The sequence below is a fragment of the Listeria grandensis FSL F6-0971 genome (assembly GCF_000525835.1).
Classification (GTDB): Bacteria; Bacillota; Bacilli; order Lactobacillales; family Listeriaceae; genus Listeria_A; species Listeria_A grandensis.
Genome location: NZ_AODD01000005.1, coordinates 114189 through 171859 on the forward strand (window position 1 = coordinate 114189; position 57671 = coordinate 171859).

Annotated in this window: 48 protein-coding genes and 8 pseudogenes (2 of these 56 cut by a window edge); 52 read left to right on the forward strand and 4 right to left on the reverse strand. The window is 41.2% G+C overall.

Annotation, left to right across the window (positions count from 1 at the left end; genetic code table 11):
- A protein-coding gene (locus tag PGRAN_RS04895) for a GW domain-containing glycosaminoglycan-binding protein (protein WP_036065621.1) crosses the window boundary here: on the reverse strand, positions 1 to 1859 show its 5' portion. It extends 442 nt beyond the left edge of the window; the window shows 1859 of its 2301 coding nt (coding positions 1-1859); it begins with the start codon at positions 1857 to 1859; its stop codon lies beyond the left edge, outside the window.
- Positions 1860 to 2323: 464 nt separating this feature from the next.
- Between PGRAN_RS04895 and PGRAN_RS04900 the strand changes: the two genes are divergently transcribed.
- The 37 genes and pseudogenes from PGRAN_RS04900 to PGRAN_RS05080 all read left to right on the forward strand — a co-directional run bounded on the left by PGRAN_RS04900 (position 2324) and on the right by PGRAN_RS05080 (position 38841).
- Entirely contained in the window at positions 2324 to 3241 is a 918-nt protein-coding gene (locus PGRAN_RS04900) for a diacylglycerol kinase (RefSeq protein WP_036065622.1), read from the forward strand.
- 275 nt (positions 3242 to 3516) lie between these two features.
- Complete coding sequence (gene fba, locus PGRAN_RS04905) at positions 3517 to 4371, forward strand: class II fructose-1,6-bisphosphate aldolase (protein ID WP_036065624.1); 855 nt, start codon at positions 3517 to 3519, stop codon at positions 4369 to 4371.
- A 176-nt stretch (positions 4372 to 4547) separates the two neighbouring features.
- On the forward strand, positions 4548 to 5708 hold the full coding sequence (locus tag PGRAN_RS04910; RefSeq protein WP_036065625.1) for an FAD-dependent monooxygenase: 1161 nt from the start codon (positions 4548 to 4550) through the stop codon (positions 5706 to 5708).
- Positions 5709 to 5926: 218 nt separating this feature from the next.
- Positions 5927 to 7199 (forward strand): annotated as a pseudogene (locus PGRAN_RS04915) (UDP-N-acetylglucosamine 1-carboxyvinyltransferase).
- Between the two features lie 179 nt (positions 7200 to 7378).
- Complete coding sequence (gene rho / locus PGRAN_RS04920; protein WP_036065626.1) at positions 7379 to 8650, forward strand: transcription termination factor Rho; 1272 nt, start codon at positions 7379 to 7381, stop codon at positions 8648 to 8650.
- A gap of 102 nt (positions 8651 to 8752) precedes the next feature.
- Positions 8753 to 8998 carry a type B 50S ribosomal protein L31 gene (locus PGRAN_RS04925; RefSeq protein ID WP_036065627.1) on the forward strand — a complete coding sequence of 82 codons (246 nt, stop codon included), beginning with the start codon at positions 8753 to 8755 and terminating at the stop codon, positions 8996 to 8998.
- A gap of 161 nt (positions 8999 to 9159) precedes the next feature.
- Entirely contained in the window at positions 9160 to 10512 is a 1353-nt protein-coding gene (gene gorA, locus PGRAN_RS04930) for a glutathione-disulfide reductase (protein WP_036065629.1), read from the forward strand.
- A gap of 213 nt (positions 10513 to 10725) precedes the next feature.
- The gene (locus tag PGRAN_RS04935) at positions 10726 to 12012 is read left to right on the forward strand and encodes a homoserine dehydrogenase (protein WP_036065631.1); all 1287 of its coding nucleotides are present in this window, start codon (positions 10726 to 10728) and stop codon (positions 12010 to 12012) included.
- A gap of 2 nt (positions 12013 to 12014) precedes the next feature.
- Positions 12015 to 13073, forward strand: coding sequence for a threonine synthase (gene thrC, locus PGRAN_RS04940; RefSeq protein ID WP_036065633.1), 1059 nt, complete (start codon positions 12015 to 12017; stop codon positions 13071 to 13073).
- Positions 13073 to 13939, forward strand: coding sequence for a homoserine kinase (gene thrB / locus PGRAN_RS04945; RefSeq protein ID WP_077914594.1), 867 nt, complete (start codon positions 13073 to 13075; stop codon positions 13937 to 13939). Before thrC ends, thrB begins: the two co-directional genes overlap by 1 nt.
- A 205-nt stretch (positions 13940 to 14144) precedes the next feature.
- A complete protein-coding gene (locus PGRAN_RS04950; protein ID WP_036065721.1) occupies positions 14145 to 14717 on the forward strand; it encodes a thymidine kinase in 573 nt (190 codons plus the stop codon).
- A 19-nt stretch (positions 14718 to 14736) separates the two neighbouring features.
- Positions 14737 to 15813: a peptide chain release factor 1 gene (prfA, locus tag PGRAN_RS04955; RefSeq protein WP_036065637.1), complete on the forward strand. Its 1077-nt coding sequence runs from the start codon at positions 14737 to 14739 to the stop codon at positions 15811 to 15813.
- 1 nt (position 15814) lies between these two features.
- Positions 15815 to 16669 (forward strand): peptide chain release factor N(5)-glutamine methyltransferase, encoded by an 855-nt coding sequence (gene prmC / locus PGRAN_RS04960; RefSeq protein ID WP_036065639.1) that lies wholly within the window; start codon positions 15815 to 15817, stop codon positions 16667 to 16669.
- A 302-nt stretch (positions 16670 to 16971) separates the two neighbouring features.
- Complete coding sequence (locus PGRAN_RS04965; protein ID WP_036065641.1) at positions 16972 to 18018, forward strand: L-threonylcarbamoyladenylate synthase; 1047 nt, start codon at positions 16972 to 16974, stop codon at positions 18016 to 18018.
- A gap of 1 nt (position 18019) precedes the next feature.
- Positions 18020 to 18460, forward strand: coding sequence for a low molecular weight protein arginine phosphatase (locus tag PGRAN_RS04970; RefSeq protein ID WP_036065643.1), 441 nt, complete (start codon positions 18020 to 18022; stop codon positions 18458 to 18460).
- A gap of 374 nt (positions 18461 to 18834) precedes the next feature.
- Positions 18835 to 20076 carry a serine hydroxymethyltransferase gene (gene glyA / locus PGRAN_RS04975; RefSeq protein WP_036065644.1) on the forward strand — a complete coding sequence of 414 codons (1242 nt, stop codon included), beginning with the start codon at positions 18835 to 18837 and terminating at the stop codon, positions 20074 to 20076.
- A 132-nt stretch (positions 20077 to 20208) separates the two neighbouring features.
- Positions 20209 to 20838 carry a uracil phosphoribosyltransferase gene (upp, locus tag PGRAN_RS04980; RefSeq protein WP_036065645.1) on the forward strand — a complete coding sequence of 210 codons (630 nt, stop codon included), beginning with the start codon at positions 20209 to 20211 and terminating at the stop codon, positions 20836 to 20838.
- A 61-nt stretch (positions 20839 to 20899) separates the two neighbouring features.
- Positions 20900 to 22043: pseudogene (gene wecB / locus PGRAN_RS04985) on the forward strand (non-hydrolyzing UDP-N-acetylglucosamine 2-epimerase).
- A 940-nt stretch (positions 22044 to 22983) separates the two neighbouring features.
- Positions 22984 to 23383, forward strand: a pseudogene (locus PGRAN_RS04990) (ATP synthase subunit I).
- A gap of 6 nt (positions 23384 to 23389) precedes the next feature.
- The gene (gene atpB / locus PGRAN_RS04995) at positions 23390 to 24106 is read left to right on the forward strand and encodes a F0F1 ATP synthase subunit A (protein WP_036065648.1); all 717 of its coding nucleotides are present in this window, start codon (positions 23390 to 23392) and stop codon (positions 24104 to 24106) included.
- A gap of 101 nt (positions 24107 to 24207) precedes the next feature.
- Complete coding sequence (gene atpE / locus PGRAN_RS05000; RefSeq protein WP_036065649.1) at positions 24208 to 24426, forward strand: F0F1 ATP synthase subunit C; 219 nt, start codon at positions 24208 to 24210, stop codon at positions 24424 to 24426.
- Positions 24427 to 24497: 71 nt separating this feature from the next.
- Positions 24498 to 25037, forward strand: a complete 540-nt coding sequence (atpF, locus tag PGRAN_RS05005; protein ID WP_051998423.1) for a F0F1 ATP synthase subunit B — start codon at positions 24498 to 24500, stop codon at positions 25035 to 25037.
- Positions 25034 to 25573, forward strand: a complete 540-nt coding sequence (locus PGRAN_RS05010; RefSeq protein ID WP_036065650.1) for a F0F1 ATP synthase subunit delta — start codon at positions 25034 to 25036, stop codon at positions 25571 to 25573. Before atpF ends, PGRAN_RS05010 begins: the two co-directional genes overlap by 4 nt.
- A gap of 28 nt (positions 25574 to 25601) precedes the next feature.
- Positions 25602 to 27113, forward strand: coding sequence for a F0F1 ATP synthase subunit alpha (atpA, locus tag PGRAN_RS05015; protein ID WP_036065651.1), 1512 nt, complete (start codon positions 25602 to 25604; stop codon positions 27111 to 27113).
- Between the two features lie 41 nt (positions 27114 to 27154).
- Positions 27155 to 28018 carry a F0F1 ATP synthase subunit gamma gene (locus PGRAN_RS05020; protein ID WP_036065654.1) on the forward strand — a complete coding sequence of 288 codons (864 nt, stop codon included), beginning with the start codon at positions 27155 to 27157 and terminating at the stop codon, positions 28016 to 28018.
- A 66-nt stretch (positions 28019 to 28084) separates the two neighbouring features.
- A pseudogene (atpD, locus tag PGRAN_RS05025) lies at positions 28085 to 29504 on the forward strand (F0F1 ATP synthase subunit beta).
- Positions 29505 to 29525: 21 nt separating this feature from the next.
- Positions 29526 to 29931 (forward strand): annotated as a pseudogene (locus PGRAN_RS05030) (F0F1 ATP synthase subunit epsilon).
- 153 nt (positions 29932 to 30084) lie between these two features.
- Positions 30085 to 30324, forward strand: a complete 240-nt coding sequence (locus PGRAN_RS05035) for a DUF1146 family protein (RefSeq protein WP_036065655.1) — start codon at positions 30085 to 30087, stop codon at positions 30322 to 30324.
- Positions 30325 to 30503: 179 nt separating this feature from the next.
- Positions 30504 to 31793, forward strand: a complete 1290-nt coding sequence (gene murA / locus PGRAN_RS05040; protein ID WP_036065656.1) for a UDP-N-acetylglucosamine 1-carboxyvinyltransferase — start codon at positions 30504 to 30506, stop codon at positions 31791 to 31793.
- 167 nt (positions 31794 to 31960) lie between these two features.
- On the forward strand, positions 31961 to 32956 hold the full coding sequence (gene mreB, locus PGRAN_RS05045) for a rod shape-determining protein (protein ID WP_036065657.1): 996 nt from the start codon (positions 31961 to 31963) through the stop codon (positions 32954 to 32956).
- Positions 32957 to 32973: 17 nt separating this feature from the next.
- The gene (locus PGRAN_RS05050) at positions 32974 to 33420 is read left to right on the forward strand and encodes a GNAT family N-acetyltransferase (RefSeq protein WP_036065658.1); all 447 of its coding nucleotides are present in this window, start codon (positions 32974 to 32976) and stop codon (positions 33418 to 33420) included.
- Positions 33421 to 33422: 2 nt separating this feature from the next.
- Positions 33423 to 33854 carry a 3-hydroxyacyl-ACP dehydratase FabZ gene (gene fabZ / locus PGRAN_RS05055; protein WP_036065660.1) on the forward strand — a complete coding sequence of 144 codons (432 nt, stop codon included), beginning with the start codon at positions 33423 to 33425 and terminating at the stop codon, positions 33852 to 33854.
- Between the two features lie 290 nt (positions 33855 to 34144).
- Entirely contained in the window at positions 34145 to 34513 is a 369-nt protein-coding gene (locus tag PGRAN_RS05060; RefSeq protein WP_036065724.1) for a single-stranded DNA-binding protein, read from the forward strand.
- 413 nt (positions 34514 to 34926) lie between these two features.
- On the forward strand, positions 34927 to 35745 hold the full coding sequence (locus tag PGRAN_RS05065; protein ID WP_036065663.1) for a LysM peptidoglycan-binding and 3D domain-containing protein: 819 nt from the start codon (positions 34927 to 34929) through the stop codon (positions 35743 to 35745).
- Positions 35746 to 35913: 168 nt separating this feature from the next.
- Positions 35914 to 36645 carry a WecB/TagA/CpsF family glycosyltransferase gene (locus tag PGRAN_RS05070; protein WP_036065664.1) on the forward strand — a complete coding sequence of 244 codons (732 nt, stop codon included), beginning with the start codon at positions 35914 to 35916 and terminating at the stop codon, positions 36643 to 36645.
- A 6-nt stretch (positions 36646 to 36651) separates the two neighbouring features.
- Positions 36652 to 37765 (forward strand): annotated as a pseudogene (menC, locus tag PGRAN_RS05075) (o-succinylbenzoate synthase).
- A 35-nt stretch (positions 37766 to 37800) separates the two neighbouring features.
- Entirely contained in the window at positions 37801 to 38841 is a 1041-nt protein-coding gene (locus tag PGRAN_RS05080; RefSeq protein WP_420911970.1) for a glycosyltransferase family 4 protein, read from the forward strand.
- A gap of 52 nt (positions 38842 to 38893) precedes the next feature.
- On the opposite strand, the gene PGRAN_RS05085 is transcribed toward PGRAN_RS05080, so the two are convergent.
- The 3 genes from PGRAN_RS05085 to PGRAN_RS05095 all read right to left on the reverse strand — a co-directional run bounded on the left by PGRAN_RS05085 (position 38894) and on the right by PGRAN_RS05095 (position 41372).
- The gene (locus PGRAN_RS05085) at positions 38894 to 39934 is read right to left on the reverse strand and encodes an LCP family protein (RefSeq protein WP_036065670.1); all 1041 of its coding nucleotides are present in this window, start codon (positions 39932 to 39934) and stop codon (positions 38894 to 38896) included.
- Positions 39935 to 40194: 260 nt separating this feature from the next.
- A complete protein-coding gene (locus PGRAN_RS05090; protein ID WP_051998424.1) occupies positions 40195 to 40737 on the reverse strand; it encodes a GNAT family N-acetyltransferase in 543 nt (180 codons plus the stop codon).
- Positions 40737 to 41372, reverse strand: coding sequence for a YigZ family protein (locus PGRAN_RS05095; protein WP_036065673.1), 636 nt, complete (start codon positions 41370 to 41372; stop codon positions 40737 to 40739). The genes PGRAN_RS05090 and PGRAN_RS05095 overlap by 1 nt, the downstream gene beginning before the upstream one ends.
- A gap of 399 nt (positions 41373 to 41771) precedes the next feature.
- Between PGRAN_RS05095 and PGRAN_RS05100 the strand changes: the two genes are divergently transcribed.
- The 15 genes and pseudogenes from PGRAN_RS05100 to cls form a co-directional block, all read left to right on the forward strand.
- Positions 41772 to 42458, forward strand: coding sequence for a response regulator transcription factor (locus PGRAN_RS05100; RefSeq protein WP_036065674.1), 687 nt, complete (start codon positions 41772 to 41774; stop codon positions 42456 to 42458).
- 36 nt (positions 42459 to 42494) lie between these two features.
- Entirely contained in the window at positions 42495 to 43334 is an 840-nt protein-coding gene (locus PGRAN_RS05105; protein ID WP_036065675.1) for a DegV family protein, read from the forward strand.
- Between the two features lie 239 nt (positions 43335 to 43573).
- Positions 43574 to 44908 (forward strand): ATP-dependent helicase ComFA, encoded by a 1335-nt coding sequence (locus tag PGRAN_RS05110; protein ID WP_036065676.1) that lies wholly within the window; start codon positions 43574 to 43576, stop codon positions 44906 to 44908.
- Positions 44898 to 45080: pseudogene (locus PGRAN_RS17730) on the forward strand (double zinc ribbon domain-containing protein); the annotation flags it as partial. The gene PGRAN_RS05110 and the pseudogene PGRAN_RS17730, both read left to right, overlap by 11 nt.
- 364 nt (positions 45081 to 45444) lie before the next feature.
- A complete protein-coding gene (locus tag PGRAN_RS17735) occupies positions 45445 to 45588 on the forward strand; it encodes a ComF family protein (RefSeq protein ID WP_420911967.1) in 144 nt (47 codons plus the stop codon).
- Between the two features lie 216 nt (positions 45589 to 45804).
- The gene (hpf, locus tag PGRAN_RS05120) at positions 45805 to 46368 is read left to right on the forward strand and encodes a ribosome hibernation-promoting factor, HPF/YfiA family (protein ID WP_036065677.1); all 564 of its coding nucleotides are present in this window, start codon (positions 45805 to 45807) and stop codon (positions 46366 to 46368) included.
- 328 nt (positions 46369 to 46696) lie between these two features.
- Positions 46697 to 49211 (forward strand): annotated as a pseudogene (secA, locus tag PGRAN_RS05125) (preprotein translocase subunit SecA).
- Between the two features lie 157 nt (positions 49212 to 49368).
- Positions 49369 to 50470 (forward strand): peptide chain release factor 2 gene (prfB, locus tag PGRAN_RS05130; RefSeq protein WP_149023986.1). Its coding sequence is split into 2 segments (ribosomal slippage): positions 49369 to 49440 and positions 49442 to 50470, totalling 1101 coding nucleotides; the frame shifts between segments, so codons are not numbered across the junction.
- 9 nt (positions 50471 to 50479) lie between these two features.
- Positions 50480 to 51349 (forward strand): YitT family protein, encoded by an 870-nt coding sequence (locus tag PGRAN_RS05135; protein ID WP_036065679.1) that lies wholly within the window; start codon positions 50480 to 50482, stop codon positions 51347 to 51349.
- A gap of 569 nt (positions 51350 to 51918) precedes the next feature.
- Positions 51919 to 52605 (forward strand): cell division ATP-binding protein FtsE, encoded by a 687-nt coding sequence (gene ftsE / locus PGRAN_RS05140; protein WP_036065680.1) that lies wholly within the window; start codon positions 51919 to 51921, stop codon positions 52603 to 52605.
- Positions 52595 to 53482, forward strand: a complete 888-nt coding sequence (ftsX, locus tag PGRAN_RS05145; RefSeq protein WP_036065682.1) for a permease-like cell division protein FtsX — start codon at positions 52595 to 52597, stop codon at positions 53480 to 53482. The genes ftsE and ftsX overlap by 11 nt, the downstream gene beginning before the upstream one ends.
- 101 nt (positions 53483 to 53583) lie before the next feature.
- The gene (locus PGRAN_RS05150) at positions 53584 to 54828 is read left to right on the forward strand and encodes an NlpC/P60 family protein (RefSeq protein WP_036065684.1); all 1245 of its coding nucleotides are present in this window, start codon (positions 53584 to 53586) and stop codon (positions 54826 to 54828) included.
- Between the two features lie 130 nt (positions 54829 to 54958).
- On the forward strand, positions 54959 to 55534 hold the full coding sequence (locus PGRAN_RS17200; RefSeq protein WP_241433284.1) for a coiled-coil domain-containing protein: 576 nt from the start codon (positions 54959 to 54961) through the stop codon (positions 55532 to 55534).
- 6 nt (positions 55535 to 55540) lie between these two features.
- A complete protein-coding gene (locus tag PGRAN_RS17205) occupies positions 55541 to 56320 on the forward strand; it encodes a M23 family metallopeptidase (protein WP_241433285.1) in 780 nt (259 codons plus the stop codon).
- Positions 56321 to 56437: 117 nt separating this feature from the next.
- Positions 56438 to 57671: the 5' portion of a cardiolipin synthase gene (gene cls / locus PGRAN_RS05160; RefSeq protein WP_036065685.1), read on the forward strand. It continues 218 nt past the right edge of the window; the window shows 1234 of its 1452 coding nt (coding positions 1-1234); it begins with the start codon at positions 56438 to 56440; its stop codon lies off the right edge, out of view.

Sequence of the window (57671 nt, forward strand, 5' to 3'; positions counted from 1 at the left end):
TTACCATAAGCGGTCAATGTTTTGTCGTAGACTGGTTGGTCGTAATTGGTCGGCGTCACGCTTACTGCACGAACCCAACCAATCGATTCTGCACCATTTATTAGACGGAACCAAAGCGTGCCATTAACAGTGATCTGCTTGTGAACTGTGAGTTTGATGTTTAAATAGTTCTTGAGATCACCTTTTCGTGTGGAGCTATCAACGACTGGGAAGTAGTAAATGGAGTCGTTCGGAAGCGCCACATAACGCGGTAAATTAGCCGTCTGTTCCATACTTGGTGTATAGAAAATCGAAACAGCTTTGCTATCTACCCAACCAATTGTTCGTCCGTCGATGGCAAATTGATACCAGATGCCTTTTTTAGTCTTGGCCTCGCGAATTAGTTTTAGGTTTTTGCCGGTATAGCTTGAAAGTGGGTTAACAACGCTTGCACCTAATGTTCCATTTGGTACCGTCCAGACATTGTTTCCAGCGGCGGTTTTGACGCTAGCATAGGTGGTTGCGCCCATCACTTTGTCATACTCGATTTGATCATAGACCGTCGTTGTCAGACTTGAAGCACGAACCCAACCGACTGCTTCGGAGCCATTCATGAGGCGATACCAAAGCGTACCGTTTAGTGTGATTTGTTTGTGCACAGTTAATGGTTTGTTCGTATAGGCTGCCAAATTTCCTTTGCGCGCAGAACTATCAATAACTGGGAAATAATATACAGATTCTGTTGGAACGTTGACGTAACGTGTTAGGTTAGCTGTTTGTTCCATGCTTGGTGTATAGAAAATGTTGACTGCTTTATTCTCTACCCAGCCAATTGTTCTTCCATCAATGCTAAATTGATACCATGTTCCGCTTTGTGTTTTCGCTTCGCGGAGTAGTTTTAAATTTTTGCCAGTGTAGGCGGACAGGGGATTCACTTCGTTGGAACCGGCTGTGTTGAATGGCGCGGACCAAACGGTGTTTCCTGCTGCCGTTTTTACATTAGCATAAGTTGTCGCTGGGAAAGGTGTATTGGATATGATAGTATCTTTACTCATCGCATTGTATTTCTCGGTTATAAGTGTTAGGAGTTCATTATAGCTATAACCCCACTTGTTAAAGTAACCAATTGGATCGGTATGGGTTGTGCCACCGAGATATTTACTAACAGCATTATGCGTCCAAACTGTTCCGGCGCCGTCTGTTTCAGCGCTGTCAATTGGCAGTTTATACTTATCAAGAATATAAGCTGTATAATAAGCGTAGTTATTAATAGAACGTGCGAACTCATCGAATGTTTTATGTTCTACTAATTCATACTGAACAAAACGAGCATTGGCAAAGCGTCCAGCTCCCCAAACCCCATAATCGGTTGGATGTATTTGGATGATATTTCCTTTGTCGATAAAAGTATGCACAAAAGCGTTCTCCCAATTTCCACTCATGTAGTCAATTTCGTTTTGGATAGTCGAGTTTGGGTTGGCAGTTTCATGTAAAACGACGCCTTCTGGTTTGCCGTAGCCATTACGGTAATTAAATTTAGTGAATTGTGACTGAATTTGGCTACTTAATTTGGCATTGGTGAAGTTGTTCGCTTTGATGTAATTATTGACGTTTGGATAAGTTGCTTTTGCGTTTAGCATCCGGCTACGATCTGGTATCGGTGCTTCTGTATCTTGCTCCGCGTGTAAATCTCCCGTGAATGTTCCTTCTCGTTCTGCTTTTGGTACATAAATCGAATCATCGTTAATCGTTTGCGATCCGTCTTTTGCGGTGACCGAGTTAATATCAGCAGTGGGTTGTTCATCAGCTAGGACAGAGATCGGTAAAACAACAGTTGTAAGCCCGACCGTCACAATCACTGATTTTAATAAAGTTTTCAATTGTCCATCTCCATTCTAAAAAATCCCCTTTGGTAATAAAAAATTAGGCAAGTGTTTCATATATACTAAATGTATACAGAGAGTACCCTCATTATGGAGAAAATCAGCAAGAGAGTCAATAGAGTTTCCCTATCATGGTCGAAATTTGGGCGAATATAACTACTATAGAGGGCGTGAATTCCAACTGATACCAATAGATTTAGATTGAAAAACTTGAAATTTGACAAATTACCTACAATTTGATGTCTAAATGGCGTCAAAAAACTCTTTGTAAGCATTATCACAAAATAGCTTAATATGGAAAAACTAGTGTAGCGGTATAAATGTACGTTCAAACCTTTGTCACAACTCCGTCTTCACCTTCGTAAGCCTAGGTATTTTATTGTTTTGAGGCACCTAGTTTGACAATAAACGAAAGAAATAAGAAACTAAGATTATCACTGCATGAGAGAAGGGGAAAACAGTTGTTAAAGCGAATGTTAATCATCTATAATCCTGTTGCCGGACAGCGCAAGTTTCACAAATTAATGCCGGTTGCAGAACAAGTTTTGGGGGATGCTGGTTTGGAAGTGACGCTCATTCCAACAACGGAAGAAGCAAAAAGTGCAACAAAGATTGCGAAACAAGGTGCGCTTGACGGTTTTGAAATGATTGTTGCGGCAGGCGGAGATGGGACGGTAAACGATGTTGTGAATGGCCTAATGCAAGTCGAAGTACCGCCTATTTTTGGTGTTTTGCCAGTTGGAACGACAAATGATTTTGCGAGGGCGCTCGGGATGGCAAAAGATCCGCTAGAGGCACTGCACATTATCGCAGGACGTGAGACGATCAAAGTAGACGTTGGTAAGGCCGACGATCAGTTTTTCATTAACAACGCGGCAGGTGGGAAAATCACGGAAATCACGTATGCCGTCAAGGAGTCCATGAAGAATAAGATTGGGCGTTTAGCCTACTTGCTAAGCGGGATTTCGATGTTGCACAAATTGGGACCAAAGCAAGTCAAAATAATACATGACACAGGTGTTTTTGAAGGTGAAATACTGCTCTTATTTGGTGCGTTAACAAACAGCGTTGGTGGTATGGAAAAATTGTGTCCACCAGCAGTGCTCAATGACGGCCAGATGGATTTGCTCATTCTGAAGAAAGTATCGCCAGCTAAATTATTGAAACTCCTTGCTGCCATTAAGGCAGGTACACATTTGGCTAGTGAAGATGTTGTTTATGTAAGAACGAAAAAAGTGTACATCGAATGTGAAATGAGTTTAAACATAAGCTATGATGGTGTATATGGCGGGGAGACACCATATACGTTAGAAGTACTGCCTGAGAAATTGGCAATTTTGGCAGATGTAACCCGAATCGAGCACCGCTTACAGAAATAAAACGATTACATCAAAAATATCGACCTTCACTATGGTAAACTACTCACAAATCTGGTATTATTACAGTGTTAGGAAAAATAGCAACCGTTATTTTTCACAGCAGAAAATCAAATTTTGTAAGAGTCTGGAGCAAACTCGAACAAAGCCGAAGAACGTCGAGCCCATTTTTATTTTAGGTAGGATGTAAACTAGGCTTTACACAAATCGAACGCTTGCCGCCGATTTACCCGAGGTATGCACAAGACCTCTTATATTCCTGAGGAGGAAAATGTATTATGCCTATCGTTAGTATGACTGAAATGTTGAACAAAGCGTTAGCTGGAAAATATGCTGTAGGTCAATTCAACATCAATAACCTTGAATGGACTCGCGCTATTTTAGAAGCTGCAGAACAAGAAAAAGCCCCTGTAATCCTTGGTGTTTCTGAAGGAGCAGCGAAATACATGGGTGGATTTACGACAGTAGTTAAAATGACTGAAGGACTTATGCATGACCTAAAAATCACTGTACCAGTTGCGATTCACTTGGATCATGGTTCATCTTTTGATTCTTGTAAAGCTGCAATCGATGCAGGATTCTCATCTGTTATGATCGATGGTTCTCATCACCCAATCGATGAAAACGTTGAAATGACTAAAAAAGTTGTTGATTACGCTCATCCAAAAGGTGTTTCTGTTGAAGCCGAAGTTGGAACTGTTGGTGGCGAAGAAGACGGCGTAACTGGCGGAATCAACTACGCTGATCCTGCTGAATGTCTACGTGTTGTTAAAGAAGCTAACATTGATGCACTTGCTGCAGCATTAGGTTCTGTACATGGTCCTTACCACGGCGAACCAGTTCTTGGGTTCAAAGAAATGGAAGAGATCTCTAAATTAACAGGCGCTCCTCTAGTACTTCACGGTGGTTCTGGAATTCCTGAACACCAAATTAAACAAGCAATCGAACACGGTCACAGCAAAATTAACGTTAACACGGAATGCCAAATTGTTTGGACTGCCGCTGTTCGCGAAAAATTAGCTACAGATGATAAAGTTTACGATCCACGTAAAGTTATCGGACCTGGTAAAGATGCGATTGTTAAAACTGTTGTTGCTAAGATCCAAGAATTCGGCTCTAACGGCAAAGCATAATTTTATACTTAGGTTACAGCGGGTCATCGTGACTCGCTGTTTTTTTGAGGTGTGGCACGATCCAAATAAATTGGCGACCAATCGTGTATAGAAAGACATAACTTAAGTCGGATGTCCTATTTTTGTGAAGTTTGATAGACTAGAAAGAAAACGCATACAAAGAAAGTAGGGGGAGTATGGCGACGAAATTTTTAATCATTGGTGGGGGAATTGGAGGTCTGATGACTGGCATCGCCTTAGAACAAGCTGGCTTTTATGTAGAAATTTTTGAGCAGGCAGAACAAATGAAGCGGGTCGGTGCAGGGATTACTGTGTCTCCAAATGGTATGTCGGCATTGGCGGAATTAGGACTGGCCGAGCAGGTAAAACAGATGGGAAATGTAAGTTCTAAAGGGATTGCGATTGTCGACGAACGTGGCAGACCAATCACGAAGCTGGCGGATGAGGCATTAGCTTTCCCAATTTATGCGATTCATCGAGCGGATTTGCAGGATATTCTGGCAGGTGCTTTAAAAAAGGATACGTTGCAGTTTGGGAAAAAATGTTGTGATGTGGGGCAAGACGATACCGGTGTTGTGATCCGGTTTAAAGATGGGACGGAGGTCACTGGTGATTACGCGATTGTTGCCGATGGTATTCATTCGTTGGCACGCGATCAGATTTTTGGCAGACAGAAGTTGCGTTATGCGGATTATACGTGTTGGCGTGGGATTGCGAAGGAGTGGCCAGATGATGAGAAGCTATTTACGGAGACTTGGGGTACGAAAGGGCGAGTTGGCATTGTCCCACTTGCCAATGGGGAGACATATTGGTTTGCCGTTATCAGTGCAACGGAAAATAGTATCGCCCACCAGACCTATGAATTAGCCGATTTAATAGCTCGATTTGGTTCTTATCACACGCCGGTGCAAGCAATATTAGAAGCGACAGATCCAGAAAAATTGATACGCGGTGATATTTTTGACTTGGTGCCAATGACCAGTTTTGTTAAAGGACGTATTGTTCTGCTTGGCGATGCAGCACACGCAATGACACCGAATATGGGGCAAGGTGGCTGTCAGGCGATGGAAGACGCGATTGTTCTGCAAAACTGTGTGAAGCGTTTAGAGGATGTAGAAATGGCATTTGAGGCTTACAGCAAGGCTCGGGTGGGGCGAACTAAGAGAATTACAGAGCGCTCACGATTGATTGGCAAAGTGGGGCAGTTTGAGTCGGCATTTGCTTGTAAAGTACGCAATGTAGGTATGCGACTAGCACCCGCATCGGCACAGCGGAAGCAACTGGCGTATGTATATGAGGTGGATTTGACGCCCTCTAACAATTTCTGTCAAGGCTAAACGGGCTCTTTCAGCTCTTCGATAGGGTCAAGCTTCAACGGCTAGCCCCTCGAAAACTTCACACTCGCAATAAAAAGCAAGGGCGGCTTTTTCTCGCGAGCGCTCCAGTTTTTGTCGGAGCTAAACGAGCCGTTTCAGCTCTTCGATTTGCAAATTTCCTCAATATCAGGGATAATTAGCAACAAGTGAAATCTTTTTAATCAGAAAGAAGGAACGGTATGGTTGAGAAATTAGTTATAAAAGGTGGAAATGAGCTGTCAGGGACGTTGCGTGTTGATGGTGCTAAGAATAGTGCTGTTGCTCTTATTCCTGCAACGATTTTGGCTGACTCGGACGTGACGATTGAAGGCTTGCCAGATATATCGGATGTGCACACACTTTATGCCATTTTAGAAGAACTTGGTGGAGAAATTCATGCGGGGCCGGATGCGGTTACGATTGATCCATCCAATTTAACAGATGTCCCACTGCCAAATGGTAATGTAAAAAAATTACGCGCTTCTTATTATTTGATGGGCGCTATGTTAGGTCGTTTTAAAAAAAGCTGTCATCGGTCTTCCCGGTGGATGTTATTTGGGCCCACGCCCGATTGATCAACATATTAAAGGTTTTGAAGCTCTAGGTGCGACTGTTACCAATGAACAAGGCGCGATTTATTTGCGTGCCGATGAATTAAAAGGTGCGCGAATTTATCTAGATGTTGTCAGTGTTGGTGCGACGATTAATATTATGCTTGCAGCTGTAAAAGCGACAGGAAAAACCGTTATCGAGAACGCCGCTAAAGAACCAGAAATTATCGATGTAGCCACGCTTCTTACAAGTATGGGTGCGAAGATTAAAGGTGCAGGAACAGATACAATCCGCATCGAAGGCGTGGAGCAGCTTCACGGTTGCCGCCACACCATTATTCCAGATCGTATCGAAGCAGGTACTTTTATGATTCTAGCTGCTGCTGCGGGTTCAGGTATTAAAGTCGAAAATATTATTCCTGCGCATATGGAAGCTGTGAAAGCCAAGCTCGTCGAGGCAGGGGTTTCCATCGAAATGGACGAAGACTCCGCATATATCAGCAAAAGTAAGTCCCTCAAAAAAGTAGATATTAAAACATACGCCTATCCAGGTTTTCCGACAGATTTACAGCAACCAATGACGGCTTTACTCGCTGGTGCTGATGGGAGTAGCATCGTAACAGATACCATTTATCCAAGTCGTTTTAAACATATCGATGAATTAAAACGTATGGGTGGTCGATTTAAACTCCAAAGCCGCGCCGCGATTGTGACGGGTCCAACTCAGTTAAGAGGCGCTACAGTCACTGCCTCTGATTTGCGTGCTGGGGCATCCCTTGTTATTGCTGGCCTAATCGCAGACGGTATCACGGAAATACTTGGAATCGAACATATCGAACGCGGTTACGGTCGCATCATCGAAAAATTAGAAGGTATCGGCGCTGATATTCGGAAGGTGGTTCACGCCGAAGAAATCGTCTAGTCTTCAGCGCGGCGGATGAAATCGTAAAAATTTCTGGGGGTTTTTTCCAACATATCATGAAAGTTGGATAGCCCCTGACCAGTTTCGTGATGCATGTATGAAAGTAGTACAAATAGTTTGTAGTCCTCGTTGTTCTCCAAAATCCTCTCCACAAAAAATCCAAAAGGTGGTCAAAGTATATGCCAGACATATCCATATCCTATCTAGAAAAACTGACAATTAAAGAAATTTATGCGCTTGCGAAAGAACATAAAATTCCCTATTACAGCAAACTCACAAAAAGGGAACTTAGCTTTGCTCTGTTAAAAGCAAGTGCTGAAAAACAAGGGTTCTTTTTCATGGAAGGGGTTCTTGACATCATTGCCTCGGAAGGTTTTGGCTTCCTACGCCCCATCAACTATTCCGCAAGTTCTGAGGATATCTACATATCAGCTTCCCAAATTAGACGTTTTGATTTAAGAACGGGTGATAAGGTCTCTGGAAAAGTACGCCCACCTAAAGAAAATGAGCGTTATTTCGGTTTACTTCACGTTGAAGCTGTCAATGGCGAAAACCCGGAAGTCGCGAAGGAACGTGTTCATTTTCCAGGGTTGACACCGCTTTACCCTGATCGTCAAATTCGAATGGAGATTGGCCAAGAACCGATTTCAACGAGAATGATCGATATGATTGCACCGATTGGTTTTGGGCAGCGTGGTCTCATCGTCGCGCCACCGAAAGCAGGTAAAACCATTTTGCTAAAAGAGATTGCTAATGCGATTACGGAGAATAGTCCAGACGCGGAGCTCATTGTTTTACTTATCGATGAGCGTCCAGAAGAGGTAACGGATATTGAGCGATCTGTTAAAGCTGAGGTCGTCAGTTCGACGTTTGATGAAGTGCCGGAGAATCATATTAAAGTGGCAGAACTTGTGTTAGAGCGAGCGATGCGGCTAGTTGAGCAGAAGCGCGATGTCGTTATTTTGATGGATAGCATTACCCGTCTTGCACGGGCTTATAATCTGGTTATTCCACCGAGCGGGCGTACACTGTCGGGTGGTATTGATCCAGCTGCTTTCCACAGACCGAAGCGTTTTTTCGGGGCGGCTCGGAATATCGAAGAAGGTGGGAGCTTGACGATTTTGGCAACAGCGCTTGTGGATACGGGCTCACGAATGGATGACGTGATTTATGAAGAGTTTAAAGGTACAGGAAATATGGAGCTTCACTTGGATCGGGCGATGGCTGAGCGACGTGTGTTTCCAGCGATTGATATCCGCCGTTCTGGGACGCGAAAAGAAGAGCTATTATTACCAAAAGATAAACTCGAGCAGCTTTGGAAAATTCGCAAAGTCATGCCGATTCAAGGCGATGCGCTCGACATTTCCGAACGCTTTATTCGTCAGCTGAAAAAGACACCGACCAATGAGGCCTTTTTCGAAGTGATGCAAAGCGAAATGTTTAAAAAATAAGCCTTGCTAAAATAGAGAAGCATTGTTATAATGAGTTTACTGTGTGCAATTGTGCAGAAATTACTCTGTTTCAGATGATTCAGGGCGAAGGAGTTGAAAACAATGAAAGCTGGAATTCACCCGGAATACCGTCAAGTGGTATTTCTTGATACTAGTACAGATTTCAAATTTCTTTCTGGTTCTACTAAGGGCTCGAACGAAACTATTCAATGGGAAGATGGCAACGAGTATCCATTACTACGTGTCGAAATCAGTTCTGATTCTCACCCATTCTATACTGGTAAACAAAAACATGCGACAGCCGATGGACGTGTCGATCGTTTCAACAAAAAATACGGAATCAAATAAAAAAGTCACCCTCGGGTGGCTTTTTTATTTGATTTTGTGCGGAACATTTATCTTAGTAAAGCTGCTAAGCATCATACCAATCCTTCCAATCCAAACATTTTCAATTCGGTGCGGCTTGGGGTAGAATTGAGGGATAGAGAAGTAATAGAGGAGGTTTTCAGATGGTAGAACATTATGATTATATAGCAATTGGTGGCGGAAGTGGTGGGATTTCTTCGGTAAATCGGGCGGCCAGTTATGGGATGAAATGTGCACTTGTAGAGCCAAAAAATCTTGGTGGCACTTGCGTGAATGTCGGCTGTGTTCCGAAAAAAGTGATGTGGTATGGGGCGCAAATCTCTGAAGCAATGCATAAGTATGCGCCGGATTATGGTTTTGAGGTGAAGCAGGAGCGTTTTGATTTTGCGAAGTTGGTGGAGAATCGGGAGGCTTATATTGAACGGATTCATGGTTCGTATCAACGCGGACTTGATCATAATAAGGTCGATATTTTAAAAGGATACGCGTCATTTGTGGATGAGCATACGATTGAGGTGAACGGGACGCATTACACGGCGGAGCATATTTTGATAGCGACTGGTGGAAAACCGGCTTGGCCAGACGTTCCAGGTGCGGAATTTGGGACGGATTCGGATGGCTTTTTTGAATGGACCGAGTTACCGAAGCGCGTGGCAGTTGTTGGTGCGGGGTACATTGCTGTGGAACTTGCGGGCGTTTTGCAGGGCTTTGGTGTGGAGACGCATTTGTTTGTTCGCAAGCACGCGCCGTTGCGGAATTTTGACCCGCTGCTGGTGGATACGTTGGTGGAGGTTATGAAGGAGCAGGGGCCAACGCTGCACACAGAGGCGATTCCAAAAGCGGTGACGCAAAATGAGGATGGTTCGGTGACGCTTCATTTGGAGGATGGTCGGACGCAGACGGTGGATAAATTAATCTGGGCGATTGGTCGGACGCCGCTTACGGAGATGCTGAATTTGGCGGCCACAGCGGTGGAACTGGATAAGAAAGGCTATATTAAAGTCGATAAGTTCCAAAATACGGCGGTTCCAGGGATTTATGCAGTTGGGGATATTACAGGACACATCGAACTTACGCCGGTTGCGATTGCTGCGGGGCGGCGGTTATCGGAGCGCTTGTTTAATGGCAAGTTGGACGAGCATTTGGATTATTCGCTAGTTCCGACGGTTGTTTTCAGTCATCCTGCGATTGGGACAGTTGGTTTAACGGAACCCGAGGCGATTGAGAAATACGGTGAGACGCAAGTCAAAGTCTACACTTCTTCGTTTACATCGATGTATACGGCGATTACGGAACATCGCGAACCGTGCCGTATGAAGCTCGTTTGTGCGGGCGACAATGAAAAAGTAGTTGGGCTGCACGGTATTGGGACGGGTGTGGATGAAATGATACAAGGCTTTGCGGTCGCTATGAAAATGGGCGCGACGAAGGCTGATTTTGATAATACGGTTGCGATTCATCCGACAGGTTCTGAGGAATTTGTGACGATGCGGTAATTTTAGATTAAGAAAGACTCGGACTTATGACGGCGTGCTTATTTGTGCGCTGGATAAGGACGGGTGTTTTTTATGTGTCTCAGTGATTTTGACATCTTTATGGACATTGCCTAAACGAATATTCAGATATGTCAAATAACCCTTTGCTTTATAGAAGGAAATTGCGTATAATAAGCAATAATTACATTGTTTTAGAACTGAGGAGGTTGGCGAGTGGAAGCAAAATTAGAAGTTGGAATTTTTGGATTTGGAACGGTTGGTAGTGGTGTCATTCACATTTTAGAGGAACATGCGGAGAAAATTAGTCAGATGACGGGCTATCAAGTAAGTGTCAAAACGGTTCTTGTACGCGACTTAGAGAAAAATCGTCGGTATGAAACGAAAGGATTTAGCTTGACCACGGAGCCTGCCGCTATTTTAAATGATCCGGATATTTCGGTCGTCGTGGAAGTAATGGGAAGCATTGAACCAGCGCGGGAGTACGTTTTGCAGGCGCTTAAGGCTGGGAAACATGTGGTGACGGCGAATAAGGACTTAATTGCGTTACATGGTGATGAATTGATTGCTGTGGCGCAGGCAAATAAATGTGATTTGTTCTATGAGGCAAGTGTTGCTGGCGGAATCCCGATTTTGCGGACGATTGTGAACGGGCTTGCGGCGGACAAGATGCAGAAGGTGATGGGAATCGTCAATGGGACGACGAACTTCATGTTGACGAAAATGAAGACGGAGAAGCGGAGTTATGAGAGTGTCTTGAAAGAGGCGCAGGACTTAGGTTTCGCGGAAAGTGACCCGACGAATGATGTGGACGGAATCGATGCGGCTCGCAAAATGGTTATTTTGACGCGTTTGGCTTTTGGGATGAACGTGGACTTGGCGGACGTGGATACGGTTGGGATTCGTGGGATTGCGCCGCGTGATATGGAAGTTGCGGAGCAGTTGAAATACGTGATTAAACTAGTCGGTACGGCGGAGGAGCGAAATGGTTCGGTGGCTGTTAGTGTTGGACCGGTGCTCTTGCCGAAATATCATCCGATGGCGGGCGTGAACAACGAAAATAACGCGGTGTTTGTAACGGGTGCTGCAGCTGGTGAGACGATGTATTACGGGCCTGGTGCTGGGGAATTACCGACGGCGACGAGTGTTGTCAGCGATATTATTATGGTGGCGAAGAATAGTAAGTTAGGCATTAATGGAAACGCGTTTAATAGTTATAAGCATGACACGAAGCAAACATCGCCGGATGAAATTTTCTCGAAGTATTATTTGCGTATTGTGATGGATGATAAGACGGGAACGTTCCTTAAGTTAACGCAGATTTTTGCGGAGGCGGGTGTCGGTTTTGATAAAATTTTGCAGGAACCGCTGGACGAGTTTACGGCGACGGTTGTTGTGGTGACGCATGTGACGAGTAAGGCACAACTGGAACAAGCGATCGAAAAGGTACAATTGGAACCGCAAATGCAAGTGGAAGCGAAATATAAAGTGGTGGAGGGATAAGGATGTACGAAGGATTACTGAAACGATATAAGGATTATTTACCAATTACGGATAAAACCCCGATGATTGGCTTGGCGGAAGGGAATACGCCTTTGATTCCATTGCCGAATTTGTCGAAGGAACTTGGTGTGACGTTATATGGGAAATATGAGGGCTTGAATCCGACGGGGTCGTTTAAGGATCGCGGTATGGTGATGGCGGTTGCGAAGGCGAAGGAAGAGGGCGCAGAGGCTGTGATTTGTGCTTCGACGGGGAATACGTCGGCTGCTGCGGCTGCGTACGCGACTCGTGCGGGAATGAAGGCGTATGTCGTGATTCCAGATGGCAAAGTGGCGCTTGGTAAGTTGGCGCAGGCCGTGATGTATGGCGCGGATATTATCGCGATTCAGGGGAACTTTGATGAGGCTTTGGACGCGGTTCGTGAGCTTGCGAAAACGGAGGCGGTGGCGCTGGTTAACTCGGTGAATCCGTACCGCTTGGAAGGCCAGAAAACGGCAGCGTTTGAGATCTGTGAACAATTAGATGGGAAAGCGCCAGACGTGCTTGCGATTCCGGTTGGGAACGCGGGGAATATTTCGGCGTATTGGAAAGGTTTCAAGGAATGGGACGGGCATTTTGGTGTCGGCTTACCTCGGATGCATGGTTTTGAGGCGGAAGGTGCGGCGGCGATTGTACAAGGTGCGCCAATTAAGAATCCGGAGACAATTGCGACGGCGATTCGGATTGGGAATCCTGCGAGTTGGGAGTTGGCTGAGGCCGCGCGTGATGAGTCGAGGGGTTATATTCATTCCGTGACAGATGACGAGATTGTGAATGCGTACAAAAAAGTCGCGGCACAGGACGGTGTTTTCATTGAGCCAGGTTCTGCGGCATCGCTTGCTGGCGTGATTCAACACGTGAAAAGTGGCGCGATTAAGCAAGGTGAGACGGTTGTATGTGTGTTCACTGGAAATGGTTTGAAAGATCCGGATACGGCGATGAGCGTGCATGAAGTTCCGATTTCACACGTGGAAGGTGTGGACGCGATGCGTGAATACTTGCGCGGGGGCGTGACGAAATGATCCGCATCCAAGTTCCGGCTACAACAGCGAATCTTGGACCTGGTTTTGATTCGTGCGGCTTGGCGTTATCGCTGTACTTGACGCTAGACGTTGGCGAACCAGCAGAGGAATGGCGTATCGCGCATGATCTCGGCGGCGGAATTCCGACGGATGCCTCGAATGTCATTATCGAAACCGCGCTTAGCATTGCGCCAAATCTCGAACCACATCATTTGAAAATGCTCTGCGATATCCCGGCGGCGCGCGGACTTGGAAGTAGTTCAGCGGCCGTGGTGGCAGGCATCGAGCTTGCGAATATACTCGCGAATTTGGAGTTGACGCCAGAACGCAAAGTGGAGATTGCTGCGGAAATCGAAGGCCATCCTGATAACGTTGCGCCAGCAGTGCTCGGTAATTTTGTCGTTGGCGCGAAATTGGACGGGGAAGATTTTTACGTGCGGCATCTTTTTCCAGACTGTGCGTTGCTCGCGTTTATTCCAAAAGAAGTGCTCCTAACAAGTGAGAGTCGAGGCGTTTTGCCAGACCAGCTCCCATACAAAGAGGCAGTCAAAGCAAGCAGTATTGCCAATGTGATGATCGCCGCGCTTTTGCAAAATGATCTGAAACTGGCGGGTGACATGATGGAACGCGATTTATGGCATGAGAAATATCGTGCAAAACTTGTGCCTCATTTGAAGCCATTGCGTGAATTGACGAAAGCGAACGGTGCTTACGCGGCGTGTCTAAGTGGTGCAGGACCAACGATTCTAATCTTCGCTCCAAAATCCGAAGGCGAGAATTTGATTCAAGTTATGAGAAATTTTGATCAAACCGCGAAGGTTCTTTCGCTAAATGTAGAAGGAAACGGTTCAACGATATTTTCATGAATAAACTACAAGTAAAGTATTATTTTTACGCTTTACTTGTAGTTTTTTTGCCAGGCTCATTTAAGAAGGACACATAAAAATAATCCTCAAAATGCGATTATCACAGGCTTCACGCGATACATAAAACAATGCCTATTGTCCCAAATTACGCGCTATGATAGAATGAAAAAGAGTTTTTAACATGGGAATGCGAGGTTTTGAGAGAATGGCACAGCTTTTCTTTAGATATGGTTCGATGAATAGTGGTAAGACGATTGAAATTTTAAAAGTAGCACACAATTATGAGGAACAAAATAAGCCGGTGATGATTTTCACGTCGGGTATCGATGATCGCGATCAGGTCGGCATCATCTCGAGTCGCATTGGCTTGAAACGCGAGGCAACACCAGTGTTTTCCGCAACTAATCTGTATGAAGAAGTTGCCAAAATCGAGCCCAAACCATGCTGCATCCTGCTGGATGAATCGCAGTTTTTGGAGAAAAAACATATTTTGCAGTTGGCGCAAATCGCAGACGGGCTTAATATCCCAGTCATCGCGTACGGCCTCAAAAACGATTTTCAAAACGAGCTTTTCGAAGGCTCCAAATATTTATTGCTATACGCAGACAAGATTGAAGAAATGAAGACCGTTTGCTGGTTTTGCACGAAAAAGGCAACGATGGTATTACGCGTCGATGAGGATGGGCAGCCGATGTACAAAGGCGACCAAATCATGATTGGCGGCAATGACCGTTACTATCCAGTGTGCCGGAAATGCCACGCGAACCCATCAATATAAACTAATGAGGTGAATCGAAATGTATGATCGTTTACAAGCAGTGGAAGATCGCTACGATGAATTGAACGAATTGCTCAGCGACCCGAACGTGGTCAGTGACGCGAAAAAGCTACGCGACTATTCCAAAGAGCAGTCCGGCATTACCGAAACGGTGGAAACATATCGCGAATATAAAGAAGTGACGGCAGGACTTGCCGAGACGCGCGAAATGATGAACGAGAAGCTCGACGATGACATGAAGGAAATGGTGAAGGAAGAATTCAACGAGTTAACAGCCAAAAAAGCGGAATTAGAAGAACGCTTGAAAATATTACTTGTTCCAAAAGACCCAAATGACGACAAAAACGTTATCATGGAGATTCGCGGCGCGGCGGGTGGCGATGAAGCCGCTCTATTTGCGGGCGACTTATTCCGAATGTATTCTCGTTACGCCGAGTCGCGAGGCTGGAAGGCAGAAGTAATGGAAGCAAACGCGACGGGAATTGGCGGTTATAAAGAGATTATCGTATTGATTAACGGCGCTGGAGCATACTCACGTCTAAAATACGAAAATGGCGCGCATCGTGTGCAACGTGTACCTGAAACCGAATCAGGCGGACGAATTCACACATCAACGGCGACAGTTGCGATTTTGCCAGAAGCGGAAGATGTGGAGATCGACATCAAAGATAACGAAATTCGGACGGATACTTTCGCTTCGAGTGGTGCGGGAGGACAAAGTGTCAATACGACGATGTCAGCCGTACGTTTGACGCATATTCCTACGGGGATCGTTGTTTCGATGCAAGATGAACGTTCCCAAATTAAAAACAAAGAAAAAGCGATGAAAATTTTGCGTGCCCGTATTTTTGATAAATTTGAGCGGGAAGCGCGTGAAGAATACGATACACACCGGAAATCGGCAGTTGGTACGGGTGACCGTTCGGAGCGGATTCGGACGTATAATTATCCACAAAATCGCGTGACCGACCATCGGATTGGATTGACGATTCAGAAGCTCGATCAAATCATGGAAGGCAAGCTCGACGAAGTGATTGACGCGCTTATTATGGAAGACCAAACAAGTAAACTAGACCATTTGAGCGACGGTATGTAAGATGACAATCGCTGAAATTTTGCATCAAGCCAAAGCCGAACTAACGACGCGCGGACTGGACCTCAATATCGCTGAAATCCTCATTGAAACCCGGCTGGATTTGACGCGTTCCGATTTATGGATGTCGACGGATCGTGAGCTGGGCCCAAGTGAGCAAGCGCAGTTTGATGCTGATTTCGCGCGCTATATAAACGGAGAGCCAGTTCAGTATATTTTAGAAGTGGCTCCTTTTTATGGTCGCAATTTCTACGTCACACCAAGCGTCCTGATTCCACGTCCCGAAACCGAAGAACTCGTCTACGCCGCCGAAAAATTTATTGAAAAAAAGCCAAATCGTGTCCGTCGCGTGTTGGATGTCTGCACGGGAAGCGGTATTATCCCAATCACGTTAAAAGCGACATTTCCGGAACTCGCGGTGACAGGTTCCGATATTTCCGTGCCTGCCCTTGAAGTCGCCGAGAAGAACAGCAAACAATTACAAACAGACGTGCACTTTATCCACAGTGATCTCGTAGAATATTTCCAACAAAATGGAGAGAAATTCGATATGATTCTGGCTAATCCACCATATATAGCGGATGATGAACGCGCCGAAATGTCGGCTTATGTCTTGAATCATGAACCGGAACTCGCTTTATTTGCGCCAAATGATGGACTAGCGATATACGAAAAACTGATCGAGAATTTACCCGACATTGTGGATAACTCTTTCTGGATAGGCATGGAAATCGGTTATACACAAGGGGAAGCCGTAAAGCAGCTTTTTGAAAAAAGTTTTCCACAGGCAACGACAACGGTACAACAAGATATCAACGGCAAAGACCGAATGGTTATTTGCGTTTATGAACGGATATAAAAGCATTTCTATGATGGAGATGCTTTTTTATTAGCCGTAATTATCCACAGGATTGGGGATAAAACTTTGTGTAAAAAAATATTTTTAATCAAATCTTAATAAAGTAAACGTAGTTATCAACACACTTATACACATTATCCACAGATTCACAAGTAGTTATACACATTGACAAAGTTATTATCCACAGGTTGGGGATAACTTTGTGGGTAAATCACTAATTTTCAAAAAATGGATCTCACGCTGTAAAAACTATCGTAAAACCGTTAAAATAAGATTAAAGCAATGTAAAGGAGCAATTCCTGATGAAAACAAAGATTTGGCATATAACGAAAGAAAATGAAATCCAAACCTATTTGGAAGCAGCGAAACTTTTGCAAGCAGGAGAGGCCGTGGCTTTTCCGACTGAAACGGTGTATGGCATCGGTGCAGACGCGACAAATGAACAAGCTGTGGCTAAAATATATGAAGCGAAGGGTAGGCCCGCAGACAATCCGTTAATCGTCCATATCGCAGACCAATCGCAAGTGCATGAATTCGTCAAGGAGGTTCCAGATAACGCGAAAAAACTGATGCACACTTTTTGGCCAGGACCGTTGACGATTATTTTACCATTACGGACAGGGCGATTGGCGGCAAATGTGACAGCGGGATTAGATAGTGTCGGCGTTCGTATGCCAGAGCACCCAGTCGCACTTGGACTTTTGGCGGTGGCTGGCATTCCAGTCGCGGCGCCCAGTGCAAATCGCTCTGGAAAGCCGAGTCCAACATCTGGGGAACATGTCGAGGAAGATTTATCCGGCCGAATCGCGGGTATAGTTTTTGGCGGGAAAACGGGAGTGGGCTTGGAGTCCACGGTCATTGATTGCACGCTTGAAATGCCGGCTATTTTGCGACCAGGTGGCGTATCACAAGAGGCAATTGAGGCTGTGATTGGCCCTGTGATTTCCGAGGCAAAAGAAGTTGCGCAACAAGAAGCACCGAAAGCGCCAGGAATGAAATACACACATTACGCGCCAAAAGCCCCTGTGGCGATCATTGAGGGCGATGCAGCCTTTTTTCAGCAGCAGATTGACTTGGCTGAGAAAAACGGAGAAATCGTTGGTGTGCTCGTGTCTGATGAGCTTGAAGCGCAGCTACGCAAATCAGAATATATGATGGGACTGGGCAGTAAAGCCTACCCAGAAGAAACTGCCTACCGTTTATACGACCGGCTTCGTCATTTTGACCATACACTAGTGACGCTTATTTACGCCGAACCTTTTGCAAAAATTGGTATTGGAGAAGCGGTAATGAATCGACTTGAGAAAGCAGCAGGCGGACATTATATCAGGCAAAGCGAGGAACGTTAGAATGAATATATTATTTGTGTGTACCGGAAATACATGCCGAAGCCCAATGGCCGAAAAAATGTTACAGTGGTTCAAACCGGATTGGAAAATTACATCAGCAGGACTCGCCGCACAATCCGGTTCCCCAATGTCGGCGGAATCAAAAGCCATATTGCAAGAACATGGTTTGCCAACCTATCATGTCGCGAAACCACTGACAAATGACCTCGTAGATCAGGCGGATAAAATCTTTGTGATGACAGAGCAACATCGGCAAGCGTTACTATATCAATTCCCTAATCAGAAAACCGAGCTGATTTCGCCGTATGATTTTGACGTTGCCGATCCTTATGGTGGAAGCAAGGCGGATTATGAGTACGCGTTTGCGGAATTGGAAGAAATGATTGCACGGCGTTTTTTTGTTAGATGTCTAGAGGACCGAGGAGGGATTTGTACATATTAAAAAACCCTCCTTTTTTGCGTTTGGCAATCATGTAAGCGGAAAGACCTGTTTGTTATTACGTACCTAAATTTCTAGATCTAGCATTCAGCGACGAACTCCTCGAAAACTTCACGCCCTCCTACAAAAGCAAGAGCGGATTTTCACTGCGCCCCCTAACAAATAAAAGGTTGGCAGTCTCGCATTGCTCCACTGCCTATTGATTTAGTGAATCAACATAAACGGGTTACTTCCGTTTTTCATTTTTGTGATCTGTTTCACTATTTAGAATTAGATAATCTTGTGCGAAAATACTTGCAATTTAGAGCGGAATGGGAGATTATTAGAACATGTACGACGCTTTACTAATCATTTGAGAAAAGGATGGGGATCCACATATGGTTTATCTACAAAAGCACGACAAGGCAGTTTTTGACGCAATTGAGTTAGAGCTAGGCAGACAACGCAGTAATATTGAGTTAATCGCATCGGAGAATTTCGTGACGGAGCAAGTCATGGAAGCGATGGGATCTGTTTTAACGAACAAGTACGCAGAAGGTTACCCTGGCAAACGCTATTATGGCGGTTGTGAATATGTTGATATTGTAGAAAACTTAGCCCGCGATCGCGCGAAACAATTATTTGGCGCAGAATATGCCAACGTTCAACCGCACTCTGGTGCCCAAGCGAATATGGCGGTATATCATGCCACGCTTAAACCAGGAGACGTTGTACTTGGAATGAATTTATCTCATGGCGGACATTTAACACACGGAAGCCCAGCGAATTTTAGTGGTGAACTGTATCACTTCGTTGCTTACGGCGTGGATGAAGAAACTAAGCAAATTGATTATGACAAAGTTCGTGAAATTGCCCTAGAACATAAGCCGAAAATGATTGTAGCAGGTGCAAGTGCCTATCCGCGTGCAATCGATTTCGCTAAATTCCGTGAAATCGCGGATGAAGTTGGCGCATACTTAATGGTGGATATGGCGCATATCGCTGGTCTTGTTGCGACAGGACATCACCAAAATCCGGTACCATACGCAGACTTTGTAACGACCACGACACACAAAACATTGCGTGGCCCTCGTGGCGGTATGATTTTAGCAAAAGCAGAATGGGAAGCCAAATTAAATAAAGCGATTTTCCCAGGAATTCAAGGCGGTCCGTTGATGCACGTTATCGCTGCAAAAGCAGTCGCATTTGGTGAAGCCTTACAACCGGAGTTCAAAACGTATAGTGAAAACATTTTGAAAAACTCGAAACAACTCGCGGCAACACTTCAAGAAAATGACGTTACTGTTTTAACAGGAGGCTCCGATAACCACTTACTTCTGATTGATTTAAAACCACTAGGATTAACTGGTAAAGCAGCAGAAGCGATCCTTGACGATGTCGGTATTACTGTTAACAAAAATACAATTCCTTTCGAAACAGAAAGTCCGTTTGTGACGAGCGGTATCCGTGTTGGTGTCGCTGCAGTAACGACGCGTGGTTTTGACGAAGTAGCCATTGCCAAAGTTGGTAAATTAATCTCTAAGGTGTTGCATAACCTAGAAGATGAGGCAGTGCTAGCCGAAGTCAAAGCGGAAGTAGCCGAGATTACAGCTGAATATCCATTATATCCATCTTTATAGAAATGATCCGAGCCTTACTAGTAATAGTAGGGCTTTTTTTGTAGCATTTTATACGAAACGATTTAATACTTGCACAAGCGCGATTCTCTGATACAATAAGAGAAGGAAATTTACCTTAAAGGAGCGAATACAATGGCAAAAGTACACGTAATAGATCACCCATTAGTTCAGCATAAATTAACAATTATCCGTGATAAAGATACTGGAACGAAAGCATTTCGTGAACTAGTAAATGAAGTCGCGACATTAATGGCGTATGAAATTACACGCGATGTGGAGTTAGAAGACACATTTGTTGAAACACCATTACAAAGAACACCAGCAAAAACAATCGCAGGTAAAAAATTAGGCGTCGTTCCGATTCTGCGCGCCGGTCTTGGCATGGCGGACGGAATCCTAACACTTATCCCAGCGGCAAAAGTAGGGCACGTTGGCTTGTATCGCGATCATGATACACTAGAACCAGTCGAATATTTTGTGAAGTTACCGTCAGATGTAGAAGAACGCCTTTTCATCGTTGTTGACCCGATGTTGGCAACAGGTGGTTCTGCGATCATGGCAATCGACTGTTTGAAAAAACGTGGCGCAAAAAATATGAAGTTCATGTGTTTAGTTGCTGCTCCAGAGGGAATTAAAGCATTACAAGAGGCACATCCAGACGTAGACATTTATGTTGCCGGTTTAGATGAAAAATTAGATGAGCATGGCTACATTATTCCAGGTCTAGGAGATGCTGGGGACCGCCTATTTGGCACAAAATAATAAGGATTCAAAGACGAGGAGGCAAGTGTTTCCTCGTTTTTTCAGAAAGGGTGGATTAGCAATGAGTAAAATTAAAGTAATGAGTGTTTTTGGGACACGACCAGAAGCTATTAAGATGGCTCCGCTAGTTTTAGAGTTTGAGAAGCAGTCGGAGTTTTTTGAATCGCGTGTCGTTATCACAGCTCAACATCGCGAAATGTTAGACCAAGTGCTTGATATTTTCAATGTACAACCAGATGTGGATTTAAATATTATGCAGAAAAAACAAAACGTTAACGGATATTACAACACGCGCGATACAAGGCTTAGACGAGGTCATTGCAGAAGAAAAACCAGATATTGTACTAGTTCACGGTGACACGACGACAAGTTTTGCGGCTGCACTCGCTGCTTTTTACAATCAAACTGCGATCGGTCACGTAGAGGCTGGCTTGCGGACATGGAATAAATATTCACCATTCCCCGAAGAGATGAATCGTCAATTGACAGGCGTTATGGCGGACTTGCATTTCTCACCAACCTCACAATCGAAGCAGAATTTGCTGGATGAAGGTAAGAACCCCGATGCAATTTTTGTCACAGGTAATACGGCAATCGATGCGCTGAAAACGACGGTTCAAGATGACTACCACCATCCAATTCTAGATGGTTTAGGCGATAATCGTCTCGTATTAATGACGGCGCATCGTCGCGAGAATTTGGGCGCTCCGATGCAAGGGATTTTTGAGGCTGTACGTGAAATTGCTGAGGCGCGCGAAGATGTCGAGATCGTTTATCCGATGCACATGAATCCGGCTGTACGTGAAAAAGCGACTGCGATCTTGGGCGGGCATCCACGCATTCATTTAATTGAACCGCTCGATGCTATCGATTTTCATAATTTCTTGAAAAAATCCTACCTTGTATTCACAGATTCTGGCGGCGTGCAAGAAGAAGCCCCAGGTATGGGAGTTCCGGTTTTAGTTTTGCGAGATACGACCGAGCGTCCAGAAGGCGTAGAAGCCGGCACGCTAAAACTGATTGGAACCGCCAAAGAAGACCTGAAAAAAGAAGCATTTGAGCTATTGGATAACAAAGAAGCGTATCTAAAAATGGCCAATGCTAGCAATCCATATGGCGATGGAGAAGCATCTGCAAGAATTCTAGAAGCGATCAAATATCACTTCGAAAAAACAACGAATCGCCCATCCGACTATACTGTTTAAAACGCTGGTCGAGCTTTGAACAAAACCTGAATAAAGACGAAGATCATTTTACTGGTGATACCCATCGACTTTATCAAGATTTTGTTCAAAGTTCGGTCTTTTTATTTACTGTAAATAGTCGCTTTTATTACTACCAAAAACCTATGAAAAAACAAGAAATCCCAATGGAAGCGCCTCATTGTTACAAATATATTACGCAACTGGTTTTTGCTAGAGCTTTCAGTTATATTGTGTTAAGATGATCAATGTTATCACAAAAGAGCTCAAAAGATTTAGCTGTTCATGAAATGCGTAAGGGATAATTGCTGCAAGCCAGCACTGTCTCAATCCCGCCGACGTCTGAAAAAGACGTGGACAGAATTGACCTAAGTGTGCCGGGCAATTATAACTTCATATTGCAAACAATACGTGTCTAGCTATTTTTTTCGATCTTCTTCGCTGGAAGAAAGCTTTCGCAGTCACGTAATCTGTCGAAAGTCTTTTACCAAATCGGGTGAAAGCTTTTTTTGTACATCAATATGTGAAGCAGCGAGCGTAAATAACATGATTCAGCAAATACGGAGGTGTCGTGCAACAAAAAATACTAAAATTAGATGGAAAATAGTGTTTCAATTGACAAAGTTAGAGCCGACTATGAGATTTTTCAAAAAAATGTTAAAAATTAATTCGCATTATTTCCTTGGAGTAGTGGTATTGTGGTAGAATTGTTATCAAGTAGGTACGGAATTTGTGAAAAGATATTGACTTTTTACTTTTGCCTATTGTATGCTAAAAGTGACGCACTGATAAGGCTTACAGTTGTGTTCAATTTTTTGTTAGCAAACGGGTAATGTGTAAAAAATCACAAACTCCAAGCTTACTTCTGTCTTAAAATCCGAGTCACATTTTACAGACGGGGAGCAAGAAATACCAATAACATTAAGAAAGGACATCTGCCGGAATGTTAGAATCACTAATAGGAATGTATCATCGTCATCAGAAATACATCATTGCTTTTGTAGGCATTTGTGTAGCTGGATGGTTACTAACCCCGCATGTACATATTTTTTTGGGGCTAAAACTGGGGATTATTGTAGGTTGGTTTAACTACTGGCTGTTGATGAGACGTACACAAGCCATGACAAAAGCAATTGCCGAGAAGCGAACTTTTTATGGCATGGGGACAACAGCAAGAATGGGAAGCGTTCTACTTGCAACAATCATTGCGACACAAGTACCGGATTTCTTTCACGTTTATAGTATGGTGATCGGTTTGGGCATTGTTTATTCCGTGGTTTTCTTGGATTTTGTTATCTATTCCATCTACCGGAAGAAAAACGCTTAAAAAGAGAGAGGGGTGAACCAAATTGGAAGAGGAATTTCCAATATGGTACTTAGGGAAATTAGCATTTAACTTATCTAATGTCCTGATGATTACAATAACATGTGTCATCGTACTGTTTATTGCAATCTTTTGTACGAGAAAACTCCAAATGCGTCCCACAGGGAAACAGAACTTTATTGAATGGGTAATGGACTTTGTTAAAGGCATTATCAACAGCAATATGGACTGGAAAACTGGTGGGAGATTCCACGTATTAGGAATCACGCTGATATTCTTTATCTTCGTAGCTAATATGTTAGGATTACCAATGCAGATTGCGGTCGGTGGCGAAGTATGGTGGCGTTCACCTACAGCTGATCCAATCGTAACGCTAACTTTGGCCGTACTCATTATCGGGTTGACTCATTATTACGGAATCAAACTTAGAGGTGTTAAGCACTATGTTGTTGGCACATACTTTAGCCCAATGAAATTTTTATTCCCATTGAAGCTAGTAGAAGAATTTGCGAACACATTGACACTAGGTTTGCGGTTATACGGTAACATTTTTGCAGGGGAAGTATTGCTAAGCATTATTGCGCTTCAATTAGCACATATCAATCCAGTAGTTGGCGTTTTCGCAATTATTCCAGCAGTGGTTTGGCAAGGTTTCTCGATATTCATCGGTGCAATCCAAGCCTATCTATTCACCGTGTTGACAATGGTTTACATGTCGCACAAAGTAAGTGACGAACACTAAGCAACACTCGCCACATCCAGGTAAAGTCAGAGCTATGGGGCAAAACCCATAATCTTGTAATAAAAAATTAATTTAGAAGATAATTCGAGGAGGATATTATTATGTCATTAGGTGCAATTGCAGCGGCTATCGCCGTAGGTTTAGGAGCTCTAGGAGCAGGTATCGGTAACGGTCTTATCGTATCAAAAACAGTTGAAGGTGTTGCTCGTCAACCAGAAGCACGTTCTATGCTACAAACAATCATGTTCATTGGTGTTGGTTTGGTTGAGGCCCTTCCAATCATCGCTGTTGTTATCGCGTTCATGGTAATGAATAAGTAATCGAAACATGGCGGGGCCAACTCGCCAATCTTTATGTGTGATAAAAACATGAAACGATAAAAAGCGAATGTATGGAAAGGAGTGAATCGAACGTGCTAGGATTTAATAGTATTGCACTAGGTTCAGCCGTTTTTACAGCTGGTGATTCTGTTTTTACCGTCGTAGCATTCTGTATTTTGCTAGTCTTAATCCGTATCTACGCATGGAAACCTTTAATGAATATCATGAAGGCTCGCGAAGAACATATTGCGTCGGAAATCGACTCAGCAGAAGAAAGTCGTGTACAAGCAGAAGCCCTGTTAGCCGAACAAAAAGAAGTTCTTCAACAAGCTCGTCTAGAATCTCAAACAATGATTGAGAACGCAAAACAGCTTGGTGAGAAAGAACGCGAAGAAATCATCAAAGTTGCGCGCGCTGAAAGTGAACGCATTAAAGAAGAAGCCAAAAGCGACATTACTCGCGAAAAAGAAGATGCTATCAAAGCGCTTCGTGAACAAGTCGGCTCCTTGTCTGTGTTAATCGCATCCAAAGTTATCGAGAAAAACTTGGACGAACAGTCACAATCCGCACTTGTACAAGAGTATATCGAAAGGCTAGGCGATGACAAATGAGCAAGGATTTTGAAGTTGCGAATCGTTACGCCGTAGCACTTTTCGAAGTTGCCAAAGACGAACAACTGATCGATCAATTCGATACGGAGCTCGCGATTGTAAAGGAAGCCATAGAACAAAATAATGATTTCCGTACGCTAGTCGAGAATCCAACGATCACGGTTGAAGCAAAGAAAAACATGATTGCGACTGTGTTTACTGGTCTAACGCCAGTGTTGCAAGATTTCATTTTCCTTCTCATCGATCGTGGACGTGAAGATTATTTAGCTGTAATCATTGATCGTTATCTCAATAAAGTAAAAGAAGCTCGTGGTATTGCAGACGCGGATGTGTACTCTGTTATCCCGCTTTCCGAAGCAGAACAAGCAGAATTATCTAAAGCCTTTGCCGCTAAAATGTCTAAAAACGAGTTGACTATTCATAACCATATCGATCCGTCCCTTCTTGGAGGCGTACGGGTAGTGATTGGAAACCGTATCTATGACGGCAGTCTAAAATCTAAACTAAGAGACCTGGAGCGACAAATAAAATTGTAGGCTTTCAGTGTAACAAGGGGTGAATTTGATGAGCATAAAAGCTGAAGAGATTAGTTCTCTCATAAAGCAACAAATTGAAAATTATCAATCTGAGCTAAAAGTTAGCGATGTTGGTACAGTTACTTATATTGGTGATGGTATCGCGCGTGCTCACGGATTGGATAACGCGATGGCTGGGGAACTATTAGAATTCTCAAATGGCGTTATGGGTATGGCTCAAAACTTAGAAACCAATGATGTTGGTATCATTATTTTGGGACCTTATACTGGAATTCGTGAAGGCGATGAAGTTCGTCGCACAGGAAAAATCATGGAAGTTCCAGTTGGTGAAGCACTAATCGGCCGTGTCGTTAACGCACTAGGCCAACCAGTGGATGGCCTAGGACCAATTGCAGCATCGGGTACACGCCCAATCGAGGCAATTGCACCAGGCGTTATGCAACGTCAGTCCGTAAACGAGCCGCTTCAAACAGGAATTAAAGCGATCGATGCACTAGTTCCAATCGGTCGTGGTCAACGTGAATTGATCATTGGTGACCGCCAAACTGGGAAAACAACAGTTGCAATCGATGCCATCCTAAACCAAGCAGATCAAGATATGATTTGTATCTATGTCGCTATCGGTCAAAAAGAATCAACTGTCCGTACAGCAGTTGAAACTTTACGTAAACACGGAGCGCTTGATTACACCATCGTTGTAACAGCATCTGCATCTCAACCAGCTCCATTACTATACTTAGCTCCATATGCTGGTGTTGCGATGGGCGAAGAATTCATGTATAACGGCAAACACGTTCTGATTATCTATGATGATTTATCAAAACAAGCTGCTGCTTATCGTGAACTTTCCTTGCTATTACGTCGTCCTCCAGGTCGTGAAGCCTATCCAGGGGATGTATTCTATCTACATTCCCGTTTACTAGAACGTGCAGCAAAATTAAATGACTCATTGGGCGGTGGCTCAATTACAGCCCTCCCATTTGTAGAAACACAAGCCGGAGACATCTCTGCCTATATTCCTACAAACGTTATCTCGATAACAGATGGTCAAATTTTCTTGCAGTCTGATCTATTCTTCTCTGGTGTTCGTCCAGCGATCAATGCTGGATTATCCGTATCCCGTGTTGGTGGTTCTGCACAAATCAAAGCGATGAAAAAAGTGGCAGGAACACTTCGTCTAGATTTAGCATCTTATCGTGAGTTGGAATCCTTCTCGCAATTTGGATCTGACCTTGACGCAGCGACACGTGCGAAACTAGAACGCGGTAAACGCACAGTAGAAGTTCTGAAACAGGATTTGCATAAACCACTAAAAGTCGAGAAACAAATCCTAATTCTTTATACACTAGTTCATTCGTTCTTGGATGATATTCCGGTAACAGATGTTCTTCGTTTTGAAAGCGAAATGAACACATGGTTCGATCATAATCGTCCAGAATTACTGGAAACAATTCGCACAACAAAATCTTTACCAGATGAAGCAGAACTAGATAGTGCAATTAAAGAATTCAAAAATACATTTGTTCCTTCAGAAGCCTAACCGTTTTTGAGTAATAAACGAAACAAAGGTGGTGAAAATCTTTGGCATCTTTAATAGATATTAAACAGCGAATCACTTCTACAAAGAAAACAAGCCAAATTACAAAGGCGATGCAAATGGTCTCTGCGTCCAAACTTGGTCGTGCAGAAGAAAAAGCAAGAGCCTATGCCCCATACGTAGAAAAAATTCGAGATGTGGTAACCCATGTTGCTTCAGGAAATAGCGCAGACCATCCGATGTTAGTAACGCGAGCTGTTCACAGAACTGGCTATATCGTTGTTACTTCGCATAAAGGGTTGGCCGGAGCTTATAACAGTAGCGTTATCAAAGAAGTATATAAACAAATTCAAGAAAAGCATACTTCTAGCGAAGAGTACGCAATCATCGCTTTAGGAAGAGCTGGCGCGGACTTTTTCAAGGCTCGCCATATGAATGTTGTTTTAGAGGTACCAAGTATTTCGGATCATCCAATTTTTGCTGAAATTAAAGATGTTGCGCGCAATACGGTTCAAATGTTTGAAGATGGTGTTTTTGATGAAGTATTCATTATTTACAATCACCATGTGAACTCAATTTCTCAATCCTTGAGAAGCGAAAAATTGTTGCCACTCACGGAGTTTCATGAAAATGAAGCAGAACATGATCTGACAACATACGAATTTGAACCATCTGAAGGTGAAATTTTAGAAGTATTGTTACCGCAATATGTTGAAAGCTTGATTTTCGGTGCCATTTTGGATGCCAAAGCCGCGGAACATGCTGCTCGTATGACAGCGATGAGAAGCGCGACAGACAATGCTACCGATATCATTGATGACTTATCATTACAATATAACCGTGCTCGCCAAGCTGCGATTACGCAAGAGATAACTGAGATTATTGGCGGTGTAGCAGCTCTTGAATAATTTTCAAGGGATGCTCATCAGCTGTTAAGTTCCCGAGTTGGGAAAGCAAGTGAGGAGGAAAATCGCATGACTGAAGGACGAATAATCCAAGTTATGGGTCCCGTTGTAGACGTAAAGTTTGATAATCATCTACCTGAAATCTACAATGCGCTTAAAGTTGAATACAAAGCACAATCCGAAGAGGAAAAAAAGTGTGGAACTAACACTTGAAGTAGCTATCCATTTAGGTGACGATGTTGTTCGTACTATTGCGATGGCTTCAACAGACGGTGTTCAAAGAGGCATGACAGTTATTGATACTGCTAGCCCAATCACTGTTCCGGTTGGAAATGTAACATTAGGGCGTGTATTCAACGTACTTGGCAATACAATCGATTTAGATGAGCCGATCGCAAGTGACGTTCAACGAAATAAAATTCACCGTTTAGCACCAACATTTGATGAGCTATCAACAACAACTGAAATCTTGGAAACAGGAATTAAAGTAGTAGATCTTCTAGCTCCTTACGTTAAAGGTGGTAAAATTGGTTTGTTCGGTGGTGCCGGTGTAGGTAAAACGGTACTTATCCAAGAACTTATTCATAATATCGCCCAAGAGCACGGTGGTATTTCCGTGTTTGCTGGTGTAGGAGAACGTACCCGTGAAGGTAATGACCTTTACTTTGAAATGAAGGACTCGGGTGTTATTGAGAAAACGGCGATGGTATTCGGTCAAATGAATGAACCGCCTGGCGCACGTATGCGTGTTGCCTTAACTGGCCTCACTATTGCGGAATATTTCCGCGATGTAGAGCATCAAGATGTGTTGCTATTCATCGATAACATTTTCCGATTCACGCAAGCTGGTTCTGAAGTTTCGGCTTTACTTGGTCGTATGCCATCTGCTGTAGGTTACCAACCAACACTGGCCACAGAGATGGGGCAATTACAAGAGCGTATCACATCCACAAACGTAGGATCTGTTACCTCCATTCAAGCAATTTACGTACCAGCCGATGACTATACCGATCCAGCGCCAGCAACAACCTTCGCCCATCTAGATGCAACAACTAACTTGGAGCGTAAACTGACTGAGCAAGGTATTTATCCAGCGGTAGATCCACTTGCATCGACTTCTCGTGCGCTTGCTCCAGATATCGTTGGAGAAGATCATTACGAGGTGGCGACACAAGTACAACAGTTATTGCAACGCTACAAAGAGTTACAAGATATTATTGCTATCTTAGGTATGGATGAGCTGTCTGATGAAGATAAGCAAGCGGTTGGCCGTGCTCGCCGCGTGCAATTCTTCTTAAGTCAAAACTTCCACGTTGCCGAGCAATTTACTGGTCAAAAAGGTTCCTATGTACCAGTAAAAGAAACTGTTAAAGGTTTCCAAGATATTCTTGCAGGTAAATATGATCATCTTCCAGAAGATGCGTTCCGTTCATTAGGACGTATCGAAGAAGTTATCGAAAAAGCCAAAAGCATGGGTGTCGAAGTTTAATATAAGCAGGAGGAGATACACATGGGCATTTTAAATGTAAGTATTGTTACTCCAGATGGTCCTGTTTTCAGCGGTGAAGCTAACATGGTCATCGCAAGAACAAAAGCCGGCGAATTAGGTATTTTACCTGGTCATGTTCCTTTGGTAGCCCCACTAAAAATTGATGTCGTGCGTCTAAAGCATGATGGCAAGGAAGAATGGGTTGCAGTAAACGGTGGCTTCATGGAAGTAAATGGTGAAGAAGTAAATATTTTAGCAGATACCGCTGAGCGGGAAGAAGAGATTGATATCGACCGTGCTGAGGACTGCTAAACAACGTGCAGAAGATGATTTAAAGGATGCGAAAGACAAAAAAGTAGATGAACTAAAAGCAGAAGTAGCGCTCCAAAAAGCAATAAATCGAATTCATGCTTATAATAAAAAGTAAAGTATAGTGAGTTTGGAGCCTTCCCCTTAAAAGTGGACTTAGCTCCAAACTCATTTACTTCATCAACTAAATAGTAATAAAAAGCGTATAAAATTGTTATTCAGTGATAATACTGGTAGAATAATAGAGGCTGATAAAAATTGGAGGTAAAAGATGTATACAGTTATTGGGCAGCAGGCAGTTATCGTCATGATTTCACATCTGCTTTTTATTGTCATTGCTTTCTGGGCATTACAAGCACTCCACTTCGAAAGATTGATACGTCGTGACCATGTGATACAAGCAAGAGTTCTTTATTTGATTATTGCTGTAGCATTAGGTGTTACGATTAGTAATTTCTTTTTGGATTATTTTATCTCAGCGAAACAACTAGGTAATTTGTTTGGAAGTTAGGCTTTAGATAGATTCTTGTTTAGATTTGATATAACTCTCTTAAAATTAGTGTTGAAAAGTAGTTGCGATTAGTGGTAGAATGTTCAGAGTATGTTCAAAGACTAAATACATTTCAGGGTTAATTTTAAGTGATGTATATCAAATACGATTAGAGTAATTAATACGCGGAGGGGTTCGTTTTGGAAAAAATTATTGTTCATGGTGGAAAACAGTTACAAGGGACAGTGAAGGTTGAAGGCGCAAAAAATGCTGTTTTACCTGTTATCGCTGCTACTTTATTAGCAAGCAAGGGAACAAGTACGTTAAGAAATGTTCCGCATTTGTCAGATGTTTATACAATTAATGAAGTTCTAAAATATTTAAAAGCGGATGTGTCCTTTGAAGATGACGTGGTGACTGTCAATGCAACAGGAGATATCTTATCCGATACACCATTCGAATATGTTCGTAAAATGCGCGCCTCGATCGTTGTTATGGGGCCTTTGTTAGCTCGAACAGGTTCAGCAAAAGTTGCTTTACCAGGTGGTTGTGCAATAGGTTCACGCCCAGTTGACCTTCATTTAAAAGGCTTTGAGGCAATGGGTGCCAATGTTAAAATTGAGAATGGTTATATTGAAGCAACGGCTAAGAAATTGATTGGTGCCAAAATATATTTAGATTTTCCAAGCGTAGGTGCTACTCAAAATATTATGATGGCAGCGACACTAGCAGAAGGAACAACAGTTATTGAAAACGTAGCGAGAGAGCCTGAAATTGTCGATCTTGCTAATTTCTTAAACCAAATGGGTGGTAGAGTTATTGGTGCTGGTACAGAAGTTATCCGGATCGAAGGTGTGAAAGAGCTAGTTGCCACAGATCATTCAATTATTCCTGATCGAATTGAAGCAGGAACGTTCATGATTGCTGCTGCTATTACAGAAGGAAATGTATTCATTGAGGATATGGTTCCTGAACATATCAGTTCCCTGATTGCTAAACTAGAAGAAATGGGCGTGAAAATCGTTGAAGAAAACAACGGTGTTCGGGTTATTGGTCCTAAATATTTAAAAGCTGTTGATGTGAAAACATTACCACATCCAGGTTTCCCAACAGATATGCAATCTCAGATGATGGTTATCCAAATGCTAAGCACAGGTACAAGTGTGATGACGGAAACTGTATTTGAGAATCGTTTTATGCATGTTGAAGAAATGCGTCGTATGAATGCCGATATGAAAATTGAAGGCCATTCTGTTATTATTTCTGGACCTGCGAAGCTTCAAGGTGCTGAAGTTGCAGCTACAGATTTACGAGCAGCCGCAGCATTGGTTTTGGCTGGGCTAGTCGCAGATGGATATACACAAGTTACCGAACTTAAATATTTGGACAGAGGATATCATAATTTCCATACTAAGTTAAAAGCGTTAGGTGCAGATATTGAACGCGTGGCCGATACCAAGGATATTAATGTAGATGTAACAACTAAATAAATGTATGACTAGGTTGTCAAAGACCTAGTTTTTTGTTTACCAAAAATAATTTATCTGAATACGTTCGATGAAATGATATATATGTTAAAGGAAATATGCTATAATGCAGAAGAGATAGTGTGAAGTAATACATATTAAAACAACATAGAAAGGGGTCATTAAAGATTATGGCAAAAGATGTTGGAATAGATTTAGGTACTGCAAATGTTTTGATTCATGTAAAAGGAAAAGGTATTGTATTAAATGAACCATCTGTCGTAGCAATCAATAATATAACGAACGAAGTTTTAGCGGTTGGGACAGAAGCGCGTAATATGGTAGGGAGAACTCCTGGGAATATAACGGCAATTAGACCAATGAAAGATGGCGTAATTGCAGATTTTGACATTGTCCAAGAAATGCTACGGATTTTCCTGCAAAAATTAGATTTGAAAGGCTTTTTCTCAAAACCAAGAATTTTGATTTGTTGTCCAACGAACATCACTTCGGTAGAGCAAAAAGCGATACGGCAAGCAGCAGAGCAAAGTGGTGGAAAACAAGTATTTATGGAAGAAGAACCCAAAGTAGCAGCAATCGGTGCAGGCATGGATATTTTCCAACCAAGTGGTAATATGGTTATTGATATTGGTGGTGGAACAACGGATATCGCAGTGCTTTCTATGGGAGATATTGTAACGAGCAAATCTGTAAAACTTGCTGGTAATCAACTGGATGGAGATATTTTGCAATATATTAAACGAAAGTATAATCTTCTAATAGGCGAACGCACATCCGAAGAACTAAAAATTAATGTAGCAACTGCGTGTGCCGGTGCACGTCAAGAATCGATGGATATTAGAGGACGAGACCTTGTTTCTGGATTACCAAAAACGGTAACAGTAACTAGTGAAGAAATTGAGCTAGCACTTAGAGAATCAGTCAATGTGATTGTTCAATCTGCTAAACAAGTACTGGAGCAAACACCTCCAGAATTATCTGCTGATATTATTGATCGTGGGATTATTATGACTGGTGGCGGAGCATTATTACATGGTTTAGATGAGCTTTTGGCTGAAGAGTTAAAGGTTCCAGTTCTCATTGCTGAGAACCCATTGGATGCTGTGGCGATTGGAACTGGTATACTGTTAGAAAATACATCAAAAACAAAGAAGAGTTGGTTTTAGAAATATGAGGTGGTAAGTTGAGCCTTCGAGTAGAACGTGTTGATGCAACCAACTGGCTAGAAATTGCTGAACTAACTGTGGCTAAACACCAAGTAAACTTTATTGAGTCTAATGCACTGTCAATATTAGAATCTCAGTACATATCTGGTTGGTATCCTGTTGGTTTGTATTCCGACGATATGTTAGTGGGTTTTGCGATGTATGGTTGTAGAGAAGTGGATTCGATTTGGATAGATCGCTTTATGATTGATCTAAAATATCAAGGACAGGGCTTTGGTCAAAAATTTTTAGTGTATTTAATGGAGCATATAAGAGAAAGTTTTAAAGTAAAAAAGATTATATTGAGTGTTACTCCAGAGAATTTAAAAGCAAGGAAATTTTATGAAGACAATGGATTTTTTAATACTGATGAAGTAGATCCTAAAGGTGAATTGATTTTCATGTACGATTGTATGGAGGTATAGAGATGTTAGATATAAGTGAAATTAAAAAAATATTACCACATAGATATCCCTTCCTTTTGGTAGATCGAGTTGTGGAATTAGATGATAAAAAGGTTGTGGCTATAAAAAATGTTACTGCGAATGAGGAATTTTTTAATGGGCATTTTCCTGATTATCCAGTAATGCCTGGTGTTTTAATTGTAGAAGCCTTAGCTCAAACGAGTGGGATTGCAATGATGCAAGTAGAAGGAAATAAAGGTAAAATTGGTTTATTCGCAGGGATTGACGGCTGTAGATTCAAACGCCAAGTTGTCCCAGGAGATCAGCTACGATTAGAAGCAGAGATTCTTCGTTTACGAGGGTCTATTGCTAAGGCGAAGGTGAAAGCAACGGTAGATGAAGAATTAGTTTGTGAAGCTGAGATAATGTTTGCACTCACAGATGTAGTTAAATAAGTAGAAGGGAGCCGCGATACTCGATTGCGGCTCTTTAGTTGCATAAAACTTGCTAGCGTTGACTTGAATATAGAATAACAGAGTATCGCGGGAAAAGAAATTAAATAAAAAAATTGGCTAACTTATAAATTTGTTTTTTCAAAGCTATTATCTTAGCAAATTTATTTTTTCTGCTAGAGGGAAATTGTATTTTAGAGACAATAGAGTCACTAAATTTTTTTTTTTACAGATTTTACAGATTGAAACAATGGAGGTATGCTGAAGTCACTAAAAAAGAAAAGAGTGATGCCATGATTAATCAAGTAACGATTGTTGGAAGGCTAACTGAAGACCCAGAAATACGATGGACATCAGAAGATAAGGCTGTTGTAAATGTAACGATAGCGCTCAATCGTTTTGGAAAGAACAGGCGATTAAATAATGAGGCTGATTTTATTCCATGTGTAATTTGGGGAAAACAAGCAGAAAATACAGTGGAATATTGTCAAAAAGGAACCTTAGTTGGTATAAATGGAGAGCTACAAACTAGGAATTATATTAATCGGGAGGATAAAAAGGTCTATGTTATTGAAGTATTAGCGGATAAGATAAGATTTTTAAGCAGAAATAAAGAGCAGAAAGTGGGAGAAGTGGAGGTTACAACAGAAAATGATGTATAAATGGAGGAATAACAATTGTAACCTTCTGTTATATTGAGGGATAAATCAAAAAAGTTAAACCGTGCAAGTGGGATTTTCCATTGAATTTGAACTATTTCCTAGTGTTTTTGAAATGTATATATTGCCCAATTTATATATTTTGACACAAATAAGTTCACTAGGTTAATCTATTTTTCGTAGAACTTAAAGTAGATGAAGTGAAGGCACTAGAAGGGAGCAGTATATATTTTTTTACCGTAATCACCATAAAGGATAATAGTCGGAAAATTCTATCAAGAAAGTCGATTAACAAATATTACGATTAAATAGTATGCAACTAGCATTGTGTTACGTAGCCTTAATGAATTAGTAACCTAAGCTGAGTTCCCATATGATACGATTATTCTCGAAGTTATCAAGGAGGTAATTATTACATGAAGAAAACAGTAGCCACTATTGCGACAGGGTTAGTCTTAGCCGGAATTGGATCAACTCAGGTTAGTGCGGCAGAATATACAGTTCAATCAGGGGATTCACTATGGAAAATTTCAAATGAAAATAACATCTCCATAGATCAGCTGAAGAAAAATAACAATCTAAGCTCGAATCTTATCTTTCCCAATCAAAAATTAGAAGTTGGTACGGTCAAAGCGGATACAACTAAAGTAGATAACGGTACATATAAAATTGTACCAGGTGATACTTTGAGTGAGATTGCTCAAAATCATAATGTTACTGTTTCTCAACTGAAATCATGGAACTCTTTATCATCGGATTTGATTATTGCGGGAGAAACGCTAACTATCGGAGAAGCTCAGAGTGAGACTCCAACTGAACCCAAGCAGGAAGTCAAATCAGAATCTTCATCCGTCCAAGAACAGGAGCAAGCACCTCAAAAGGAGAAAGCAACAACTAGCACACCTAGCAAGCAAGCGCAAAGTTCAAACAAAAGCGCATCTAGCAGTGTATCCAAAGAGATTACAGTGACTGCGACTGCATATAGCAAAGCAGAACCTGGCATGGGGCATATGACGGCTTCGGGGATTGATTTGAATGATAATCCAAGAGTCATTGCAGTAGACCCATCCGTTATTCCATTAGGCTCAAAGGTATATGTTGAGGGATACGGAGAAGCAATTGCTGCTGATACTGGTGGCGCAATCAAAGGTAACAAGATTGATGTACATTTAGATAGTGTACAAGCTTGCTACAATTGGGGCGTTAAAACAGTAAAAGTACAAATTTTAAACTAATATTTTCAGTTATAAATGCAAAATCGTGATTGGTGTCTCATCAGTCACGATTTTTTTGTGCTGTATATTGTTACATAGATTCGTAATGAAAGAATATATAATTTTAAGATATGAAGAATCGTATATTTATGATAAACTTAGATATATGAGAAATATAGGAGTGAACATATGAAACAGACTGTTGATATTCTGGGTATTCCATTTTATAATGTTTCTCAAAGCACTTTTGTAGATGAATTAATAGAGGCTGCTGCGAATCAAGAACGTCGGTTTGTAGTGACGGCTAACCCTGAAATAGTAATGCATACAAAGCAGGATATGGCGTTTAATCACGCAGTTCTCCAAGCGGATTATATCGTTGCTGATGGTATTGGTGTTGTTAAGGCTGCAAAAAGTATTGGGAAACCACTGGAGGGAAGAGTAACAGGCTTTGATACGATGTTGGGGCTTCTCCAAAAAGCGAATGAAATGAAAATGAGTGTATATTTTGTTGGTGCAAAACCAAATGTTATAAAAAAACTTGTCAAGCATGTGGAACAAAATTACAGTGATATTAATATTGTAGGAGCGCGTGATGGCTATTTTCTTGCTTCAGAAGCAGAGGCTGTAGCCGACGATATCTTTCAAAGTAAAGCGGATTTTATTTTTCTAGCGCTTGGATTTCCAAGGCAGGAGAAGTGGATATCCTCGTATATAGAGAAATTCAATAAAGGCATTTTTATAGGTGTTGGAGGGAGCTTTGATGTACTTTCTGGTTGTACTAAACGAGCTCCGGAGTTTTGGGTTAAGTCGAACTTAGAGTGGTTATACAGAATTTTATCCCAACCTAGACGTTGGAGGCGGGCATTGGCTATTCCAAAATTTGTAATGGCAATGAAAAGGCAAAGGAAGCAAAGGTGATATGGAATGCTTATTAAACAGGTAACGATATATCACCTCGAAATGCCGCTTAAAACTCCCTTTAAGACGAGTTATGGTATTATGCATACTAAGAGCCTATGTATCTTAAAAATCGTCTCAGATGATGGATTAGAGGGTTATGGTGAACTTGAGGCATTTTCAGCACCATGGTACACAGAAGAGACTACCAATACGGCAAGTTTAATCATAAAAAACCACCTTCTTCCGATGCTAAAAGGTCTTGATATCAAGGAACCTAGCCAAATAAACCAGCTTTTTCAAGTCGTTCGAGGAAATGAAATGGCAAAATCTGCTGTTGAAACTGCAGTGTGGGATATTTTCTCGAAGCTATCTGGTCAATGTCTAACAGCGTATCTCGGCGGGAATCAAGGAGATATACCTGTTGGCGTGAGCATAGGCATTCAAAAAGATACCACTGAATTAGTGCGAATTGTGGGTGAATATGTGCGAGCTGGCTACACTAGAGTGAAGCTTAAAATTAAGCCAGGATCAGATATAGAATCTGTGCGCCAGGTCAGGAATGAGTTTCCCGACTTAACGCTGATGGTAGATGCTAACTCTGCATATAACAGGACTGACATTTCGATGTTAAAGAAACTAGATCAATACAATTTAGCGATGATCGAGCAGCCTTTTGGTGTGACCGACTTTGTAGATCATGCATGGCTACAAAAGCAATTGTCTACCCCAATTTGTCTCGATGAAAATATTCGTTCTGTGAGTGACGCTAGGCAGGCGTTTGAACTCCAAAGTGCGAGGGCAATTAATGTGAAAATTGCGCGTGTAGGAGGCCTAGATGAAGCTCTTAAAATAGCTACATTTTGTCACGAAAACGGTATGATCGCTTGGTGTGGAGGGATGTTCGAAGCCGGAATCGGTAGGGCACATAATATTGCACTAGCCGCTAGGACTGAGTTCACTTTTCCAGGAGATATATCGGCATCCAATCGCTATTTTGAGAAAGATATTATCAAGAATGATTTTAAAATTAATAATGGAAAGATAACAACGCCAATAGGTTCAGGTATCGGTGTAGATATAGACCAAAAAAAGTCTGGCATCCTATTGTAAACGACGAGAAGTCATCGTTTTAAACTGAAGGACGGAGCTGAAATTAAGTTGCAAATCTGGATCATGATTATTTGTTTCCTAATCGGAATACTCATTATTCCGTTAGTACGCAAGTTTGCTTTTCTTATAAATGCTGTGGATGAGCCTCGTGAACGGCACATTCATACGAAAATTACACCAACATTAGGTGGCTTAGCTATATTTATAGCTTTCACTATCGGCATGTTGCTACTAACTGTGGATAAAAGTGGTTTTTTACCAGTGTACATAGGTGCGTTGATTATTGTTACAACAGGATTCATCGATGATATTATTGAATTATCACCCAGATGGAAACTTGTAGGGCAGATTAGTGCGGCCTTGTGTGTTGTATTATGGGGTCAGATCACCATTGAATTTATTAATATTCCTTTTGCTGGACCTTTATATTTTGGTGTGTGGGCGATCCCTATTACAATTATTTGGATTGTAGCTATTGTTAATGCGTTGAATCTAATTGATGGGTTGGATGGGTTAGCAGGTGGCATTGCAATTATCGCGCTTCTAACGATTGCTGGAATGGCCTTATTGCTCCAAGACATATTTGTAGCCCCTGTAGCGTTCATGTTGATTGCCTGTATCTTTGCTTTTCTGGTTTATAATTTTCCGCCGGCTTCTATTTTTATGGGGGATACTGGTTCACTGTTTCTTGGATATATGATTGCAGTTTTATCACTCATGGGCTTTAAAAATGTGACCTTTATTTCGATATTGGTGCCATTAATTATATTAGGTGTACCGCTCTCTGATACTTTTTTTGCAATTATACGCAGGCTAAAGTCGAGAACGCCAATTTCGATGGCTGATAGATCTCATATTCATCACCGTCTCATGGCGCTTGGCTTCTCGGAGAGACAAACGGTATTGTTGATTTATTGCATGGCAATTCTATTTTCGATCACTGGTTTCGTATTCTCTTTCTCTACGACCTGGGGAGCCGTCATCTTACTTGTATTGCTAGCTTTTTGCATCGAAATCATTGTGGAATTCATCGGCTTAATTGGCGAACAATATCGTCCGATTTTAAATATCTTAGCAAAAATACGACGGCGAAAAAAACATTAAAAAGGCGCGAAACTCTAGAAGTTTATATCTAGGTTTCGCGCCTTTTAGCAATTTAGTCATCTTCGCTGTATGGAAGAGCGTTAGGGAATGGCTTGTTAACACCTTGTAACTGCCCAGCAAACTCATTTGCTACACTCTGTACAGAATTTTCATCGAGTTGATAGTAGTAGACACCATCTTGCGGAGCATCATCACCTTTAAGAGCCAACGATTTCATATCAATATCATTCGTCATACCATATTTGGCAATAGAAAGCATTTGAGAAAAGGTCATGTTTGTTTTCATATTATCTCCCACTGCTTTTATAACATCGGAGTACTTATTGATAGAACCAAGAGAGGTAGCCTTATCGATGATTGCTTTCATGACAAGCTGTTGCCGTTTGCCGCGTTCGATATCATTGTCGATATGACGCGTTCTAGAAAGGGCTAACGCTTGCTCACCGTTAAGTTGTTGTTTACCTTTTTTCAAACTTATTGCCCCGGCCTGATCTTTGGAATTTTGTTCTGTGAAATCAACGGGCACGTCAACTTCAATTCGGTCAAGTGCATTGACTATTTCTAAGAAGGCATCGAAGTTGAATCTGATATAATAATCAACAGGAACTTTAAAAAGATCTTCCACTGTTTTCATTGTCAATTCAGGCCCACCATAAGCGTGCGCCGCGTTTATTTTCGTGAATTTGTCAGTAGTGTCATCTTTACTTTCAATATGAACATAGGAGTCTCGAGGAATACTCGTCATTTCAAGCTTGTTGTCCTTAACGTTTAATGTTGCTAAAATAAGCGCGTCACTTCGAGGGTTTCCGCCATTATTTGCTTGTCTTTTAGCGCTGTCATCAACACCGATGATCAGGAATGAGAAACTATCTTTTATAGGATCAACATCTTTGTTTCGCAAGGACGAAGCCTCACCACTTCTTACATTATCATAGGAGTTATCTACGGCAAGTTTTGCTGAACTGAACAGATATGTAGCATATCCAGCCCCCGCAAGCACGATTATCATCAATGGAATCAGGATTAAAAAAAGTACCAATCGGCGTCTTTTGTATTTCGCGCTTCTTGGAGCAGGGCTTTTGTTTATAGGCATGAATTATTTTCTCCTTATAATTAAATTCTAAGCGTCTAGCTATATCCCGAAGTAAATTATTCGCGTATGCAATAGATGTAATTGTATCATGATAAGAAATTTTATTTGTTACGATAGATTTACGTTTGTTTTAAAGTTACAATAAAGAACATTGCAAAACATGGATGCTTTTTTCTATTATACATAAGTAAGCAGAAAATGAACATTAAAATCATCAAAAATAAGGTAAAATAAGTCGTATGTAATGCCTCTATAGTTAGTTAAACTAATTCACGCTTGTACTGCTCCACAGTTTCTAGCGTTTTAGTCTTCATAGCAAATTCAGAAACGGTTTTATCAAATGTGAAGTCTAGCTTTTTTAGTAGTTTACTAGAAGCAATGTTTTCAGGAGATACTTTAGCCGTCAGAATTTTTATGGTTGTTGTTGTTTGAATAAGTTGAATGAAGACATGGAGAATTTCAGCCATTAGGCCAGTGCCCCAGTAACTTTGCTTCAATTCGTAACCAATTTCTGCAGTCATTGTATTTAAATATAGCTCATTGATGCCGAAAGAACCAATAATATTTCTATTGAGTTTGTCGATAATTACATACCTGTTAGCACTTTTTGTATCTAATATAGCAGAAATGATTTCATGTGCCTGTTCAATAGTATGGAGCGTTTCAATGTTCATATAACGAGTGACCTCAGTGTTTGACCAAATCTTTAGTAACTTATCGGCATCATCGTGAGTCATCACTCGCAATAAGGTACGATTTGTTTTAAATTCCCATGGTAAATTTCGCAACTCATTTACTAGCATTAGTTAACATCCTTTTCCCGATATTTTTGCCCGGTCTCATGCATTTTGATCTGCCCGTTTGTGAAATCTGTAGCCCATTTTTGGAAAGGCGCAACATCACCACTATCTACATAAACATCGATTACTATTTTGTCTGTGAATGATATCCCTGCCATTTGGTACCCCTTTTTTTCTAAAGCATTTTCAAACTTTGCATGCGATGCATAGTCGAGGGTACAAGAAATGATGATTGCTAAGGAGCGCTCTACAACCCCAAGCGTCTTGCAAGTTTCGCTTACAGCATTTCCATATGCACGCACAAGTCCTCCTGCGCCTAATTTCACGCCGCCAAAATATCTGGTTACTACTACGGCTACATTTTTTAGTTGTTTCTTTTTTAAAACTTCAAGCATTGGAACGCCGGCAGTGCCACTAGGTTCTCCATCGTCATTTGCTTTTTGATATTGATCCCGTTCTCCGATGAGATATGCAGAGCAGTTATGGCTAGCGTTCCAATGTTTTTTCTTTATATCCTGGATGAATTCTTGCGCACTTTGTTCATCAGTAGCTCGAATGACAGAGCAAATAAACCTAGACTTATCAATGATTATTTCATGTTGCCCAGCTACTTTAATCGTTAAATATTTTTCTAGCATATAGGCCTCCAATTGTTAATTTAATCGTCTGTCCCCCTAGTTTAACGGAAAACTAGGAGTGTGTATAGTTAGAAAATAAGTTTCCGGCATATTTGAAAGATGAAGTGGGAGCAAATTCATGGTATAATGAAATCTATTGTTACTTTTGATAGATAAAACCCATATCATCTAGGCATTTTTGTGGGTAATTTGGCAATTCATAAGGACGGATTACTTCGAGATGTCTAGAGGCAGCAACAAAACAAATGACAATGACTTCTAGAAAAACATGAAATGATACAGAGAAAAACTATGAAAATATAGTTTAGAAGGTTATTTTGAGTAGGCTTTTGAGCTACTAAAGGGATAAAAAATGGGAACAAATATGAAAATAACAATTTTGAAGGAGGATTTCTCATTATGACTGTAAAAATCATGATTGTAGATGATCATCAATTATTTCGTGAAGGCATAAAACGTATACTCGAACTAGAAGATTCATTTGAAGTAGTTGCAGAAGCTGAAAATGGAAAAAATATTGTTGCTAAGGTACGTGAATATCGACCTGATATCGTATTAATGGATATAAATATGCCTACTGTGAACGGTTTAGATGCTACAGAAATGTTAGTAAGACAATTCCCAAGCATTAAAGTAGTTGTTCTAACAATTCATGATACTGATGAATTTGTGACAGAAGCATTGCGAGCAGGAGCAGTTGGTTACCTGTTAAAAGAAATGGATGCCAAGGATCTTGTAGACGCGATTAAGACGGTGGAAGATGGTGGAGCCTATATTCATCCTAAAGCTGCTATTAAATTAGTGCGTGAGTATCGACATTTAGCAAGTACTAACAATGCTCAAGGTGCTTACGGATATCAACAACCAGAAGTTAAGATGCCGCTACATATTCTCACACACAGAGAATGTGAAGTCTTACAGTTATTGACAGACGGGAAAAGTAACCGTGGTATCGGTGAAGCCTTATTTATTAGTGAAAAAACAGTTAAAAATCATGTGAGTAGTATTTTACAAAAAATGAAAGTAAACGATCGTACGCAAGCTGTTGTTACCGCAATCAAGAACGGCTGGGTATTTATTAGATAATCGTTAAATTAGAGGTGACCTTATGGGGGGAAAAAAATTGCTATCGTGACAGACAGTACTGCTTATTTACCCCAAGCAGTAATCGATAAGTTTGAAATATACAAAGTAGCCCTTTCGGTAACCATTGATGGTACATCTTACATCGAAGATAAGGACATCGATGAGCGCAATTTTTATGATTTAGTGAAAACAGCGAAATCATTTCCAACTACGTCTCAACCAGCACCAGGGGATTTTTTGCTTCTCTATGAGAAATTGCGAGACAAAGGCTTTGATACTATTATTAGTATTCATTTAAGCAGTGGTATCAGTGGGACATATCAAAATGCAGTTTCAGCAGGAAATATAGTCGACGATATCCGTGTTATAGCTTATGATTCTGAAATAGCTTGTATGGCTATGGGAATGCTGGTAGAGAAAGCGGCTGAACTTGCCCATAGTGGAGGGACATCAGAAGCCATTGTGTTAAAGCTAAATGCTATGAGAGATGCCATGGATGCCTATTTCCTAGTAGATGATCTGAACCACTTAGCAAGAGGAGGAAGGCTCTCTAATGCTCAGGCTGTAATTGGTAGTGTTCTCCAAATAAAGCCTATACTCTATTTTGAAGAAACCAAAATTGTCTTGTTTGAAAAAATAAGAACGCAGAAAAAAGCATTGCGCAGAATCGAAGGGATTTTAGAAGAAGCTGTTATTAAAGGTAATGCACAGCAAGTATACGTTGTCCATGGAAATTGTTATGATAAGGCTGAAGCATGGAGAAGTGAACTGAAGCAAATGCATCCGAATGTCGATTTTAATATCAGTTATTTCGGGCCAGTTATTGCAACGCACTTAGGTGAAGGCGCATTAGCACTCGTATGGACAATAAAATAATTGATGTTTGGCCTCCTAATCTCTAGGAGGTTTTTTTCCAGTATAGCAGAAGCGACAGAAAAAAATAAATTACGTAAAAAAGTCCAAGTGTGACTGAAAAAAAATTAAAAATTCTATGCAAAAAAAGATACTATCCCTGATTCATTCCACTTTTGAGGATAGTTAGTCGATAAAATAGAAATATGGTAACTGGCATAAAAATTTTTTTTCGTGTATAAATGTATATACGAGGTGATAGTATGAATCTAGAAGGTCGGTTGTTTTTGGAGGATGAGGTAATAGATATAAACAAACTGAAACGAATCAAGGCGATAGAAATAACAAATCACAAACAGTTGTGCTTCAGATGTGGCAACAATGATGGAGAACTATTTTTTAAATCTCCGTGTAGTAATTGTGGTAGTGAGGAATGTTTGTACTGCAGAAATTGTATTATCATGGGTAAAATGACCGAGTGCAGGGAGCTCTTTTACCTGCCAAGCGAGATAAGCATTGCTCATAAGAAGCAGCAGTATTTAGTGTGGGAAGGTCAATTGTCGCATGGGCAGCAAGTAGCCTCAGATGCGGTACATCAGGCTGTGATCAATAAAAAGAACCTATTATTATGGGCAGTTGCAGGTTCGGGGAAAACGGAGATGATGTTTAAAGGTATGGAAGAAGTATTGAAAAATGGTGGGCGTCTTTGCGTAGCCTCGCCAAGAGTCGATGTGTGCTTGGAGTTATTTCCTCGTCTGCAAGAAGTTTTTCCAGCAGTGGAAATGGTTTGCCTCTACGGAGATTCACCGGATGTATATAATGGAGAACGCTTCATTGTCGCAACAACGCATCAACTGATAAGGTTTTATGAGGCGTTCGATGTTATTTTCATAGATGAAGCAGATGCATTTCCATATGCCAAAGATCCCTTTCTCGAATATGCTGTAAAAAAGGCGCAATTAAAACAAGGATGCTCTGTATTTATAACGGCTACACCAGAAAGAAAATGGCAAAAAGAATGCAGTATCGGTAAACGGAATTTTGTAAAAGTCCCAGCAAGGTATCATAGAAAAAAGTTACCTGTTCCTCAAAAAATATGGATTGGAGATTGGAAAAAAACACTAAAAAAGCGAAAAATATCCACTAAGGTTTTGAAATGGATACAAAAGAAATTAGCAGAAGGTTGCCCAGTTTTATTGTTCTTTCCAGAAATAAAAGTAATGCTAGAAGTGGCAACTATCCTTGAATTTCTAGGGTTTGGCCCACTACTTACCGTTCATTCAGCAGATCCCGAAAGAAAAGAGAAAGTGCAACAAATGCGCGATGGAACTATTAAATTGCTATGTACAACAACAATTCTCGAGCGTGGAGTTACCTTTACAAATGTTCAAGTGGGCGTTTTCGGGAGTGAAGGAAGAATATTTACAGAATCAGCCTTAGTTCAAATAGCAGGTCGCGCGGGTCGGAAATCTGACTATCCGGGTGGAGATGTATTATTTTTTCATCACGGCGTATCTCGTAATATGGGCTTGGCTATCGCGCAAATTAAATTGATGAACAGACTGGGAATGCAAAAAGGGCTACTAGATGGCAACTAAGTGCATATTGTGTAGGCGAGAGCTAGTAGCAGATATTTCATGGGGTAGTTTATTTAGCAAGGAAGAAAAACGAACAATTTGCACTACTTGTGAGTCGAAATTAGATGAAATTGGTGATAACGCTTGTGAAAAATGTGGTCGTCGTATGAATGAAACAAGTGAAATAGTGACTTGCCAGGATTGTAAGAAATGGTCACTCGACAAGAAAATTAATTATTTACAAAAAAATGTGGCTTGCTATGAATACAATGCATTTGCAAAAGAGCTTATGGCGTTGTACAAATATAGAGGGGATTATGCTGTTGCAGTAGCTTTTTCACCAGTTTTACGAACCAATTGTATGAAATGGAGTAGAGATATAATCATACCAGTTCCAATAAGTCCCGAGCGTAGAGTGGAGCGAGGGTTTAATCAGACGGAGGGACTACTTAAATTTTCAGGCATTCCATTTGAGACGCATCTAAAAAGAGCACATACTGAAAAGCAGTCGAAAAAAACGAAGAAGGGAAAGAATCGAGCAAGAGCAATTCTTTTTTGTGGAGAACAACGAAGCTATCCAAGCGAAAGAGATACTTTTGCTGGACGATATTTACACAACAGGTGCGACACTACATTTAGCCGCGGAAGCCCTTATAAATGAAGGGGCCAAGAGCGTATCGTCACTTACTATTTTTCGCTAAAACAAAATTTTCAATCATTTCAGGTTTGCATTTGAATATTAGTGGAATGAATAGAGTAATAGCATCATACTTACTGACTACTTACATGCTAGGAATATAGTAATTTTGCTCTGTGTAAATGTTTGCAAAATATCAGGTTATAACGTAGACTGTATGTTAAGAAGTCATTCACTTCTTGTAAAGTATGAGTTGTTTTATTTCAAAGGAGGAATTGCTATGCTAAAGTATAATATTCGTGGCGAAAACATTGAAGTAACGGAGCCAATTAGAGACTATGTTGAAAAGAAAATCGACAAATTAGAGCGCTATTTCAGCGAGGCTCCGGATGCTAATGTCCATGTGAATCTTAAAGTTTATTCTGACAAGAATGCAAAGGTTGAAGTGACCATTCCTCTCAAAAATTTAGTGCTACGTGCTGAAGAAACAAGCGGGGATTTATATGCAAGTATTGATTTAATTGTAGATAAATTAGAAAGACAGATTCGTAAACATAAAACAAAAGTGAATCGTAAATTCCGTGACAAAGGTGCCGAACATGATTACTTTGCTTTTTCTGAAGTAAATAGCAGTGTTGCACCAGATGAATTCGAGAATGATAGCGAGCTAGATATTGTTCGTACAAAGGAATTTTCTTTGAAACCAATGGATAGTGAAGAAGCTGTACTTCAAATGAATTTATTAGGTCATAGTTTCTTCGTATATACAGATGCGGAGTCCGATGGTACGAATATCGTTTATCGTCGTAAAGATGGCAAATACGGTTTGATTGAGACAAATTAACTTAGAAATTCCTCTAAGAGCCGGGATCCAACAATTAGGGGATCTCGGCTTTTATTGTCAATACTGAGTTTTGAAATTAAGAAAAGTGAATGATAAAACGGATACTTGAAGCTATTTTTTTACTAGATAAAGCGCATAACTTAGGCTTTTATACAGAATTGGCGAAAATGCGTCGAAATGTTCACAGGAAAACAGGTTGTAAAAGACAGGTGAAAGATGGTAGAATTGTCTAGTGTGCCTGTGATAAGGCAGTCGCGTCAGAAAATGGGAAGAGCGCGACGATTTCAACTTCAGGGAAAGTATAGAAACAGTAGAGGAGAATAAGATCATGGCAGGTTTATTAAAAAAGATATTTGAATCTGGAAAAAAAGATAGCAAATAATCTAGAAAAGAAAGCAGATCAGATCGAGGCATTAGCTGATGAGACGGCGAAACTTTCTGATGATGAATTACGTGCGAAAACAGAAGAATTTAAAGAGCGATATCAAAATGGTGAAACGCTAGATGACCTTTTGGTAGAGGCTTTTGCAGTTGCGCGTGAAGGAGGAAAGCGTGCATTAGGCATGTTCCCGTTCCGCGTTCAACTAATGGGTGGTATTGTATTACATGAAGGTAACATTGCAGAAATGAGAACTGGGGAAGGTAAAACTTTAACGGCAACGTTACCAGTCTATTTAAATGCACTCTCAGGCGGCGGCGTTCATGTTGTTACAGTCAATGAGTACTTGTCGCAACGTGATGCCGAAGAGATGGGAGTTCTATATAATTTCCTTGGTCTATCAGTTGGACTTAACCTGAATGCCCTTTCCAGTGAAGAAAAACGTGAAGCGTATGCTGCTGATATTACGTACAGTACGAATAATGAGCTAGGGTTCGATTACCTACGTGATAACATGGTTGTGTATAAAGAGCAAATGGTTCAACGCCCACTTTCTTATGCAGTTATCGATGAGGTCGATTCTATTCTTGTCGATGAAGCAAGAACACCGCTTATTATCTCTGGTCAAGCGGAGAAGTCAACGATTCTTTATGTTCGTGCTAATTCGTTTGTTGAAACTATGACAGTGGAGAAAGATTATACTGTTGATATCAAAACGAAATCCGTAAACATGACGGAAGAGGGTATGACAAAAGGTGAGAAGTACTTTGACGTGGAAAACTTGTTTGATTTAGAAAATGCGACTTTATTACACCATATTGCGCAGGCTCTAAAAGCAAACTATACCATGCATTTAGATGTGGACTACGTTGTTCAAGATGATGAGGTTCTCATTGTTGACCAATTTACTGGTCGTATTATGAAGGGGCGCCGTTTCAGCGAAGGGCTTCACCAAGCACTCGAAGCCAAAGAAGGCGTAACAATTCAAAATGAATCGCAAACAATGGCAACCATTACATTCCAGAACTATTTCCGTATGTATAAGAAATTATCTGGTATGACGGGTACAGCGAAAACGGAAGAAGAAGAATTCCGTGATATTTATAATATGCGTGTTATCGAAATCCCAACGAATAAGCCAATTATTCGTGATGACCGTGCTGATTTAATCTACACGTCTATTGACGCGAAATTTAGCGCTGTGGCAGATGATATTGCGACGCGTCATGCGAATGGCCAACCAGTACTTGTAGGTACAGTGGCAATTGAAACATCGGAAGTTATCTCGCATAAATTAAAACGCAGAGGCATTCCTCACAGTGTTTTAAATGCAAAGCAACATGAACGAGAAGCAGAAATCATTCAATTTGCAGGTGAAAAAGGTTCAGTAACAATCGCGACGAATATGGCTGGTCGTGGTACGGATATTAAACTTGGTGAAGGTACCATTGAAGCTGGTGGTTTGGCTGTTATTGGTACAGAACGCCATGAGTCAAGACGTATCGATAATCAGTTGCGTGGTCGTGCTGGTCGTCAAGGTGATCCAGGTGTGACGCAATTCTATCTTTCGATGGAAGACGAATTGATGAAGCGCTTCGGTTCTGATAACATGAAATCCATGATGGAACGTTTTGGAATGGATGATGAGGCTATCCAGAGTAAAATGGTTAGCCGAGCTGTTGAATCCGCACAAAAACGTGTGGAAGGAAACAACTTTGATTCACGTAAACAAGTACTTCAATACGATGATGTGTTGCGCCAACAACGTGAAGTTATTTATAAGCAGCGCTATGAAGTAATCACTGCTGAAAACAATCTGCGCTCTGTTATTGAGCCGATGATTCAAAATGTCGTGAACTTTGTCGTACAATCGAACGCGCCAAGACAAGAAGATCGTGAAGAATGGAATCTACAAGGTATTATTGATTTTGTCGAGGCGAACCTTTTGCCAGAAGATGAAATCAGTGTAGATGATATTAAAAACATGGAGACATCCGATATTCAAGACTTCATTTTAGAGAAAGTAAAAGAAGCATATAACGAGAAAGAAACGTTGCTCCCAGAAGAGGAGTTCAATGAGTTCCAAAAAGTAGTATTGTTACGTGTAGTTGATACGAAATGGGTAGATCATATTGATGCAATGGATCATCTACGTGATGGTATTCATTTACGAGCTTACGGTCAAATCGATCCGCTTCGTGAATATCAATCAGAAGGCTTTGAGATGTTTGAAGCAATGATTAATTCGATTGATGAAGATGTTGCTCGTTATATTATGAAAGCTGAAATTCGTCAAAATCTTGAACGTGAACAAGTGGCTAAAGGTGATGCGATTGATCCAAATGAAGGCAAGCCGGTTGCGAAGAGACAACCAGTTCATAAAGATCAACACATCGGCCGTAATGATCCGTGTCCTTGTGGTAGCGGTGAGAAGTACAAGAATTGTCACGGTAAAGAGAAATAGAAGCAAGAAAACCAGGATATTTTTCCTGGTTTTTTGTTTGCCAGTTGGAATTCGTTACAAAGGAAGAATTTCACAATCGCAGTTTACAACAAAATATGCTATATTATTAGAGGTGCGCATAAGTTGGCGCATGAAAAATTAAAAAGAGGTGTTGAGCATGGAATTAGCTGAAATTCGTAATGAACTAGAAAAAACAACCCAACAAATCAAAGACTTTAGGGGGTCTCTTTGACTTAGATAGCATAGAAGTGCGAATCGCTGAGTTAGAGGATCAAATGTTGGATCCAGATTTTTGGAATGACCAACAAGCAGCACAAAAAATCATCAACGAAACAAATGGCTATAAAGAAACGTATAACGCGTTTCACGAGCTAGAAGAAGAGCAAGAGAATTTAGAACTTAGTTTAGAACTTTTGCGAGAAGAAGCTGATGAAGACTTGCATGCAGAGTTAGAAGTGGACTTAACGAAATTTGTGGCGAAGTTAACCGATTTCGAATTGAAATTAATGTTAAGTGAGCCTTATGATAAAAATAATGCTATTTTAGAGCTACATCCTGGTGCAGGTGGAACAGAGTCACAAGATTGGGGCTCCATGCTGTTACGGATGTATCAACGCTGGGCAGATAAGAAAGATTTCAAAGTGGAAACATTGGATTATCAAGCAGGGGACGAGGCGGGCATTAAAAGTGTAACACTCCTTATCAAAGGACATAATGCTTATGGCTACCTCAAAGCCGAAAAAGGAGTACATCGACTTGTTCGAATTTCACCATTTGATTCCTCGGGACGTCGTCATACTTCTTTCGTATCATGCGATGTGATGCCAGAAATGGATGACGATATTGAAATTGAAGTGCGTCCAGAAGATTTGAAGATAGACACGTATCGTGCGACGGGTGCAGGTGGACAGCATATCAATACAACCGATTCTGCTGTCCGAATGACGCATATCCCGTCCGGTATAGTAGTTACTTGTCAGTCTGAACGTTCGCAACTGAAAAACCGAGATCAGGCAATGAAGATGTTAAAAGCGAAACTATATCAAAAAGAACAAGAAGAAAAAGAAAAAGAGTTAGCGGAGCTTCGTGGTGAACAAAAGGAAATCGGCTGGGGAAGTCAAATTCGTTCTTATGTATTTCATCCCTATTCCATGGTGAAAGACCACCGTACGAATGTTGAAACAGGAAATACGCAAGCGGTGATGGATGGCGATATTGATGAATTTATCAATGGTTATCTGCGTTCGCGGATCGACTAAGGTGCTAATATGAAAGAAATTAAACCAATTAAACGGCGAAAACTATCGCCAAAACTGGCGAAAATAATGGAATACGTCTATGTTATTATAGGCGCCTTCATTATTGCAGTAGCGTTCAATGTCCTGTTGCTCCCAAACCATGTGGCATCAGGCGGAGTGAGCGGGATTAGTACGATCATTAACTACCTCACAGGTTGGACTCCGGCCTATATTCAGTGGGCTTTCAATATCCCCTTATTTTTTGCAGGTGTCTTTTTCTTAGGGTATCAATTTGGTATTAAAACGTTTGTGGGGACGATGATTATGCCCTTATTCGTCTATGTAACATCGGATTGGACTGTTTGGACAAATCAACCCCTTGTTGCCGCATTATTTGGTGGAGTGCTAGTTGGGATGGGACTCGGTATCGTTTTTCGGGGGAAAGCTTCTACTGGTGGTACCGATGTCATCGCCCAAATTCTGCATAAGTTCACGAATCTATCACTAGGTATTTGTGTGGCGCTTATCGATGGCTTTGTCGTGATTGCAGCGATGTTCGTCTTTGATATCGAGTCTGGACTGTATGCTTTAATTGGTCTGTTTGCAACGAGTAAAACTATCGACCTTGTCCAAGTAGGGCTGAATCAATCGAAAACCGTGCTTATCATTTCAGAAAAGCAAGATGAGATACGCCAAGCGATTCTTTTTAAAATTGACAGAGGGATTACGCGTTTGTCAGCAAAAGGTGGCTATACGGAAGATGAAAAGCAAATCTTACTCTGTGTCATCGCTCAATCTGAATTTTCGCGGTTAAAAGAGGTCATAAAGGAAATTGACCCGAACGCGTTTGTCGTCGTCATGAGTGCAAGTGAGGTCATGGGCGAGGGCTTCAATATTTAAAATATAGAGCTTAAAGCGGCATTGATTAGTAACGTTCATGCCGCTTTATTTATAGTACAGTTGGCAAAGTTCGTTTGTTTTTGTATAACAGTTGTGTAACAAGAAGTCCATTCTCAGTAAGGTAGTATATATTATTAGTCTCGAAGTGGTCTATTCCAATCGGTTTCGCTGTAACTATTTTTAATATCCCTGTAATGTTAATTCTGCGTAAAACACGGTACAATAAGAGAGTAATAAAAACAGTGCGGCATTTAAGGCACGTTTTTTTATGGGCTTTTTTATCGGTCAATAGAATTTGTGGGGCTTTTTATAAAATTAGCAATTAAAATGTGGATGTAAATAAAGATGTTGCAAATAAAATAAAACTTGTCATTGGTTGAAATATAACTGTAACCTAATTAACCTGAACCTGAAAGATTGAAGTGTTATAATTGATTTATGTGTTGTTACTTCAAGCATTTCAATAAGAAATGGTGAACCTTTCATGAAACTTTACTGTATAGTTCGGTTATATCTTACATGTTATATCATTCAAACTTGATTTAAGAAAGGCATAGTTAGGTGATAAAATGATTGTTATGGAAGATGTATACAAGAAGTATCCCAATGGCATTACCGCTGCGAACGGATTGAACATTCGGATCGAGCAGGGAGAATTCGTTTATGTCGTAGGTCCGAGTGGTGCAGGTAAATCTACCTTTATCAAGATGATCTATCGTGAAGAACGTGCAACAAAAGGAACGATTAATGTGGATAAATTTGATTTATTGCACATGAAGAATCGTGAAGTGCCATTTCTGAGAAGGCATGTCGGCGTTGTCTTTCAGGATTTTAAACTGCTACCGAGTAAGACCGTGTATGAAAATATTGCGTATGCGATGGAAGTAGTAGAAGAAGATCCGAAAGTCATCAAAGATCGTGTCATGGAAGTGCTAGACTTAGTAAACTTGAAACATAAAGTCAGAATGCTACCAGATGAGTTGTCTGGCGGGGAGCAACAACGGATTTCGATTGCTCGCTCGATAGCAAATATGCCACAGGTTTTAATTGCAGATGAACCAACTGGAAACCTCGATCCTGATACGTCATGGGAAATCATGAATATCCTTGAAGAAATAAGTAATCGCGGAACGACAATCGTAATGGCGACGCATAATAAAGAGATTGTTAATACTCTTAAACATCGTGTTATCGCTATTGAAAACGGCAGAATCGTTCGTGACGAACAGCAAGGAGATTATGGCTATGAAATTTAGAACAGTAGGTAGACATTTTAGAGAAAGCTTTAAGAGTCTCTATCGTAACGGTTGGATGACATTTGCTGCCGCTAGTGCGGTAACAGTTACTTTGATTTTGGTCAGTGTGTTCTTCGCAATTATGATGAACATGAACAAACTAGCAGACGATGTGGAGAATGACGTGGAGATTAACGTTCATATCCAATTAACCGCGACAAAAGATCAACAGGACGAATTAAAAGGTAATATCGAGCAGTTAAATGGCGTCGATAGTGTAACATTTTCTTCTAAAGATGAACAAATGGAGAAATTAGTCTCTACATATGGTAAGGATTTCGAGTTATTCGAACAAGATAATCCACTTTACGATGTGTTCATAGTTCAGGCTAAGGAGCCGAGCGAGACTTCAAAAGTTGCAACCGAGATTCAGAAAATGAAATATGTCGCAAAAGTGAACTATGGTGAAAAAACAGTAGATAAATTGTTTAATGTCTTGAAATGGGGACGATATGCTGGTATCATATTAAGTGCTGGTCTTTTACTAACAGCCATGTTCCTAATCTCGAACACGATCAAGATTGCGATTTACTCGCGTCGAACCGAGATTGAGATTATGAAACTGGTAGGGGCGACAAACTGGTTTATCCGGTGGCCGTTCGTGTTAGAAGGTGCTTGGCTGGGTCTGCTAGGATCCGTCGTACCAGTGATACTAACATTTGTAGGTTATATTAACACCTACAAGCTTATCAATCCAAGACTTGGAGAAGGCACCAATCTTTCCTTATTGACACCAACCCCATTCATGTATGAAATTGCTGGGTTGATCATTGCCATCGGAGTTTTGATCGGTATATGGGGGAGTGCAATATCCATCCGTAGATTCTTGAAAGTTTAACAATTAAATGCGTATCAGATAAAGAACGCATTTTCAAAAATAATGATTAAAAAAATTAAATGAAAGAAAAGCCTAGGGAGCTTTTTAGGAGGTAAAATCTTTTGAAAAAAAATACTTTAATCGCTGCGTCAATGGCAGCTGTAATCAGTTTATCACCGGTTTTTACAACAAATGCATTTGCGGACGTTAACACAGATATCCAACAGAAAGACGCAAAGCTAAACGATCTTAAATCTAAGAAAGCTGATTTACAAGCTGATCTATCATCTTTAGTATCTAAGCTAGATTCAGCGCAAGCGAAATCGAAAGAACTACAAGCAAGTTTTAATAAATCAGCAGAACAATTAAAGAAATTAAATGCTGATATCGCGGCAATTAACACACGCATTAAGGAACGTGAAGCAGTTCTTAAAGAACGCGCTCGTTCTATGCAAGTGAATTCAAACTCGAATGTTTATCTTGACGTAGTTCTAAGTGCAGATAACTTTGGCGATTTAGTAGACCGTGTATCTGCCGTTAACACCATTGTTGATTCTGACAAAGCAATCCTTGATGAGCAACAAAAAGACGAAGATGCTTTGAAATCAAAATCTGCTTCTGTTAAGAAAGAACAAGCAAAACAACAAAAAGCAATCGCAAGCTATGAAGAACAACAAAATAAAATCGAAGCTCAAAAAGCTGAAAAAGAAGCTGTTGTAGCACAGTTAGCAGCACAACAAGCAACAACAGAACAAGAAAAATCTACTCTAATTGCGCAACGTGATAGAGAAGCAGCAGCGGCAGCGGCTCGTGCGGCGGCGGCGAAAGAAGCTACAACTGTTCAACCAGTAGCAGCGACTGAAACTGCTTCAAGCTCTAACTCAAGTTCAGATTCTAGCTCTGCATCATCGTCTTCAAGCGATAGCAAATCTGAAAGCAATACAAACACTTCAAGTTCTTCGAATAACACTGGTAGCAGCAACATCGCAGCACCAACTGGTTCTGGATACGATGCAATGATTTCAGCAGCTTATGCACAACTAGGTAAACCTTACTCTCTAGGAGCTACTGGACCAGGTTCGTTTGACTGCTCAGGATTTACTTCTTACGCATTCCGTGCAGCAGGAATTTCTCTTCCAAGAACTTCAGGTGCTCAATATGCAGCATCTACTAAAATCAGCTCAAGCCAAGCAAAACCAGGTGACTTAGTATTCTTCAGCTATGGTAGCGGAATCGCTCACGTTGGTATTTACATTGGTGGCGGTAAAATGATTAACGCGCAAAATAATGGCGTTAGCATTGACAGCCTTTCAAGTAGCTTCTGGGCACAATCTCTTGTAGGTTTTGGTCGCGTAGCTAATTTTTAATCCCAAACAATAAAAAGATTTTTTGAAAATAGAAAAGTACCTTTGTGCGAGTTTTGCAAGGGTGCTTTTTTTCTAACTAATTTTTGGAAAAAATAGTTATATATGAATTCGAATTAGGAGGAAACTGTGAATGACATATAAGAAAATACTCAGAAATGGCATTGCAATGACTGTAGCAGTTGGACTTTTTAGTGGAGTACCGATTAATGCGATGGCCGCCGATTTAAATGAATTACAGAAGCAGCAACAAGACATTCAGAACCAGCGCTCTGCTATAGATAGCCACATCGATGAAAAGGACCACGAAGTTTCGGTTCTTGAAAGAAAACAACAAACAACGGCTGCGGAATTAGAAAGCCTAGTAAAAAGTATCACGGAAACAAATAAAAAGCTTCAAAAGCAGCAACAGGAAGTAGCTACAACGAATGCTGAGGTAAGTAAACTAAAGAATGAAATCAGCGTATTGCAAAAAAGTATTCAGGAACGTCTTGACTTATTGAAAGATCGCGCACGTGCGATACAAGTTAATGGAAACGGTCAAGCGTATATGAATGTTATTTTAGCGTCGGACAATTTCAGTGATTTTATTGATCGGGCGACAATGGTATCGACACTCGTGAATGCAGATAAAGACATTATGACGGATCAGAAAAAGGACGAAGATGCACTCAGTTCGAAACAAAATCAAGAACAGAAACAAAATTAGACGAGCTTGAAAAAACTTTCTACCGAAATTGCGCTTTCCAAAAATAACTTAGAGAGCCAAAAGAGCCAAAAAGACGAGCTTATTTTAGCAATTGCGGCAGAAAAAGATTTAACGCAACAACAAAAAAATGATTTGTTAGCAAAGCAAGATACGCTTTCGGCAAGTGAGAAAGCAATCGCGGGTAACATTCAAGCGGAGCAAAATCGCCAAGCTGAACTACAATTGGCAGCGGCCCGCAAAGCAAGCGCAGAACGTGCAGCTAAAGAAGAAGCTGCAAAGGCTGCAACAGCACAAGCAAGATCAAAAACAGTGACGAGGACGGAATCGCAACAGGAATCATCGGCTGTCTCTATTCCATCGATTAGTGCAGGATCTTCTACGGGTATGTTTATTAAACCAGCAGCGGGAATCTTAACTTCTGGCTTTAGCGATCGTACCAATCCAGTGACTGGAGAACATGAATCACATAAGGGGCAGGATATTGCAGCTGGTGGTAGTGTGCCAATCTATGCAGCGGCAGGAGGAACTGTTGTTTTCTCTGGTTTTGGTGCTCCAGGTAGTGGCTATGGTGGCTATGGTTATGTGGTTGAAATCGATCATGGGAATGGCTATCAAACCTTGTATGGGCATATGAGCGCGGGAAGCTTGCAAGTCGTTGCAGGACAAAGTGTTTCTCAAGGACAAGGCATCGGCATGATGGGCTCGACAGGTCAGTCGACAGGTCAGCATCTCCATTTTGAGATTCATAAAAATGGGGTTCCGGTTGATCCATCACCTTATATTTAATTTAGAAACTCGGTTGGCTCATATGTGGGCTGGTCGAGTTTTTGCTTGTCTAAGGCAATACTTCACTGCTAATATATGATATGATAAAAGTGTAGGATTATTATTGGGAGGGACATTATGGGGATTATTGCGGGTTTATTGATTGTTCTATTACTAATCAATCTATTCTTTGCCGCTGTGATGGTGTTTTTGGAACGGCGAGACACATCAGCGACATGGGCTTGGTTGCTTGTTTTAACTTTCATACCTGTTATTGGCTTTATTATATATTTAATATTCGGCCGAAAGCTTTCACACCGTAAAATTTTTGACTGGAAGGGACAGGAGAAAATTGGGTTGCGTGAGTCGACGGACAATCAAATTAACTTGATTAGGCAACAGGAGTTTCCGTTTAGTGATCGGAATGTGGCGAAGCATCGGGATTTGATTTATTTATTACTTGTTAATGATGGCGCAATTTTAACGCAGGATAATGAAGTTACTATTTTTACAGATGGGCATGAAAAATTTGATGCGTTGATGCTTGATATAGAGGCGGCGAAGGATCATATTCATCTGATTTATTATATTATTCATTCTGATATGCTTGGGAAGCGTTTGAAAACGGCGCTTATTAAGAAGGCGAAAGAGGGACTGGATGTCCGTGTCATTTATGATGCAATGGGTTGCCGAACAACAAAAAAAGCTTTTTGGAACGATTTGAAGCATAATGGCGTGAAAGTTTGGCCGTTCTTCCCATCAAAATTACCGTTGATTAACTTTCGGCTGAACTATCGAAATCACCGCAAGTTGGCAATTATTGATGGTGAGGTTGGTTATATTGGTGGCTTTAATGTGGGAGATGAGTATTTGGGGCTCGATAAAAGCTTTGGATACTGGCGAGATACGCATCTTCGAGTGAGGGGGAAGGCGGTTTTTGCGATGCAGACGCGCTATATTATGGACTGGAATTCAGCGTCGTCGGCAAGTCAGAAACTAGATTATCACACGCGTTATTTTCCGAGTTTTCATGGGAAGGGACACTCTAGTATGCAGATTGTTTCGAGTGGGCCAGATTCGGAATGGCAGCAGATTAAAAATGGTTATATTAAGATGATTAATTCGGCTAAGAAATCTATTTATTTACAGTCGCCATACATTATTCCGGATGCGAGTTTGCTTGAGGCATTAAAAATTGCTTCGCTATCGGGCGTCGATGTGCGTTTGATGATTCCAAATAAACCGGATCACGCTTTTGTTTATCGTGCAACGATGAGTTATTGTGGGGAATTGATAGAGAGTGGTGTCAAGGTTTATATTTATGATAATGGCTTTATTCATGCGAAGACGATGGTTGTCGACGGTGAAATTG

Coding starts and splice junctions, on each gene's coding strand:
- atpA (WP_036065651.1), top strand. CDS start 25,602: ATGAGCATAAAAGCTGAAGAGATTAGTTCTCTCATAAAGCAACAAATT.
- PGRAN_RS05095 (WP_036065673.1), bottom strand. CDS start 41,372: ATGCTAGAAAAATATTTAACGATTAAAGTAGCTGGGCAACATGAAATA.
- PGRAN_RS05110 (WP_036065676.1), top strand. CDS start 43,574: ATGAATCTAGAAGGTCGGTTGTTTTTGGAGGATGAGGTAATAGATATA.
- PGRAN_RS05100 (WP_036065674.1), top strand. CDS start 41,772: ATGACTGTAAAAATCATGATTGTAGATGATCATCAATTATTTCGTGAA.
- PGRAN_RS05090 (WP_051998424.1), bottom strand. CDS start 40,737: ATGCTAGTAAATGAGTTGCGAAATTTACCATGGGAATTTAAAACAAAT.
- PGRAN_RS04910 (WP_036065625.1), top strand. CDS start 4,548: ATGGCGACGAAATTTTTAATCATTGGTGGGGGAATTGGAGGTCTGATG.
- upp (WP_036065645.1), top strand. CDS start 20,209: ATGGCAAAAGTACACGTAATAGATCACCCATTAGTTCAGCATAAATTA.
- hpf (WP_036065677.1), top strand. CDS start 45,805: ATGCTAAAGTATAATATTCGTGGCGAAAACATTGAAGTAACGGAGCCA.
- ftsE (WP_036065680.1), top strand. CDS start 51,919: ATGATTGTTATGGAAGATGTATACAAGAAGTATCCCAATGGCATTACC.
- thrC (WP_036065633.1), top strand. CDS start 12,015: ATGTACGAAGGATTACTGAAACGATATAAGGATTATTTACCAATTACG.
- gorA (WP_036065629.1), top strand. CDS start 9,160: ATGGTAGAACATTATGATTATATAGCAATTGGTGGCGGAAGTGGTGGG.
- glyA (WP_036065644.1), top strand. CDS start 18,835: ATGGTTTATCTACAAAAGCACGACAAGGCAGTTTTTGACGCAATTGAG.
- prmC (WP_036065639.1), top strand. CDS start 15,815: ATGACAATCGCTGAAATTTTGCATCAAGCCAAAGCCGAACTAACGACG.
- PGRAN_RS04970 (WP_036065643.1), top strand. CDS start 18,020: ATGAATATATTATTTGTGTGTACCGGAAATACATGCCGAAGCCCAATG.
- PGRAN_RS04950 (WP_036065721.1), top strand. CDS start 14,145: ATGGCACAGCTTTTCTTTAGATATGGTTCGATGAATAGTGGTAAGACG.
- atpF (WP_051998423.1), top strand. CDS start 24,498: ATGGAAAGGAGTGAATCGAACGTGCTAGGATTTAATAGTATTGCACTA.
- PGRAN_RS04925 (WP_036065627.1), top strand. CDS start 8,753: ATGAAAGCTGGAATTCACCCGGAATACCGTCAAGTGGTATTTCTTGAT.
- ftsX (WP_036065682.1), top strand. CDS start 52,595: ATGAAATTTAGAACAGTAGGTAGACATTTTAGAGAAAGCTTTAAGAGT.
- PGRAN_RS04965 (WP_036065641.1), top strand. CDS start 16,972: ATGAAAACAAAGATTTGGCATATAACGAAAGAAAATGAAATCCAAACC.
- PGRAN_RS17200 (WP_241433284.1), top strand. CDS start 54,959: ATGACATATAAGAAAATACTCAGAAATGGCATTGCAATGACTGTAGCA.
- fba (WP_036065624.1), top strand. CDS start 3,517: ATGCCTATCGTTAGTATGACTGAAATGTTGAACAAAGCGTTAGCTGGA.
- atpE (WP_036065649.1), top strand. CDS start 24,208: ATGTCATTAGGTGCAATTGCAGCGGCTATCGCCGTAGGTTTAGGAGCT.
- prfA (WP_036065637.1), top strand. CDS start 14,737: ATGTATGATCGTTTACAAGCAGTGGAAGATCGCTACGATGAATTGAAC.
- PGRAN_RS05080 (WP_420911970.1), top strand. CDS start 37,801: ATGATTATTTGTTTCCTAATCGGAATACTCATTATTCCGTTAGTACGC.
- rho (WP_036065626.1), top strand. CDS start 7,379: ATGCCAGACATATCCATATCCTATCTAGAAAAACTGACAATTAAAGAA.
- fabZ (WP_036065660.1), top strand. CDS start 33,423: ATGTTAGATATAAGTGAAATTAAAAAAATATTACCACATAGATATCCC.
- PGRAN_RS05035 (WP_036065655.1), top strand. CDS start 30,085: ATGTATACAGTTATTGGGCAGCAGGCAGTTATCGTCATGATTTCACAT.
- PGRAN_RS05065 (WP_036065663.1), top strand. CDS start 34,927: ATGAAGAAAACAGTAGCCACTATTGCGACAGGGTTAGTCTTAGCCGGA.
- mreB (WP_036065657.1), top strand. CDS start 31,961: ATGGCAAAAGATGTTGGAATAGATTTAGGTACTGCAAATGTTTTGATT.
- PGRAN_RS05085 (WP_036065670.1), bottom strand. CDS start 39,934: ATGCCTATAAACAAAAGCCCTGCTCCAAGAAGCGCGAAATACAAAAGA.
- PGRAN_RS05070 (WP_036065664.1), top strand. CDS start 35,914: ATGAAACAGACTGTTGATATTCTGGGTATTCCATTTTATAATGTTTCT.
- PGRAN_RS05010 (WP_036065650.1), top strand. CDS start 25,034: ATGAGCAAGGATTTTGAAGTTGCGAATCGTTACGCCGTAGCACTTTTC.
- PGRAN_RS05135 (WP_036065679.1), top strand. CDS start 50,480: ATGAAAGAAATTAAACCAATTAAACGGCGAAAACTATCGCCAAAACTG.
- PGRAN_RS05060 (WP_036065724.1), top strand. CDS start 34,145: ATGATTAATCAAGTAACGATTGTTGGAAGGCTAACTGAAGACCCAGAA.